The organism is Caballeronia zhejiangensis (genome assembly GCF_022879815.1).
In the GTDB taxonomy this organism is placed as follows: domain Bacteria; phylum Pseudomonadota; class Gammaproteobacteria; order Burkholderiales; family Burkholderiaceae; genus Caballeronia; species Caballeronia zhejiangensis.
Genome location: NZ_CP084283.1, coordinates 2260349 through 2317725, shown reverse-complemented (window position 1 = coordinate 2317725; position 57377 = coordinate 2260349). Strand labels below are relative to the sequence as shown.

Here is a 57377-nt window from a genome sequence, read left to right as displayed (position 1 = left end):
TGCCCGAGCATGACCTGGATCACCCGGATATCGACTTTCTGTTCCAGCAGATGCGTGGCAAAGCTGTGCCGCAAGGTATGCATGGACACGCGCTTGTCGATTCCCGCAGCCTCGACCGCAGCATGAACCGCCCGGTTGAGCTGGCGGGTGCTGAGCGGCTCGATCGGGTTAAGTCCGGGAAACAGCCAGCCTCCGTCGAGCATCTTGCCCTGGGCGCGTGCGACCCGCCACCAGGCCCGCAAACGCTCGAGCAGGATCGGCGACAGCATGGCATATCTGTCCTTCTGGCCTTTGCCTTGCTCAACGCGCAGCGTCATACGCTCGCTATCGATGTCACCGACCTTCAGCGCAGTTACCTCGCTGGCGCGTAATCCTGTTCCGTAGGCGAGCGCCAGCGCCGTTTGATGCTTCAGGTTGGTCGCCGCCGCGATCAGCCGCCCAACTTCTTCGCGGCTGAGTATGACGGGCAAGGTACGCGGGAGATAAATCGGACGCATCTTCGCCATCAACGCTTCTTGAGCGAGCGTCGTACCGAAGAAGAACTTTAGGCCGGTGATCGCCGCGTTCAAAGAAACTGGCGACACACCGTGGTCAACCAGATGCAGTTGATAGCGACGCAAGTCTTCGACGGTGGCAGTGTCGGGCGAGCGTCCAAGGAAGACGGTGAACGCTCGGACCACACGAAGATAATTGGCTTGCGTGGTCGGCGCGAGGCGGCGCATGCGCATGTCGTCCATCATGCGCTGACGCAACGGACTGGTAACTTGGGTGGGGGATGTCATGGCCCGGTTCCTCCTGGGTAACGAGGCGGATCGCCTCATCACTCAACATAGGAAACAGGAGGGTTTTACCCCTTTCATAACCAAAAACTTTGAACGGAGCACTTACCGCGCGAGCGGTTTAGGCCATTGGCCGGTTGGGTGAAGTCGCCAACGTCCGCTTCATGGCGCTCCGTCCGCAACACGCTCATTCGGCGGACTGGCCGCTTTGGAGAGGGTCGTCTGACCGGAGTGGGTCGGGTCCAGCCAGCCAACGTCGGGCGACAGCCGGCCAGAAAGATTTTTGCACATCGCTTTGCGCGGACATGTAAGTGGCTGCTTTGATTCAGTTCATCACCCCGCATCGTTCAGTTGGGGCAGCCCCGGCGCACGGCAGTTCTTTTGCTGGTCGTCGCGCCGACTTGCGAATCACCTCTGTAGCAGTATTGACCGAACCGCGCTAATCAGCCGGAAGGGCACGAGCCTCAGACGTCGCAGCACTCACGCATAATGAGCAAGGGGAAGCTCGTTGGACCTTATACCGTCCTTGTATGGAACGCGCGGACCGAGTGCGCCTTAGCTGCCAGGCAATTATAGTGACGTTTCGGACACTATCGTATTTGCGCCGGCCAAAGATTCGACTGAAGGTTTCCTTCTTTCACACGACTTCCGTTGCTTGGCTTCTTCCAAAAAGTGTCCTTGCAAGACGCCGAACATAGACGATAATCAACAATGCGCCAATTGGAGGAGAGGGTCGGTAATCGTTAGGAGTCTAAACGTTGACGGAGAATCTATGGCCGGAACCTCAAATGATGACCTCAGTGGCAGCATGAATCCGAACAACCCCGCGTACGATGCGATCGAGCGCAACCGGAAAAATCAGATCAGTGCAAACGATGACGACGGTGATTGGTCGCCGCGCTTAGGTAGCCAAGCGCTCTCCTCCTCTTCAGAACCGGTATCCTCACCGCGGGCCTGCAGGGCAGAGCAAGAGGAAGTGGTGCTAGAGGCGATCGTCCGGCCGCACAAGGTTCGCGTATTGGGCCTGTACTTACTGATCATATCGGGCGACGAGAAGCGCAGGTGCATCAAAGTGGATGCAGCCTCGATTGAGGAAGCCGTTGGCGATGCAGAGAGAATTTGGACGAGCAGGCCTCTCGCGTACCTCGCTCTCTACGACAAGGCAAGCATCTATCTCGAGCAAACGCGAGCGAGACAGTTTAGCCCGGATGTGTTGCAGTCTGTCGTCGAGCTCGATGAGCTTGAGAACTTAATCTCGTTTGCGTCTGCCCACGCCAGTTTCGCAAGAGCCAGCCTAACCACCGTTGCCTGTTCCCCTCACGGACAAAACGCGCTTGGGCGATTTTTGGAGAGCTATGGCGCTTCCTATTCCGCGTTGCAGGGATTGCGCGCGGAAAGGTCAGGACGGATCAAAGCGCTCCGCGCAGGCGGGTACGACGTAACTGAGGAAACGGCAGGCGAGTTTGGCAAGGCCGGAAGGCTCGCACAAGTCGTGAATGCCAACGCGCAATGGGTACGGGATTTCCAATCCGGACAAGCACAGAACGACCGAATTGCCGCAGCACTCTCTCGGCCAGAGCGCGTCTTGGACGTAAAGGCTTAGCGCTACCTGGTTTCCAATCACCGTCAGTTTCATCAGGATATTAGAATGTCCCGAGAAGCGAGGAAGACTGACCGTGTCTGGGAAAGTACAAGCGGGCTCAGGATTGATCGCCATTTCGGCAGCGATCGCCGCTCAGAGTCGCCCTTAAACTCGAGGGTGGATGCGACGCTAAGATGGCGCCCTTCCTACTTTTGCGAGCCCTTTCATCCACGGACGGGTTTTGATAGCCAAGTCGAATCCAGTCCACCTGCCGATCCTGCCGCAGGAGAATGGTAAGCGATCCACGAACGACGCCGCTCAGAGTAAGGTGGTAGAGCGCGTGATGTGTGATAGCGAAGTGGGTCAGCGGAGATCTGCGGGCATCTTCCAGGGCAGCAGCGCGTCGTAGTCGTCGACGGTCTTCGCCAGAGGAAGGCGCTGGAATAACCAGTGGAGGTAACGATAGGGATCGATGCCCCCGGCTTTGCAGGTTTCGATCAGGCTGTAGAGGTTTGCACTTGCGTTCGCCCCCGCTACGGTGTCGCTAAAAAGCCATGAGCGGCGCCCGACGACGAATGGGCGAATCGCATTCTCGCAAGGGTTATTCGAGATGGCCCAAGTGCCGTTCTCGACGTAGCGGATCAGCTTCGGCCACTGTTCGCGCAGATAGGTCAGTGCCTTTCCGAGCAAACTTTTCGGTACGACGCCGGGCGACTCCGCGAGGGCTAAAGCGTAGATGGCGTCGAGTATGCGCGTGCTGTATCGCCGTCGCAATCGCTGTCGTCGCTCAGGCTTCCATTTCTTAGAGCGGGCCTCCGCAGCGAACAGCTTGCCGATCAGCGTGATGAAGCGTGCCGCGAGCAGATCGGGCGAACGCGCGGCTTTCGGCACGTTCTCCTCCGCTTTGATGAAGTACCGTCTTAGGTGTGCCCAACATCCGAGGTGCACGAGGTCGTAGCGTTGAGCTATGTCGTTGTAGGGCTCGTAGCCATCAGTCATCAGAACGGCGCCCTTGCGGATGCCCGTGAACAGCTTGTCGGCCAGCTTGGCGCCGCGTCCGGGCGTATAGCTGAAGCAGCGGATAGGGACGCCCGAGCCGGTCATCTGCGCCCAGAGGTAGCTCTTCGTTTGTGGTTTTCTCCCTTTCTCTTTCAGTACCTGGAACGTTGTTTCGTCGCAGTAGATCAGCTCTGCCTCGAGCAACGCATCGCGCATCAAGTTGATCACGGGCTGGGTCGCGAGGCCAACGCGAACCATGCTGGCGGCGATCGTGTTCGACGAGATGTCTCCGCCGAAGCGACACAGCAAACCGGCCTGGCGATACAGCGGCATGCCGAACTGATACTTGCCGGTGGCGATCCATGCAAGCGCCGATTCGCTGAACAGTCCGCGCGCGATGATGCGCGGCGGCGCCGGCGTGACCTTGATGCCGAGGTCACAGCAAGGGCACGCATATTTGACGCGCTGGTGTTGGATCACCCGAAGCTGCTCGGGGATCACATCGAGCTGCTCACTGATCTCCGCGCCTATCTCGACGAGCGCGTGCCCATCGTTCGTGCAGAAGCGTTCGGCTTCGGGCAGTTCGTGTCTCACGACCTCGCGCGGCAGATTTGGATCAAGCGGCTTGCGATGACCGCGCTTCTTGCGCTTGTGCGCGCCAACCGTCGTCTCCGGCGTGTCTTCCTGCGCGGGCGCGCTGTTCGCTCCGAGCGTCTCCGCTTCGTTGAACAAGCTAGGTTGATCAGAATCTCGTGCTTCACTCTTGGCGCCGAACAGTTCGCGACGATAGGCTCGGAGGCGCTCCTCGGCGAGATCTCGCTCGGCCGTCACGAGCCGCAAAGCGCCGCGTAATGCCTCCTGTTCTTCTCGCAATGCACGCGCAGCATCGCGCTCGGCAAGCAACGCCTTCAGTTCCTCGGCGGTGATCGTGACGTTGATCGGCATGGCGGTTAGACCTGCACGCCGCCTCACTGTTCAGCTCACGCGATGATATTCCTGCTTCGGATGCCGTCGAATCGCGGTGATGTCATCGCCGTCGAGTAGCGCGTGCAGCACGTTGGTGGTCATCGTCACGATCTCAGCCTTGTTGTCGGGCCAGATGAAGTGGCTTCTCTCCAATCGCTTTATGAGAAGCCAGAAACCACTGCCATCCCAGCCAAGGATTTTTATCCGATCGCGACGCCGGTTTCCGAAGATGTATAGCGAAGTGTCCATCGGATTCAGGCGCATCGACTGCTCGACGAGAATCGACAGGCTATTCATGCCGTAGCGGAAATCAACGGGATCGCGGTGCAGATAGACCTTCAGATCGTCGTCGAACCGGAACACGGCATCCTCCCCAGAATCTGAACCATGGTCGTCAATTCGTCGATGGTCGCGATTGCCCCGCCAAGTTCAAGCTCGACGCCGTTCGACAGACGCACATGCAAGGCAAGTGTCATCGATGGCGGTGTGGACGGTTGTGTCGGCGACGCTGAAACGACCGACACGAACGCAGACGGCTTTACCGCGACGGGGACGGGTTGGTGCGACCCTGGCAGATCGACGGCCACGTCATTAATCGACTCGTCGGGTTGAGGCGGGTTGTATTCTTCGTTGCCATTAGGCTGCGACGCTGACGAAATGCCTTTCTCGCGCTCCACCAGGTACTTCGCGATCCACTTGCGCAGCAGATTGGCGTTGATGCCGTGCTGCTGAGCCAGACCGGCGACTGATACTCCGGGACGAAGTGCTGCCTCAATCAAGGCGCGTTTACTTTTTTCGTCATAGCGCCGACGGCCATCGCTGCTGCGACGCACTACTGCCAACTCTGAGTCCATGCCAGTCATAGGTGTCCACCTCAAGATAGGTGGACACCTATGGTCCTCGCTACCGTCGCTCACTGCCAGACGTCGAAGATGGACCGCTTACGGAGAATGGCTCTCGGCTTGAGGCGAAGCGGCCGGGAGGCCCGACCACGGATCGCTTCTATCGCCGGCGATGCCGTCTGCGTCGGCGGGTTATGCACGGCATGCATCGACACGAGCCGGCATGAGTTCGGTTTTCCGGCGCAGGCCGAGTGGAACTGAGCGGCGACTCGACTGGAGACGGACCGAGGCTTGGCTTGAACGCATTCGGAGGATGCCGACGCGTGAGGCAATCGCGCGCGCTGCTGACGCAACGCCCCGCGATGTCACCACCATGGACGCGAACTATCGCCATCTCTTGGATCGGTGCGGTCACCGTGCTCCCCGCGATCCCGACGGTGACGCCCCTCGTTATGTTCTTCGCAGCGGTGCCCGGTTCTGGGCAGGCCGCTTACCTTGCGGATATACCCGGTGCTCCCCGCGGCTTCCGCAAAAAACAAATCGCCCTCGGGCCCAAAAGCGAGTCCCCTCGGACCGCCCATGATGCCCGCTTGAGTCGGAGGGCCGCCGTCGCCACTATGACCATCCATCCCGCTGCCGGCAAGGGTCGTGATGATGCCGGTGTGCCTATTGACCTGGCGGACGCGGAAGTTGAAGGTATCGCTGATGGTCAGGTTGCCAGCGCAATCAAATGTGATGTGCGTAGGAAATTTCAAGAATGCGTCGGTCGCCAAAATGCCGTCTCCGTTGTAGCAAGCCGAGCCGCCAACCTGCTGGCAGGTGACTCCTGTCCCGGCTACTTTAGTGATCGTCCCGGTCGATGCCTCGAACCGGATGACGTTCGGCGGAATGGGATCCACCACGTAAAGCACGCCGGGCGGGTCGAATGCCATGGTGACGATGTATGCCGCGCCCAACTCGACAACGGTAGAAATAATGCCTGTTCGATGGTCCACGCGCCGGATCCTGCCCGCCGCCGAATCGGCAATGTAGAGATCGCCTTTCCGGTTCACCGCGACATCGTTGGCAAATACGGTTGCTTGCGTGGCCGGACCGCCATCACCGCGGTTGGGCACGTTCGGCGTACCGGGGCCAGCCACCGTGGTGATCACGCCGGTGTCACGATCGACCCTTCGAACGACTTGCGTATTACCCGTGTCGCCAATGAAGACATTCCCGGCGCGGTCAAGCGCCACCCCTGTCGGATAGTCGAGCAGGGCCTGCGTGGCCGGACCGCCGTCGCCGCTATAGCCTGCCTGCCCGGTGCCAGCAATGGTCGTCACCGTGCCGTTCGTGTGGTCAATGCGCCGAACGACGTGATGTGTCGGTTCCGCTGTATAGATGTTTCCCGATCGGTCCGCCGCGATGGCTTCGGCCTGGATTGCCTGAGCGTTGTCGCCGCCTGCGAAGGTAGTGATCGTCTGCGCTTGGGCGGTGTGCACAATCGCGACTAGCAGCAATCGGTAAAAGGCTCGCAACATGACAGCGAGGCTTCGGCCTATCCGGATTCTGTGCCACATACGTCCTCCCTTCGTGCGTCATCGAAGTGCACGACCATTCAAAGAGTCGATGTCGCGGAATGCAGGATGTTGTGGCCAAGGGGAAGCAAGCCCGAAGCGTCCAAACCGCCAGTCACTTCATTCTAGTGCGCGGCGCGCACATATGCATTCACGTAACGGGTGCCCACGCTCGCGTGTCGTCGCGTATCTTAGCCGGGGGGAGCGTTGCGGCGCATTCAGTATGGGCAGACGCGCAGTTACTCCGAGATCGCCAAATTTCTCGGCGCGCCGCGCGGGGGTGCAAGCGGATTTCCGTCTCACGCACGAGAAATTTGGCGCGCTCTGCAATCTATCGCGGCAATTCGACGATATATGTTTGCACGCGTCGGTATGTCTAGCATTCACTTCGGTCTTAATGCACCAACGTGGCGTTTCGGAGACGTCCACTTGAGGAACGGGCCTCCTCGCTTTTGCGGACAAACTGCTCCCCGGGAGGACTCTGTCCATTCCATCTCATTGCAGCCGTTTGTTCAAGGTACGTTGATCGACGCGCGAACTGCAAGCCGATAACCGACGGCTGCCTCCGGAGTTGGTGTGCTAACCCACAGTCTTGCCTAAATAAAGGTGCAACTAATAGTGGACGCCTTTAGGCGCCACGAAATTTTGCGCGCACGCATAACGCAGGTTACGCTTTCTCCGCGCCACCCGATGACGAAGCTGAGCGTCTGTTAGTCGGCCGAGATTTGCGGTTCGGGAACCAGCAATTTCATGAGCGGCGCGATGGTCAATGCATAGAAACGGAAGGCGCTGAGAACGACGCGGAGAGCGCGACGTCGCTCAGCTTCACCAGTCTACCCGGTGCTTTTCTTCGGTTTCCTGATGACGCCGATCGTCGTCGACATGCAAGTAGATGCTGGTCGTGATCAGCGATGCGTGTCAGAGGTTGTCGCGAACCATGCGCAGGTCGACCTTGCTGTCGGCCATGTGGGAACCGGCGCTGTGCCGTAGCCAGTGGGCCGAAGCCTTCTCGAGCAAATCGGCTCGCGCGCTCGGCGCATCGTCTCGCTCACGAAGGCGCGCCGCGGCGCGCGCGAACACATCCTTCACGATGGCATGGAGCGCTGCGCGTGTGAGTGGCGCACAGGCCTCGGCGCGTTCGTTTGAGCTCGCGGCGCCGATCGGCAGAACGAGCGGCGTATCTTCGTTGGGCGAGGGTAGCGCGCTCAATCCGAAGTGCTGCCGATAGCGTGATAGCTCCATCATCATCTCGCGCGTGGCGGGCACCAGCCGTTGCTTGTCGCCCTCGCCCTGAACGGCAAGCCACCAGCGCAGGTTGCCGTCCACATCGCATCGCACGAAGAACTGGCCCATGGTGTTCGCGCTGACTTCCGCGATGCGCAGCCCACCGAGATAGAGCAGCGTGAACAGCCATCGGACGCGGTACGCGTGGGCTTCTTCGCGGTCCGTGTCTCTAGGCATCGTTGCGATGAAGTCCTTGACCTCCTGCCAGACGCTCGGCTCGAGATACCGGGTGATGCGCGGCGCGGCGTGTCGGGTCCGCTGCCGCGAGAGGGACAGTGAGTTGCCAGCGAGGTAACCGGCCTGCAGCGCGCAGCTGGTGGCTCGCCGGTAGCGCCCAAGGCTAAGCGATGGCGCGAGTAATGCTGGCGCCCGAAATTCGTGAGGACTTCGATCGCATATTTGGTTTTTTCTTCGAACACACGGCGGAGCGTGCAGTCGAGCGCATCGACGATATCGTGTCCGCACTCGACATTCTCCAGCCAAGCCCAATGATTGGCCGGCCGGTCGACAATCATCCAGGCATGCGCGAATTGGTCATTTCGAACGGTGCACATGGCTATTTGGCGCTGTATCGGTTTTTGCCTGAGTTCGACGCGGTGTTCGTAGTGGCAATTCGAAGTCAGCGCGAACAGCGGTACCGACGAGAATCTTCGTGAGCGCTTCAATTAGCGTTACAACGTGCTGATCGCAAATGATAGATGACGGCTCTTGATGACTCGTCCTTTGGCGGAGTCGCAGACGACGCGATTCAACCAGCGCCATGTCGGGTGTCGAATGAGGCACGTACGCAGGGCGGAGAACTCCAGATTCCGAACCGCCGGTGCCGGCCAATGGACTTCTTTAAGTACCATCAGCCTGCCCCTCGAACGACCGCTGCTCGTCGCTGAGCGGCCCGTCATAGCTGCGGTCTCGCTGCGCACACTAAGTGCGACGAACTCGTCGACATGGTCGGCAGAGCGCAGCGCGCGACGCAGTCGTGCCGTACTGCCTGCGTCCGTCCTCGTGTGCATTCTCCTTCAAGCGTTATCCCTCCGCGCTTTACGAAGCGCTGCCTCCAACTGGTCAACGGCGTAGGGCTTGCGAAGGCTTTGCCAATGAAAGTCGCCCGGGTCGATGTCTTGAACCGTATCACCGGATGCGAAAATGACCGAGATGCCCCTGTGCACCGTCGCGATGCGATGAGCGAGCTCGATACCGGAAAGGTCGGGCAGGTGCACATCGGTGAGAAGTACGTCAAACGCGGCCTTATCGAATGCGTCGAGTGCGGACTGCGCGCTGGACGCGGTTGTCGGGCAATGCCCTAACATTCGGAGCAGTTCACTTACCGCATCGCACGTCGGCGCGTCATCTTCTACGACCAGCACGCGAAGAGCGATGCGCTCCGCGACCTCGGGCGTGCTTGCAGAAACTTGGTTTGCGCCGTCTTTCAACGGCAGCCCCTCGGAGCCCAAGACCTGTCGGACTTTTGACGCGAGCTCCTTGCGGCTGTATGGCTTGCTGATGAGCTCAACGTTGGGGTCTAGCCGGCCGCCGTGAACAATCGCGTTTTGCGTATAGCCCGAGGTGAAGAGGACGCGCAAATGTGGCTGCAGCTGAACGGCACGTCGTGCCATTTCAGGACTTTTCAACGTTCCCGGCATCACGACGTCTGTGAAGAGAAGGTCGACGTGAACGCCACTGCTGAGCACTGCAATAGCTTGGTCGGCGTTGTCTGCCTTCAACACCGTGTAGCCAAGGTCGGTGAACATCGCGATCACCGTCGCTTGCACCTTAGTGTCATCCTCGACTACGAGCACCGTCTCACTGCCTCCCATGGCGGGGGCAGTGAGTCTAGTTGTCGCTTCGCGCGCCTCCGCAGATGTTCGCGGCAGGTAGATGCGTACGGTTGTGCCGTGCTCAGGCTCACTGTAGATGCGGATGTGTCCGCCGCTCTGCTTCACAAAGCCGTAAGCCATGCTGAGACCCAGTCCTGTTCCTTGACCTTCAGGCTTCGTGGTAAAGAACGGGTCAAACGCTCTCTCGAGCACATCCGCCGACATCCCGCATCCGGTGTCGGTCACGCCGAGCATCACATATTGACCAGCCGGCACGTCCGAGAGCGAGCGCACGTAGTCGTCGTCAAGCATCGCGTTCGACAATTCGAGCGTCAGCTTGCCGCCATCGGGCATCGCGTCGCGCGCGTTGATTGCCAGATTCAAAAGAACGTTCTCGAGTTGGTGAACATCGACGAACGCATTCCAAAGGCCGCCCGACACCACCGTTTCCACTTCGATGGTTTCTCCTAGTGCTCGACGCAGCAGGTCATCCGTGCCCCGGACCATAGCTGCGAGGTTCACTGGCTCCGGCCGCAGCGCCTGGCGCCGTCCAAACGCCAGCAGCTGCGACGCGAGCGTTGCGCCGCGTTCGACGGCCTGAATGGCGTTTCCGAAGCGCTCCATTGACCACTGATCCCGGGCGCAACGGGTTTGGAGCAGTTCGAGGTTGCCACGCAGGACCTGGAGCACGTTGTTGAAGTCGTGGGCCACGCCTCCTGTCAGCCTGCCGATCGCCTCCATCTTTTGTGCCCGAAAAAGCGCGGCTTTTGTCTCCTCGAGGAGCTTGTCGGCTTCTCGCTTCTCAGTGATGTCTCGAGTGATTTTTGCAAATCCAAGCAGGGCGCCGGAGTCGTCGCGAATGGCATCAACGATTACGTGCGCGACGAACCGGCTTCCGTCGCGGCGCACACGCCATCCTTCTGATTCGAAACGTCCCTCACGGGCTGCAATCTCGAGTGCACGCTGCGGCAGGCCGGCGGCTGCGTCTTCCGGCGTGTAGAACCGGGAAAAGTGCGAGCCCATTATCTGCTGCGCGCTGTAGCCTTTGATGCGCCGTGCGCCGTTGTTCCAGTTGGTGACAAAACCGTCTGGCGACAGCATGTAGATCGCGTAGTCAGAAACGCCGTCGACGAGTAATCGGAATCGTTGCTCGCTTTCGATTACCGCCTCGTGAGCCTTCCGTTTCTCGCTTTCGTCGCGTACAAGCTTTGCGAAGCCAACTGGGGTGCCGTTTGTATCCACGAGCGCAGTTGTCACGACGCTCGCCCACAGCACCGATCCGTCCTTTCGCTTACGCCAGCCCTCGATCGCGGAGCTACCTTTTTCTCGCGCCTGGCGAAGTTCGGCTTCAAATGCCTCTCGATCCTTTGGATCATCGGGAAGCAAGACGATCGAATGCATTCCAATGATTTCGTCGGGGCGGTAGCCATAGATGACCTCTGCTCCGGCGTTCCAGGTCGAGATGAAGCCATCGGGCGTTATGGCGAATACTGCGAGTTCGGTGACGGACCTGGCCCACTCCGTTGCCCGGTACTCAGCGGCGGGACCATCCGGGTTTTCGGTGCGAGACATGTTGTTCAAGTTTTGTACATGACGCCGTCCATTCTACAAGCGCGAGCGACGAGCCAATCGCGCTGCCCGGAAAATGCGCTGCCCCTGAGCGAAGTTCATCTTGGCGCGCCCATGACCCGCCCGGTGGGATGTTTTTCAACTAGCTACCGTCGCGGCGTCTTTCGGTTAAAATTACTTCGTGAACTACGTCAGGCAGGTAATATCGACATTCGATCCGGGGTAAGCTCGTTTAGATGCCAAAGCGAGCGTGGGCGGTCGGATCAGGATGTACACGGTGCTTGACGCTGGAGGAAGTCCCGAACTAGACCAGCTACTCTGTCTGTTTGCGTGACAAGAAACAAATGGCCATCATCAATGACATGAAGGGTAGAGCACCGAACGCACGCTGCGATTATTTTCGCATTGATCAGGGGGACGATTGGATCGTCGTCCCCATGTATGACGAGGGTGGGCTGTGGCAGGCGTCTTAGCCACAGCAAGCTGCTCCATCCCCACAGTGCAAGAAGCTGATAGATGTAGCCACGCCCATTGGGCGTTCGTATGTGGTGGCCATGCTCTTTGAGCAACTGGGGGTCGCGTCTGTACGCGCCACCATATATCTCAGCGCCAACCTTTTCTAGGAAGACGGGGTCCCGGTACCGACGTGGACCTAGCATCTTCAAAAGAACTGATAGGCGAGCGGGAAACATGATTACGCCGGGAGTTGTGGCCGCTAGCACGAGTCGTCGACATCGCTTCGGATACCGACGCGCGAACTGTTGCGCAAGTGCGCCTCCCCACGACACGCCCAGCACATCAACCGGCCCGTCGTAGCAAATTTCCGTTAGCAGCTTATCCGTCAGAACGCACAACGTCGAGAAGCGGTATGGTTTGCGCGGAGTCGGCGAACCACCTACCCCTGGGACATCGAAGATAATGACTTCAACATCGCCCAGCGCCTCGACAAAGGGTTCGAGCAGTTCCAGATTGGCGCCGATTCCGTTGAAGATAAGAAGGGGCGGCAAAGCAGAGTTGGCGCGGCGAATGCCGACGCGAATAAGTTGACCGTCGAGATCGACCGACTGAATTTTCATGACGACCAAGATGAGAAGTGGTAGTGGCGACCCGCGCAAGGCGGAGTTGATCGTTGCGCAGGCAAGAGTCCGAAGGCAACGACTCCGCGATTTCCACGCAGGGCGGATATCAGAACGCGAAGCCGAAATCAGGCCCCGACGCATAACAGCCAACGGCGACAATTGATCGCGGCTGCCCAAAGCAGTCGTTGCCTTGGTTAATTGTCCATTCTAGAGACGAGCGATCAGCTGCTCCCCTCTCTCGAAGGGAGGGCTGAAGCAGTGGCTCGTTCCTCCTTCTCCTGCCGTTCGGCGACCGCAACGCATCCACTCGCCCGCTGTGGCCCGTCGGTCGCCTCGGTATATTGGTGCAGCGCAGACGTTTGAGCGTCGGCTCGAATGCGACACTGGACCCTCGCACACTGATCGCCGCGGGCATGTCTACTTCTGAGTTAAACCGTTCACATCATACGGGTATTCAACCTGAGGGCTCGACGTCTCACCAGCTCGCCGGCGCGAAAGTTATTCACACGCTTAAGGAGTCCCATCGCCATGTGCCTGTGCAGGCTTTCCCGAGGCGGCCGCCGGAGCACGTGACAAGGCGCACTGCCGCGCGGATGATGAAGGTGGACGGACTGCAGAGCTTCAGCAATGACCGACGATCTGGCGACATGGTTGGCGCAAATTGGCCTTGGCGCTCATGCGGCGAAGTTCATCTCGCAAGGGATCGACTGGGATGTGCTCGCGGATCTTTCCGAGTGCGACCTGAAGGAACTTGGCCTCACGCTCGGTGATCGCAGGCGGCTCGCAAAAGGGCTTGCGAGTCTTGGGCAGGGGAGGGCGTGCGACGGCTCATCCTGCTTGGCAGAACCTAAGACCATCGAGGCCGAGCGACGGCAGGTCACCGTGATGTTTGTTGATCTCATCGACTCGACGGCGCTCGCCGAGCGCTTCGATCCCGAGGAGCTGCGACGCCTTCTGGGTCGCTACCACCAGGCCTGTGCGCAAGCAATCGAAGCCCATGAAGGCCATATCGCGCTGTATATCGGCGATGGCCTGCTCGTCTATTTCGGCTACCCAAATGCGCACGAAGACGATGCCGTGCGCGCGGTGCTCGCCGCGCTCGGCGCTATCGCGGCGCTGCGCGAGGTGAACGATCGCATCGAGACCGAGTGCAGCGTTCGCCTGCGGGTGCGGATCGGAATCGAAGCGGGGCTCGTCGTCGCAGGTGCGGTGGGCGCGGGATCGTCGCTGGATCAGCAGGCGATCGTCGGAGAAGCGCCGATCATCGCCGCAAGGCTGCAGGCCATCGCTCCGCCCGATGCGATCGTCGTGGGACCGACCGTGCAACGCCTGATAGAAGGATCGTTCAAGCTCGACGACCTGGGGTGCCGGGAATTGAAGGGAATCACCGGGGCGGTCCGGGTCCAGCGCATTCTTGCGCAGGCCGACGCAATGGATCGCTTCGCAATCAGGGCGGTCCACGGCATCACGCCGCTCATCGGCCGGGCTGCCGAACTCGACATGATCCGGCAGCGCTGGAAGCAGAGCGTCGAAGGCGAAATGCGCTGCGTGCTGCTAACTGGCGAGCCGGGAATCGGGAAATCCCGGGTGCTTCGGGCGCTGTGCGACAGCATCGGCGACGAGTCGCATGCGATCGTCTCGCTTCACTGCTCCGCATACTATCGCAACAGTCCGTTCTGGCCGGTGCTGCGCTGGCTGCAGCGCACCTTCGGCGTCGGCCCGGATGTGGCGGATGGGTCGGGCGGCACCGATAGTGAACGGCTCACGGCCGGGATCGCAAGCCTCGGAGTCGATGCGGGCGAGGCACTGCTCGTTCTCGCAAATTTGCTAGGCATACCCGCGGCCACGTGCGATCCGACCGTCGACACCTCTTCGCCGTCCTTCAAGCGCCGGACGCTGGACGTGCTCGTTTCCCTGCTCGAAGCGTCGACGCGCGTTCAGCCGGTGCTATTCGTGATCGAAGATGCGCACTGGATCGACCCGTCGTCATTCGAATTCGTTCGACGGGTGGTGGAACGGCTGACTTCCGCGAGACTTCTCGTCCTACTCACGGCACGGCCGGAGTTCGAATCGGGATGGACGTTCCCGCATCTCGTACAGCTCAATCTCGACCGGTTGTCGCGCCGCGACTGCGTTGCGATGATCGAGCGGCTGACGGACGGCAAGCGCTTTCCCGCGCTCGTGCTCGATCAGATCGTCTCCAAGACGGACGGCGTGCCGCTCTTCGTGGAAGAGCTGACCAAGGCCGTTCTCCAGAGCGATCTGTTGCGGGATGCCGGAATGAGCTACAAGTTAAAAGGCGCGGCGCAGGCGATCGCGATTCCGGACACGCTGCAGGGCTCGCTGTTGTCGCGGCTGGACCGGCTCGATCCCGCCGTCAAGGAGACCGCGCAGATCGCGGCCACAGTGGGCCGGGAGTTCGACGCCAAGCTGCTGGGCCTGATCGCGTCTACGTCGGAGAACGAACTGCGGGAAGAACTTGATCGCCTGATCGGCGCCGAAATCATCGTTCCGGCCGCGGGCAAACGCGCTGACGGCGACGCCTATATGTTTCGACACGCGTTGATCCAGGAGATCGCATACCAGTCGCTGCTGCTCGCGCGCCGGCGACACTATCACGCGCGCATCGCCGCCGCGCTCGAGGAACACTATCCGGACATCGCCGAGCGGCAGCCCGAGCTGATCGCGCAGAACTTCGCCGCGGGTGATCTGCCGGAGCGCGCGATCGGCTACTGGCAGCGTGCCGGCGAGCGCGCGCTGGCGGGCGCGGCCTACGACGAGGCCATCGCCCATGCGCAGCGCGGACTCGAACTCGTCGAGCGATGCTCTTGCGACGGACCTGACCGAGCGACCCGCATCCTGCCGTTGCTGTTGACAAGAGGCAGGGCAGAACTCCGGCTGGCACAACGCGAGGCGATTGCGACCTTCCGCGAAGCGGCTCGAATTGCCCGGGAACATAAGCTGACCTCGTATCTTGTGCAGGCGGCACTGGAGTTCGACACCGCTGAGACGTTCCTCGAAGGCTCCGGGAATGCATCGCTTGCGTTGCTGGAGGAGGCGCTCGCAGAGGCCGGCACCGAGGAATCGGTCGAGCGCTGCCGCCTGTTGAGTCGGCTCGTGCGCACCATTCATATGACAGGCGCACGCGAACAAAGCAGCGAATTTGCACTGCAGGCTGTCGCGCTCGCCCGACGACTGAACGATCTGCCGAGCCTTTTCGACGCGTTGGCGTGCGAGTTAATGCATGTCGGTGCTCTGCCGTTGTCCGCCGACAGCTTCATGCAGCGCGCGAACGTGTTGCTGGAGCTGAGACACATTGCGGAAACGCTGGGCGATGCACACACCATCGGCCATGCATGCGCTCGATGTCTTGCCGGGTATCTGGAGATCGGCGAGGTGGACCAATTCGAATGCGCGCTGGAGCGATATCGAGAAATCGCCGCTAGCGGGCAGCACTTCGTCGACAAATGGTGCGTGACCGGGGCGCAGGCGATGCGAGCTATTCTTGTCGGCGATTTCGCCGAGGCGGAACGAAAGACGCGCGATTCGCTGCAGATGGCGCAAAGCGCCGATGCGAATCTCGCAACCGGCGTCTACGGCATGCAGATGTTCGCGATTCGCCGCGAACAGGGTCGGCTCGCGGAGGTAGCCCCGATCTTCAAGCGTTTTATCGACGATGCGCATTCCGAGGATACGACGTGGCGGCCAGGTTTTATGTTGATATGCAGCGATCTCGGCTTCGCGGCGCAGGCACGCGACAGTCTCGACCGGCTTTCGGAACTGGCATATGGTGTCCCCATGGACAGCAAGCGGCTGGTCACGCTCGCGTATCTGGCGGAAGTGGCCGCACGGCTGCGGGATGTCGGGCATGCCGAGCGGATCTACGCCCTGCTCCTGCCATTTCGCGACCAGGCCGTCACGGTTCCGGTCTTTACGCTTTGCTGCGGTTCGGCGGCGCGGTTTCTCGGCATGCTGGCCCACGCGCTCGGCGACTGGTCGAGCGCCGAACAGCATTTCGAATATGCGCTGCACATGGACGAACGCTTGCGTGCATGGCCCTGGCTCGCGCATAGCAGGCACGAATACGCCCTCATGCTGACGGCGCGCAATCGCATCGAAGACAGGGCGCGAGCCCAAGACCTGCTTGCGCTCGCGGCAGCCGAAGCCAGGAAACTCAGAATGTTCGCCCTTATCGAGCGTATTGGCGGGGCGCAGACCGGCGCAGGGATCAGAAACTAGCGCGAGATATCGCGCGGTTCGATGTGCGATGTGCTGTCTATATTGAGGAGGATGCCATGCCACGGTTCATGATCGAACGCAGTTTTGCGGAACAACTCGAGGTCACGAGCGACAGCGCAGCCAGTGTGAAGCGAATCAACGACGAGGAAGGCGTCGAGTGGCTCTTTTCGTTTCTCAGCGCCGACAAGAAAAAGACTTATTGCCTGTACGAGGCGCCCAATGCGGAGGCCATCCGCGCCGCAGCACGCCGGGCAAATCTGCCGGCTGATGTGATCATCGAGGTAAGCGACTTGCGGCCGGAAATGTTCAGCTAGATATCGCGGGGCAGGGTTTGTGATCTCAGGGCTGAGTCGATGCAATGATGGAATTGCTGACCACGCCTTCGGACAGCGTTGTGATCAGCGATCGACGCGTTGACGACTGCGCGGCAGTAGGTCAATCCGTTATGACTGTGAGAACTCTACGCCATGTCGCCAGTTCCCCCGCGGGTATGTGCACGACCGTTGCTCCTCGAAAGCGGTTCTTATCCGACGTCGGGTTGATAGACCGGAACGGGTCGAGACACGACAACAACGTGGCGCTGACGTCGTCGAGACGCGACAAGAACCCGGTGCTGACGGTGTTCGTGCGCAGGCAGGGCGGCCAGTGGATGCCTTGCTACTGCATCGCAGGTGACTTGCGACGAGACGCGAGGGAAGTGTACGGGGGCGACATGCGCGATGATATCGAGCAGGGGCTGGATGGACATGCCTCTGCGACAGAAGGCGTCGATATGCGCCTGCTTGCCACGCTCCTCCACATCCGCTTCCACCAGCGATGTATAGGCAATGATCGGCGTGTTCCCGAAACGGCTGGACCCGCGCATCGCTGAAGCCACAGAAAAACCATCGCACGTTTGAATAAAGCAACCGCCATGCCCCTAGGTTTTTCAACCGTCCGTCGTTGGACCGCTGTAGAGGTTGTTAAATATCCAGTCTGCGTCGAGACGCGCCATTTCTTCTGTAGCGAACGCTCCGGAACATTTTCCGACCAGGTTGGTCGTCCAGTCTTCTGCCCTGGATAGGAAGGCTGCCCTGACTCAGCCGCCGGACTGACGTTCCAGTTTGATCTCGAACGTTTGAGGTATTTCTCGCCTCCTGCTCCCACTCAGACGGCCCTTATTTTTCGCGGCATCTTTTTTGCGCTGAGATATTTGCTTGCGATCCGCAGGCGCATCAGGAGCATTGCCATGAATGAAGATCAGGTGAAGGGCGTCGGGGAAAAGCTGAAGGGAAAGATTAACGAGGGAGTCGGGAAAATAACGGACGATCCCGGCCAAGAGGCGAAGGGCGACGCGCAGCAAATAGCTGGCGAGGCAAGAAAGCAAGTCGGCAACGCCGAAGAGGACGCGAAAGACGCAGCGGATGAGGCGGTGGACCGTGATCCCGGTTCCGTCGCACCGTAGTCTATCTGATTCATGAATTGAGGGAAGCCCTGAAGGCTCGGGAGACAGCCATGAAATGCATCTCAGCTCTTGTATGCGTCCTCCTCGTAGCGGCAAGCACGAGCGCGTTCGCGCAAACAACGCAGAACGCTCCGTCACCAACGACTCAGAGCGGCGGAACGAAGAATCAAACGGCCGGCAGCCCGTCTACCGGGGCGAGCACCTCAGGCAGCCCGACACTCATGCAGCAACGAGAAAAGGGAATGTCTCCAGATACCGCTTCAGGTGGGGACGCAAATGGCAAGACGACCGGCAAGATAAAACAGTGAGCTGCATGCCCGTCCGTCGGACGGGCTAATAACCTTGATAGCTGCCTCGGTGCGCGTCCGCGACAAGCGCGCCCGGCTCTGCGAGCCGCGTGGTGATTCTCTCAGCGTGAAAGTCCACATCTGACCAGCTTATGGAGCAGTTGCTTACCTCGCGGCGTTCGGGGACAGACCGCCGTGTTTTGAACTATGTCCAGCGGCAACGACAGCTAATGCTTTACAACGCTAGAAAGTTACAACGCTAGAAAGCCGCGCAGTTCGTCAGCGCTTCTGCCCCGAAAGGCGACATCTATTGGCTTAGGGACGCGATATTCTTTGCTTAACTCCACACGAGGTGTCGAGTTAATCAAAATGTATCCTAACGACAGCTATCACGGTGAGCGGCACGGTGCAGTGGCACGGCGGCGCATCGCTCGCACTGAATTCCCCACACGACGTGACGATCGCCCCTGGCGCAGCCATCCGAAACAACGGCGGCGGCAATCTCACCGTTCGCGCCGATGCAGTTGGCCTCAACAACGGCGGTGGAATCGACAATCGCGGCACGATCGACTGGTCCGGAAGCACCGGCATCGTGAGCCTGCTCTATGACATGAGCGGGACCTATTCGGCAGGAACTTTACTCATCAATCGATGCTGGACCGCGGCTCCTTTTAGCGCACTGGTCACTCAGGTCACGGCATACAAGCTGGTGAACAGGGCGGCGGACCTCGTGAAGATTTCACAGGATTTGGAAGGCAACTATGCGCTTGGGAAGGACATCGACCTTTAGGCGGCACAGAGCATGCCAGTCAGCCCGATCTCCCCGAGTGACACGACATGGTTCGCGGGTCAGTTCGACGGCTTCGGTCATGTCGTTAGCAATCTAAACATCTTTGTGCCGGACTACCCGGGACCCCCGGTAAGCCCGGTGTATGCTGGGCTGTTCGGCGTTATCGGAGTCACGGGCGTCGTGCGCAATCTCGGGGTGGCGAACGCTCGCGTGGCCCAACGGCAATTTCGCCATATACGGTGCGCTCGCCGGTCGTAACGATGGCCGGGTCGCATATACCTGGTCCACCGGTGAGATAGGCTCGGGCGTGGCCTTCGCAGGGGTTTCGGGAGGCGGCCTGGTCGGATGGAACAAAGGCACGATCGAGCGCTTGTGGAGCGGCGCATCGGTGAGCGGAACTGCGGGCGGATATGGCGGTCTCGTTAGCTCAAACGCTGGCTTCATCGTGCAGTCCTTCGCGACCGGCCCGGTCGACGCCGTGGGCTCACATGTCTCAGGCGGTGGACTTGTCGCTGGCAACGGTGGCGTGATCCGTCAGTCTTATGCCACGGGCCCTGTAAATGCCCTGGTTGGCGACGGCGCACTCGTGCTTTCCAACACTGCCGCGGGCGTCATCGACGAGTCTTTTACTGTGGGAAAAGCGGGGCAGCAAGCGTCGCTCGATACCTACGGCGCGATCGCGACGATCAATTCAGGCACGATCGAAAGCAACGTCTACTGGAATAGGGAAACGACAAATCATCTGAACGCGGTCAGATACGATTACGGCGGCACGGCGCCGCCTGCGACGAATGGACTAGCCACTGCGCAGATGAGCAATCAGGCGAGCTTCGTGTCGTGGAGCTTCGAGCCTGCGGGCGTCTGGGCGATGCCGGCGGGCGCGACGTATCCCGTTTTGCGATGGCAACTGACCGCGCACTGATAGCCCTTTTGCAGCCTGTATGGCGGGCCTACGGCCGACCCCGAAATCTCCGCCGATTCGGTGACCGTTTCACGTCGGGAGGGGACCCGGGCGTGACGATGCCGAGCTGAGGAGGAGGCTCGGGATGGGCCGACCTCGTCGGCGGCAGGCGGCCATGAAGGGTCGCGCATATTGTCGTTCAGACGTTCAGGCGTCGATTCCAAGCCGAAACCGACGCTCAGTTATCGGCATCGTTGGCGCGGACTGATGTCCGGGACGTTCCCATCAACGGCAAAAGTTACCGCTTGAAAGACCAGGACTGCACCGATCCCGCGACCGCGTGACGGCCTTCGCCACGGTGAGTTTCGGACTGTCCGTTTTAGACGAATTCACGCCGCTGCCAACACTAGTCACTGGGGTCGAATTAACCCGGCCCATCTTAGTCAACTGCCGAGGCGGATATCGCGCTATCCTGTAATCATCGCGTGGCCAGTTGGGACCCTAAATTGGAACACGAAAAACACGAGCCTATTACGCTCCGCATCTACCGCGCACCTTCTGGACGGTGGGCGGGCTGTCTGCTTGTCGGCGAGGCGGACATTGGCTCTTTCGACGGATACGACAGCCCCGATCAAGTGGAGGAGGCTGCGCGGGAAACGGGCGTGTACCCGGACCGCGTGGAGGTGTATTAGTCGTGTCTGTCGAACTGCATCGTCACAAACAAAGAGGCCCACCGAGGGTGGGCTGAAAACTTCAATAAAGGACCGTACGTCAGCCTGACTCATGAGCCGGCGCACGCATTCCACGGTACGCGCTGTGGCGAGGAAAGCAAGCGATGTAGTTGCTAATAGGTAGAGCCCGTAAGGGCGAAATTTTCGGAACTATTGCGGGTAACAAGTTTTGGCAAACACCATGCTCCACTAGGTATCTGTGCTCTGTGTGTTACGGGCCAGGTCTACAAAAAACTTTCCCCGCGTCGGGTTGCCTTTTCATTTGCGTAGTTCAGCGTGCGCGCAAATCGCTACCGCTCATTGGACTAATGGAAGGTAGGGATTAGCTCACCATGAATACGTACTATCTGGTCCAATACTCGTATGGCCTCATATAGCTCGTGTTCGATATACTCTGGCTTTCTACCTGCATCTAGTGAATCGGCTATAGCGTCGATTACCGGTTTCGTTATATTGGGTGAAACTTTCGCTAGCTTGTGATGCAGATTCGTACAACGTTGAAACAGCATCCAGTACTCGTATCGGTCTGATACGAACAGAGACAGCCCCTCGTGTTGCTCTTTCGGGATTGCGAGCGAGTCGGCGATATCTTTAACGTCCTTACCCTTAGACGCCATATCGTCTATCACGGCTGCTAGGTCCTCACTTATAGCATTCAGGAAAGTCTCAATAGTTTGCTTCATTTCAAATCCCGGTTAAGTTAGACGCGCGTCCTTAACTTAATAAGACACTCGGCCGTAGAAGGACGGTGGAAAGGGCCACACTAGTCCTTGTCCGCTAATCGTTGCGAATTACCAACAGATGCGCTAGTTATAGCTGTATTCGGCCTGAAAAGATAGATAGTCCGGGGCAGCCGTAAAAACAATTCGTTTCGGCCATGACACCGACGCGCTGCCCTCAGCATAACTGCCAATATCAAATAAGACTGTTGCAACAGGCCAAGGGTGGCAAAAGCGACAAATATCTAGGATCTAAACCAATTCAGCCACTCTACCGTAGATAGACGATTTTGGATCGTGTGCGAAACGCGTACTTTGTTGCGCCTTAATGCCACCGTTCGGCCGTCAGCGTCTATCCTCGTTTGGATTACGCTTCCTGCCGCCGAACGCGAGCGACGCGCCATCCGTGGTCAGCCATACATTTGGCCGGCGTGCAGGCGAGCTAAACCGTTGACTCATTCCACGAATATCGTCCGCGCTTCCAGTGGCTCAATTTTTGGCGGCGTAAGCATTTATACCATCGCCAGCTGACGGCACCGCACATTCGTGCGGACACACGAACCTTCGCAGCCCCTGACGCGACGCTCGTCGCGCACACATTCCGCGGCCCTTTTTTGCGATCGACAGAGACTCACCAAAGCATAGGCTACCGTCACTGCCATCACCAAGCTCAAACGCGGTCCCCAACGAGGGTGCTGGGCGCCGCCTTGGTGCAAGCCATTCAGGATAAACGGGAAAGCTGTTCTCATCTGCTTGCGCCCCAACGCGGGCCGCAGGACAACCTCCACCACGGCCGGATCACAACTGATACGCCCAACGGTTGTGGGAACCGATTGGACTCGCGGCCAAACAACGAAATAAAAGGAGTTCGCTCAGCGGAAAGGGTCTACAGTGAGCAGACCGTCCTCACACTGAGGACGGTCTTTCAGAGGTAGTTATGCGATTAGATATCAAGAATGCAATTGCCCTCGCGGAAAATGAGACTGCTTACAGCCGGGATCGTCGGGCGAAGCTTCTCATTCTCAAAACTGAGGACGCTAGGAGAGCAGAGCGGAGGAGTATCAGTTTTTCACATATCGATTCAACCGTAAGCAAGTGGCGATTTCCTGCTAAACCGTAAAAAAGCTGATCTTGGCGCTTCGTTTTCCCATTCCGCACCGAAGTTGCGATGGCGCCAGGCATCTTTCTGAGGCTATGCCCATCCACGAAAGTCATGTTCGAGGTCAATCTTTCATGCACCGAGTGATCGCGTATCGCGGTTTCGAAATTTGCGTCGAATTGATTCCGGCTGCTGAAGATGTGTTTGACGTGACTTTTCAGATCAAAGGCGGCACTAACCTCGAAGTCCTCGGCGCGCGGGGAAGCCGCATACCGCTGCGCAACGGCCCGTTCACCGAGCGATGGGCCTACCTGGTTGCCGAGATCGCCGGACAAGCCGCGATCGACGTGTTGCTTGGCCCAACCGAGTGATCCAAGGACGTCGGTATTCGCGAATGCGGATAGCGTCCGGCTGTGTTCGGGCCAGGAAGCGCCGTTCACGCCGCGCCGCGTATGGACACTCAATCGTCCGTAGGACGCTGGAAATGGCCGTAGCGACAAGCCGGGGGCACGTCAGCCCGCCGTCTTTGCCGACGGCCGTTGCTCCAGCCCCTCGCCTCCGAGCATCGTCGCAGCCAACGTCATCCAACTCAGCAGACTCGGCAGGCTCGGCAGGCTCGGGCCGCGGCACGTTGTCGGTCTGGACGCTCACCGTAATCGGCAAGCGTCGCAAGCAGCGCACGCTGCCCCGCGCTGTGCGCGCATTGGCAAAACCGGCGCGCGTTTAATGCGTCCGACGCGCAGGAGCCGCTGATCGCGCCGCAGTGGATGCCGGGCACACGCGCCAAGCCCGAGCGGCGCGGTGCCCCTCGTTAAACCTGGACGGTTGATCGCGTGCCTCGGTCTACACCGTGCCGACCGTTACCACTGGAGCGAGCTCGATATCCGCTTTGCGCGTGACATGGCCGAGCGTACATGGTCGGCCGTCGAAGCCGCGCGAGCTCAGGCCGAGCGTGCCGAACGCGACCGCAGCCGCTATATCTTTGACACCATCGCCGAAGGCTTCATGCTGATGGACCGCCACTGGAAAGTCATGTACATCAACGCGGAAGGGCTGCGCATTGCGCTGGTTCACGCCGGCAGTCAGCGAGCTGCTTCCGTTGAGGGCATCGGACACTGGGCGGCGCATCACGGACCTCGTGCCGGCATTCGCCGACAATGCGTTTTACGCCGATATTGCCGCTGTCATCAAGACCGGCGATCCGCGCGAAGCAGAAGTTCGCCATATGGACGGAAGGTGGCTCTTGCGAAAAGTATGGCCGCACGCTTCGAAAGATGCGGGGGCTTGTGGTGCAGCAATCAACTTCACCGATATTTCGGCGCACAAACTTGCCGAGCACCTGCGCCGTGAGATCGAAAAGCAGAGAGGCTTTCTGCTGGAGATGAGCGACCTATTGCGCACGCTCACTGGTAAGAAGGAACTTCAACAGGAAAGCGTCAAGCGGCTCCGACTGTTCTTCGATTGCGCATTGGTCTTCTATCAGGAGGCTGGCTCGAACGAGATTGCGCAGTGCGTGGTCGAAAATCGCCGGGAAATCGGTTCCGCTTTGGCAGTGCCTTTCGGAGGAGCCTTGTTGGCCAGTGTGCTTGTGAATCGGCTCGGAGTGGCCGATCTTAACATCGCAGACACTCGAACGTCGGCAGATGACCAACTTGAATGGGCTGAGCTTCGAACCGGGGGCGCAATCCGGTCGGTTCTCGGCGTGTCGCTCAGGCGAGACGGCGACGCCCTCGCTACGTTATGCCTCTGCGACACGTCCGCAAGACTAAGGTCCGAGGAAAGTGCGATTCTCTTGCAGGATCCGGCTGAGCGGATATGGGACGCCACGACGCGTGCACGAGCGGAATCTGCCCGCGGCGGGAGCGGCAACTCGCTTCGTCGTAGCGAGGCGTGATCATCGGCGCACAGGCAGCCGTTCCTTAGCGCCCTGAGGGCCTTGAGCGGCGTCGCCAATCGTCAGCACCTTGAAGATGTACGTCCGCCCCACGGATAACAGGAATAGACTGGATGTAATCCATTCCAATGTGCGCTGGCAGGGGGCGTAAGTGAGCAACAATGACGTTTTAATTGCCATCCAGCGCTTCGACACTGCCGCAGGGAACATGCTGGTCTTCGACCGCGCGTCGATTAGCTCGCTTGTCGGTTTGCTCCGTGCGGCACAAGAGCTAGAGATGGACGATCGATTGGAGCACGACCTCATCGTCGTTAGCTCCTTATTGACCATGGGGCAGCATCGCCGGGCGTTTGAACGCCTCAAACGTTCGGTGGTCGACACTTATTTCCGAACGCTGAGCGTCTATACACGCCTCATCCCCGAGTGGCGGCGGGATCCGTTACTACGCGGCGTCGGCATTGGACCGGTCGAATGTTGACCGGTCCGCACGCGCACAGTCATCTCCATTCGTCGACGAGGAGATTGTCGGGGAAACGCTCGATCTTCCCGGCGCTCATCGGGTGCCGTGGAACAAGGGGAGGCCAAGCGCGGCCAGAAGCCTCGGCTGCAGCTCGGCGAGTGGCCGGTGTTCTCCAGTGATCCGCCCCTGCCGTCGCAGGGCGGCGGCTGTCGCTAAGGGTCGGCTAAGGCCGATCGCATCGGGCGGCACGCGGCCAGTTCCAGGTCCTCCGCACTTGCTGTGCGCGGACGCTCGAATGTCCGGTTCGTTCAGATAGCGACCTCTTGCCTCTGACTAGCGATTGAACGCCGCGTGCACCGGCCCCAACGGGGCAGTCATGAGTTGAGCGTGCGAAGCTGGCATGTTCAATCTCATGCGACGTCCACCACGATTTTTCCGCGTGCGGTGGCGTTCGTGATGGCATCGTAGGCGAGTTCCGCGGATTGCAGATCGAACCGGCGGGGATCGAGATTCGGCGTGAGCTTGCCGGCTTCGATCATCTGTGTGGCCTCGCGCAGCATCGCTCCATGATGCGCGCGATGCGTGCCGGTCAGGAGCGGATAGAGGGTAAAGACTCCCGAGTACGTCGCTTCTCGAAACGATAGGGGAGCCAGCGCATGCGTGCCCCAGCCCAAGGCGCTGACGACATGGCCAAAATGCTTGACCGCGGCGAACGACGCGTCGAGCGAAGGGCCGCCGACGGTGTCGACAACAACGTCGAAGCCTGCGTTCTGCGTCAACGAAGCGACATACTGCTGAACCGATTGCGACCGGTAGTCGATGGGCGTAGCGCCAAGACTCGCAACGAGATCGTGGTCACGGGAACTCGCTGTTGCGAAGACCTGGGCGCCAAGCGCGCGCGCCAGTTGCACGGAGACGTGCCCGACACCGCCCGCTCCGCCTTGCACAAGCACAGTTTGGCCCGCTTTCAGATGAGCTCGGTCGACAATGCCGGAATAGGACGTGATGAATGCAAGGGGCAGCGCTGCGGATTCACGCATCGACAGGTTGGCCGGCTTGATCGCTAGCAAGTCCGCGTCGACCGCCGCATACTGCGCCAGCGAGCCCTGAAGACCGCCGACGCCACCCGTCATGCCATACACCTCGTCGCCGACATGGAAAGCGGTTACCCCCGGCCCAACGGCATCGACCACGCCAGCCATATCGATGCCGAGCACCAGCGGGAGGGGATGCTTCGCATGTGCTGCGCTACCGGCGCGGATCTTGGTGTCGAGCGGATTGAGGCCGCTTGCGGCAATGCGCACACGTACCTGGCCCTCTGACGGTTCGGGCATCGCGATGTCGGTTAACTCGAGCGGGCCGTTGTAGCGGTTAAGAACAAGCGCTTGCATGGTCATGGTGGGTTCCTATCGGGTTTCTTGCTCGTCGAGCCGACGAGCCAATGGCTTTATATTGGTCTATGCTTAAACGCATGTAAAACCACGTTTCCGTATATGCGCCATGCAAATTTGAATGGACCCCGCCTGGATTGGAGCGATGTGCGGATCTTTCTAGCCATTGCCCGCTGCGGCACGCTGGGGGCAGCAGCGAAGCGCGTCGGCCAGACCCAGCCGACGATGGGGCGCCGGTTGCGTGCACTTGAAGATGCGCTCGGACATGCGCTGTTCCAGCGCACGAGCGATGGCTTCGTGCTGACGGATGAGGGCGCCACGGTGCTCGCCTATGCCGAGCGAATGGAGGAGGAAGCGCTTGGTCTCACGCGTGCGCTCACCGGGAAGGAGGCTCAGTTGACAGGTCTGCTCCGCGTTTCCTCTTCGGACTGGTTTGGCGTGCACATACTCACGCCAGTGTTCGCGCGCTTTCTCGCGAAGCACCCGGCCGTCTCGCTGGAACTCGTCACAGATTCGCGCCTGTACAACCTCGCGCGCCGTGATGCGGATTTGCTGTTTCGCATTACGCCGTTTGACGAACCCGATGTGATCCAGCGCAAACTGATGCGCATCGACTACGCGTTGTATGGGCACGTCGATCTCGTTCCGCCGGCGCGCGGTGAAGGTGACGGCTATAAGCTGATCAGTATGGACAGCGAGTTCGGCTCCCTGCCCGACGTTGAGTGGGTCACGCGCATGTTGCCCCGGGCCCGGATCGTCTTCGGCAGCAATAATCGTGGAGTACAGGCGCGCATGTGCGCCGAAGGTTCTGGCTTCGCAGTGCTGCCTTGTCCGCTCGGTGATGCGACGCCGGGCATCCGACGAGTCGATTTGGGCGAAGCGGCGCCAGGCCGCGATGTCTGGCTTGGCTTTCATCGCGATTTACGTCGCGTCGCACGACTGCGCGCACTTTTGGATGCAACGATCGATTCGCTAGGAAACGTCTGAGTGCGATGCTCTTCTGCGGACATGGAACCGGCTGCAGTCAAGGGCCATTGCGCCGAACGGCCGCTGCGGGCGCGACGCGCGCTTCTGTCAGTCCGTCTGCAAACGTTGGCTTTAGCGCCTTCTTCGTGCAGGGTCCCGCGATGAGAGTATGACCGATCTTCCGTCCGCGGGAGCCCACTTCAACGACCGGACAACCCTGATACCGGCCCTTGAACTTTGAAGAGTATGACCGTCAGCAGAGGGTCGTGTAGCGACGTTCGATCAATCGAATCAGCACATCCTACTGCCGCTGCTGCCGTGACCTCCCAATTCTCCAATGATGCCGACCGCGTTGGGATCACTTCATATCTTTTACGGCGAACCTCGATCGATGAGACGGCTCGAGAGAGGGTAAACACTAGCTCGGAGGAAGAGGTCCTCGCGTGGGCGAGTCGTCTGATTCTTGGTCTTCAGCAAGTCCGCACACGGCGACTGCCCGGGCTGGGCGTCGTGTTCGACCATCCTAAGCCGCTGATTTAACGGAAGATCTTTCGCCGTAAGATACGCGTGCTCGCGGTCTACCGGTTTAACGTTCGATGAACGTAGTTCAATGTTCCGTGAACTTCGACAGCTGCTTAAGCGTTTTCCCGGCCTTCGCGTCCTTGAAATTGTCAAAGTCGCTCCATATAATTGGCACTCACTGCACGAGAGTGCTAACAAGATTGCCGTCCGGCGAGATCCTTCTCAAAGGACGGGTTTTTCCCGCGTTTTCAGTCTCAATCAAGAGAGGAGTGTGTATGAACCTTCGTCCTTTGCACGATCGCGTCATCGTCAAACGTCTGGACCAGGAAACCAAGACCGCATCGGGCATCGTGATCCCTGAAGCAGCCGCTGAGAAGCCGGATCAAGGCGAAGTCCTGGCCATCGGCCCGGGCAAGCGCGATGACAAGGGCGCGCAAATCGCCCTCGACGTGAAGGTCGGCGACCGTGTTCTGTTCGGCAAGTACGCTGGCCAGACCGTCAAGGTCGACGGGCAAGAACTGCTCGTCATGCGCGAAGAAGACATCATGGCCGTTCTGGTCAAGTAAGCATCCTTCCTGCACGTTTGGCTTCGTCTGCCTGAGCCGCTCCTCCGAGCGCCGCAGCGAAGCCAGCAAACCGAATCGAATTAAGGAGTTTGGATATGGCAGCTAAAGAAGTCACTTTTGGCGATTCCGCACGCGCCAAGATGGTCGAAGGCGTGAACATCCTGGCCAACGCGGTCAAAGTCACGCTGGGTCCGAAGGGCCGCAACGTCGTGCTCGAGCGCTCTTTCGGCGGCCCGACGGTCACGAAGGACGGTGTGTCGGTTGCGAAGGAAATCGAACTGAAGGACAAGCTCCAGAACATGGGCGCGCAAATGGTCAAGGAAGTTGCTTCCAAGACCAGCGACAACGCAGGTGACGGCACCACGACCGCTACCGTGCTCGCGCAATCCATCGTTCGCGAAGGCATGAAGTACGTCGCATCGGGCATGAACCCGATGGACCTGAAGCGCGGCATCGACAAGGCCGTGGCTGCAGCAATCGAAGAACTGCGCAAGATCAGCAAGCCCTGCACGACGAACAAGGAAATCGCGCAAGTCGGCTCGATCTCGGCGAACAGCGACACGTCGATCGGCGAGCGCATCGCTGAAGCGATGGACAAGGTCGGCAAGGAAGGCGTCATCACCGTCGAAGACGGCAAGTCGCTGCAAGACGAGCTGGACGTCGTCGAAGGTATGCAATTCGACCGCGGCTACCTGTCGCCGTACTTCATCAACAACCCGGACAAGCAAGTCGCCGTCCTCGAAAACCCGTTCGTGCTGCTGCACGACAAGAAGGTTTCGAACATCCGCGATCTGCTGCCGGTTCTGGAGCAAGTCGCGAAGGCTGGCCGTCCGCTGCTGATCATCGCTGAAGACGTCGAAGGCGAAGCGCTGGCTACGCTGGTCGTCAACAACATCCGCGGCATCCTGAAGACGGTTGCTGTCAAGGCGCCGGGCTTCGGCGACCGCCGCAAGGCCATGCTGGAAGACATCGCGATCCTGACCGGCGGTCAAGTCGTCGCGGAAGAAACCGGCCTGACGCTCGAGAAGGCAACGCTGGCTGAGCTGGGCCAGGCGAAGCGCATCGAAGTCGGCAAGGAAAACACGACGATCATCGACGGCGCTGGCGAAGCCGTGAACATCGAAGCTCGCGTGAAGCAAGTGCGCAAGCAGATCGAAGAAGCGACGTCGGACTACGACCGTGAAAAGCTGCAAGAGCGCGTGGCCAAGCTGGCCGGCGGCGTTGCGGTGATCAAGGTCGGCGCTGCGACCGAAGTCGAAATGAAGGAAAAGAAGGCACGTGTCGAAGACGCACTGCACGCAACGCGCGCAGCTGTGGAAGAAGGCATCGTGGCAGGCGGCGGCGTTGCGCTGATCCGCGCTCGCAAGGCGATCGACGGCCTGAAGGGCGCGAACGCAGACCAGGACGCTGGTATCAAGATCGTCCTGCGCGCAATGGAAGAGCCGCTGCGCCAGATCGTCACGAACGGCGGCGAAGAAGCTTCGGTCGTGGTGGCAGCAGTTGCTCAAGGTACGGGCAACTACGGCTATAACGCGGCAACCGGCGAGTACGGTGACCTGGTGGAAGCCGGTGTCGTCGACCCGACGAAGGTGACGCGCACGGCGCTGCAAAACGCGGCATCGGTGGCGGGCCTCCTGCTGACGACCGACGCAGCTGTCGCCGAACTGCCGAAGGAAGATGCTCCGATGCCTGGCGGCATGCCCGGCGGCATGGGCGGCATGGGCATGGACATGTAATCTGGCGAAAGCCGATTACATCGGCGCGGGCTTCGAAAGAGGCTCGCGTCATGCCGAAAGAAGAAACCCGCAGCGATGCGGGTTTTTTTTCGTCCGGACTATTTGTTCATTTCCTCGCGCAACTTCTGCGCGGCGGCCTTGTAGTCGTACGTCGGATAGAACTCCGTCCGATATCCGCCCCATGCGGTGCTTTCGATCGCGCGGTTGACTTCGCGCAACCGGTCGGCGGGTACGCGCAACGTGACGACCTGACCGATTCCCATCATCACATACCACGACACCACTTCGACGCCCGGCGGCGGAAACTGCTTGAAGTAGCCTTGCTCCTGCAACTGCTGATTGATCTGGGGCAGCGTCTTCGATTCGTCGTGCTTGAGGAAGATGGTCAGCAGGAACGTGCCATCGCCGGCGGGCGTGGCGTTCTGAGCGTGTGCCGGCGTGGCCGTGAAAATGCAAGACGCGGCGAGCGTGGCCGCAAGCAGCTTGAGCATCTGAGGAAGCCTCCAGAAAGAACTTCAGACCTTGTGATGAATCCGCAGCCGCTCCATCAGATGCAGCGCGTTGGGCTGCGCGTGGCCCTCGGCGGTGTTGTCGAAGATGCACCAGACTTCGGCCGTCTTCTTCGCGCGGTTGTGCAGCGTGCGCGCGAGTTCGTCGAGATAGGTGTAGTCGTACGAAGACCTGTATAACTCGGGCGAGCCGTGCAGCCGCACGTACACGAGCGATGCATCCGCGCGATGCTTGATCTCGCACTCGTCGGGAATCGGGTCGGCGTCGACGTACGCAATGTGATGCGACTTCAGCAACGCCGCCGCGTGCGTCGTGAACCAGCTATGTTCGCGCGCCTCGCACGCGACCGGCAACGTCGTGCGCTCGCGCAGCGCCTTGAAAAACGCGTCGGCGATGTCGTGATCGAACGGCAGGCTCGGCGGCAATTGCACGAGCCAGCATCCGAGCTTGTCGCCGAGTTGGCCGGCCGCACGGAGAAAGTCGTCGAGCAGCGATTCGATATCGACGAGACGCGCGTCGTGCGTGATCGCCTTCGGCAGCTTGACCGAGAACCGGAATGACTCGGGCACGCTGTGCGCCCAGTTCGCGTAGGTCTGCTCGCGATGCGGCTTGTAGAAACTGGAGTTGATCTCGACGCACGTCAGAACGTGCGAGTAGCGTTCGAGATGAGTGCCTTCATGCGGAAAGCTCGCGGAGACACCGCTCGACAGGCCCCAGCCCGCGCAGCCGATGCGGATCGCGCCTTGCGGGCCGGGCTTGTGCAGATGGGGTAGTCGGTATGGCATGCGTTCGCGTCGCCTCCCTTCTTGTTGTGTGTCAGTGTCGGGCTTCTCCGGGCAATCCCGTTGGATCGTCGGGCAACGCGGATGCGTCGCCTTCTTCGTCTGCATCGTTCGAGCGCGCCCAGAAAAAGCGATCCGGCAAATACGCACCCATGCCGGGCCGGAACGCGGCGCGCGCGGCCTGAAATACGTACTCTTGCGCCTCACGCGCGGCCTCGGCAGGTTCCTGACCGTTGGCGAGCAGGGCGGCGACCGCCGAGCCGAGCGTATCGGTCAGGCCCATGACGCGTTGCACGCTGCGCTCCCACGTATCCTGTCGCACGAGCCCTTCTTCGCTGTAGAGCGTGTTGACGTGACGATGCGTGCCGGTTTCCATCGCGAGCACGTACTCGCAGCCCTGCGCCAGAATGTGGGAAATCGCGGAATCGAGCGTCGGCGATTCCGCGTCGCTGTCGGGCTGCGCGAGTTGCAGTAGCGTGGCGTGATCGGCAATCAGCATGGTGGTCTGCGGCACGAGCAGATCGGCGAGCGATTCGCGCAGTTCATCGGCGGACAGGACGTGTTCGTCGTCGAGCGTGAAATCGGGCGCGAGGATCAGCGGCACGTCGTCGTAATCGGAGACGACTTCGGCGATGGCGGACACGAGCTCCGCGCGCGTCGCCGCGCCGATCTTGAAGGCGGCGATCGGCATGTCCTCTAGCAACATGCGCGCCTGGGTCGCGACGGTGTCCGGATCGAGGCCCGTCACTTCATCGCAGGTCGCGGAATCGCGCACCGCGTAGCCCGTCAGCACGGTCGCGCCGTGACAGCCCATGCTGGCGAGCGTCAGCAAGTCGGCCTGCAGGCCGGAGCCGCCCGTGGGATCGGAAAGGCCGAAGGTGAGTACGATCGGTGGGGAATCGCCGGTCATGGCAAAAACGGACATTATGGTATTGGATTGCTTGGATGGACGATCGGCTCTAAGCGAACTCGTGCGCGCCTCGGCGCGTGAGCGAATGCCCGCTCGGTCATGTCTGATTATGCGGCCTAACGCCGCCAGGAATGTTCCTTTGCGCACTTTTTTCCGGTGCGCTAGCCTTCTTCACCGGACCCGGCGTGACGGCCGTTTCGACCGATGTCACGATGCGCGCACCGCAGGCGGGCGGCTTGCTAGGCATCGGCACGGCAACACGGTACCATCATGTCCTATTTTTAAACGACCAATCGACTCGGCATAAGTATGGAATACAGAAGCTGGATGTGCCTGATCTGCGGCTGGATCTACGACGAGGAGGCGGGATTGCCTGACGAGGGCATCGCGCCGGGCACGCGCTGGGAGGACGTTCCGATCAACTGGACCTGTCCCGAATGCGGAGCCCGCAAGGAAGATTTCGAGATGGTCCAGATCTGATCTTGTCGTTCTGCCGCGCCGCATGACTCGCGTCATGCGGCGCGCGTTTTTTGCGGACCGCGTACGTCGCTGACGGCGCGTGCCACGCATGGGCCGCCGTCGGGCGGCCCGTCCGATTTTTCGGATTTTGCAGCGTCAGATGAGTTCGTTGCGGCGATTCCGGCGTCGACCGACGTTGGCGAACAAAGATGCGAAAAGCCTTTGCAGGTTCGGTTCCCGCACTGGCCCGTTAAGGCATACGCTTGAAGCAGGCGCGGCGACGCCGTCTCCCGCCTGTCGATGACGCATTTAAACGGCGGGTGACGGCGGCCTTCCATCGCCGCGCCCGCGAACCGGCTTGTGAGCGCTTGTTATGACATCTCGTCCCGATCTGCCCGTTCCGTACGAAGCCTTGCCCAATCCGCGCGGCGGATCGGTGCGACTCGCAGAAAAGGCGCTGACCGACGCGCTGCACGCGTTCCAGCGTCAGGGCGAAACCGGGGCGGCGCTCAAGCGCGCGATCGCCGCGCTGCATTCGGCGGGGTGGCTTCCCGCGCAGCGCTTCGCCGAGGCGCTGACGCTCGTCGCGCCGCTCGGCGAGGAATCGGAAGGTAGCCACGCACGCATCGCCGATGCGATCGCGGTTTTTCGCGGCGCGGTCGAGCGGCGCAATCTGCGCGAACTCTCGTGCTCGACGGCGCTCTTCGATCACTATCGCGGCCTGCATGCGTTGCTTGCATCGCATACGCGCATCGCGCCGGTTTCCTACGATGACCTCGCCCTCGCGGGCCGCGCGATCGCGCCGGCGACGCTGCGCGGCATCGCGCCCGAGCGGCTCGCGCATACGCGGGCGCGCTATGAGGAAACGTTGCTGAAACTCTTGCGCGGACCGGCCGAAGGCTCCGCCGACACCTTCGCGCGCCTCGACGCCTGCCTCGACGAACTGCGCGGCCCGGATCCCTACGATTTCTGGCGGCTCGCGTCGTCGGCGGTCGTGGCGCTGCGCGAGCGCGCGCAGCGCACCGGCGGCGAGCTGGACTACATCGCCGACGTCAAGCGTCTCTACGCGCGCTTCAACCTCGTGCTGGCGGATCAGGCGCACGCGCTGTCGTACGCGCCGCGCTCGCTCGTGCGCGCGACGCTCGCGCTGCTGTGGCGCGATTTCGCGCTGTACGGCGCGCGGCCGGAAGATGCCGACCACGTCGATGTTTTGCGCGATTACGGGCTGACGGTCGCGTGGCACGTCGCCGCGACGCCCGAATCGGAAGCGGCGTGGGAAGAGAGCGCTGCGCAGGCGGGCGAGGAAGCCTCGCGCGACGCCGCGACGCGCGATCTCGGCGTGCTGCGCGTGAACGCGAGTGCTTACGAGGATTTCCTGCAGAGCGCGGAAACGTCGATCGACGCGCTCGTCGAGCGCGGCACGCAGGCGAACGAAACCGGCATGGTCGACGAAGCGGCGGCGCTGTCGGCGGCCGACGCGTCGCATCGGCTGGGCGCGGCGGCTTGCGCGCTGGGCCTCGGGCATGTCGCGCTCTTGGCGGATACGCTCGGCCTCGCGTGGCGGCGCGTCGCGCATCACGGCGAAACGCACGCCGATGGCGCCGAAGGCGCGACACGCGGCATCGACGCGACCGTGCCCGAGCGCGCCGCGCAAATGCTGCGTTCGATGCTGCATCAGGCGGCGGCCGGCATTGCGCCTTCAGAAGGGCGCGGATCGATCGTTGCGCTGACGTCGATGATCGAAAAACCTGCGCCGTTTGCGCGCTAGTCTTCGCCGTCGTCGTCGGGCGGAAGCTGCTTCGGGCCCGGCGCGCGCACGACGTCATAACGCATGAGCGTGCGTTTTCTGGCGGCTTCGTGATCGACGATCGGCTGCGGAAAATCCGCGCCGAGGGAGATTTTCGCCGCTTTCAGCGCATCCGGTTTCGCAAGCCACGGCGCGTGAATATCGCGATCGGAAAGAGCCGCGATCTCTGGCACGTAATGACGGATGAACTTGCCCGCCGAATCGAATTTCCGTGACTGCGTGACCGGATTGAAGATGCGAAAGTACGGTTGCGCATCGCAGCCGCTCGACGCGGCCCACTGCCATCCGCCGTTGTTGTTCGAGAGCTCGAAGTCGTTCAGATGGGCTTCGAAGTACGCCTCGCCGCGTCGCCAGTCGATGCCCAGGTCCTTCGTCAAAAAACTCGCCACAACCATGCGCAGACGGTTGTGCATGTATCCCGACGCGTTGATCTGCCGCATCGCCGCATCGACGAGCGGATAGCCCGTCTGACCCGAGCACCACGCGGCGAAATTCGCGTCGGCGGCATCGCCCGTTTCCCAGCCGATGCGGTCGTACTCCGGCTTGAACGCGCGATGATCGCCAGCGACGCCGACGTGCGGAAAATGGTGCAGCACGGAGAAATAGAACTCGCGCCAGATCAGCTCGCCTAGCCACGTTTCCGCGCCCTTGTCGCCGTGACGCTGCGCATCGTGGGCGCTGCGGGCGAGCGCGCGGATCGACATCGTGCCGTGCCGCAAATGAACGCCGAGATAACTCGGGCCCTTCAGCGCGGGGAAATCGCGCGTGCGACCGTAGTCGGTCATGCGGTCGCGGAAATCGTCGAAGAGCTCGTAGGCGCCGCGCGCGCCTGCGGGAAACGCGGGGGCGGGTGCATCGCCGAAGCCGAGCGCATCGAGCGATGGAATCGCATGCTTTACGTTCGACGGCGGCTTCGCGAGCGTGTCCAGGTGATCTTCGGATGCGTAGGGCGCAAGCGCATCGGGCGTGAGTGTCGCGAGCCACTTGCGCTTGTACGGCGTGAAGACGGTGTAGGGCTTTGCAGCGCCTGTCATCACATCGTCGTGATCGAAGACGGCCTGATCCTTGAACGAAAAGAACGCGATGTCATGACTCGCGAGCTTCTGCGCGACGGCTTCGTCGCGCGCCTTCGCCGCCGGCTCGTAATCACGATTGACGAACACGGCGTTCGCGCCGCATTCGCGTGCGAGCGAAGAAATATCGTTCATGGGGTGCCCGTGCCGCACGATCAACGCGCCGCCGGCCTCGCGCAACGTGCGATCCAGCTCGACGACGCTCGCGTGAATGAACGGCACGCGCCGGTCTTTTTTGTCGAGCGGCGCGAGAATATCGCGATCGAAAACGAAGGCGCACAGTACCCGACGGCACCTTGTAAGCGCGTGATAGAGTGCAGCATTGTCTGCCGCGCGCAGATCCCGCCGAAACCAGACCAGACCCACATCAAACTCGGCCATCTCGCAGCGCCTTTGTTAAAATTCTGAATTATGTCCAAGACTTCCGATCGCATCAATTTGACGAATCAGTTCCTGATCGCCATGCCCAACATGGCCGATCCGACGTTTTCAGGAACGGTGGTCTACCTTTGCGATCACACGGAGAAGGGCGCGCTCGGTCTCGTCATCAACCGGCCGACCGACATCGACCTTCAATCGCTCTTCAATCGCATCGATCTCAAGCTCGAAATCGAGCCGCTCGTCCATTTGCCCGTTTATTTCGGCGGTCCCGTGCAGACGGAGCGTGGCTTCGTGCTGCACGAAGCGGGCGAGGGCGAACCCTATAGCTCGTCGATGAGCGTGCCCGGCGGACTCGCCATGACCACGTCGAAGGACGTGCTCGAAGCAGTCGCGAGCGGCAAGGGCCCCGATCGCTTCCTGCTTACGCTCGGTCACGCCGGCTGGGGCGCGGGCCAGCTCGAAGAGGAAATCTCGAAGAACGGCTGGCTGACCGTCGAAGCCGATCCGCGCATCATCTTCGACGTACCAGCCGAAGACCGCCTCGAAGCGGCGCTCTCGCTGCTCGGCGTGTCGCGCTCGATGTTGTCCGGCGAAGCAGGGCACGCATGAGCCGCGAAGCCACGCTGCTGGCATTCGATTACGGCGAGAAACGCATTGGTGTCGCCGTCGGCAATACGCTCACCCGCCACGCGCGCGCGCTCGTCACGCTGGAAAACCGCAATCGCGAATATCGCTTCGTCGAAGTGGGCAAGCTGCTCGACGAGTGGAAGCCCGACGCCATCGTCGTCGGCATGCCGATGCATCCCGACGGCACGCCGCACGAAATGAGCGCGCTTGCGAAGCGCTTCGGCAATCAGGTGAACGGACGTTTCAACGTGCCGGTGCAATGGGTGGACGAGCGCTACTCGTCCGTCGACGCCAAAGCCGATTTGCGTGAGCGCGGCGTGCGCGCCAATGCGCGCGGCCGCTTCGACGAAATCGACGCCGAAGCCGCGCGCGTCATCCTTCAACAATATCTCGACGGACTTGCCGACGATCATGAGTTCCATTGACGCCGAGGCGCTGTATCGCGCGCTCGTCGACCAGATTCGCGCTGCCTACGGACAATCGCTCGCCGCGCCCGACGGCGCCGTTCTCGCGGGCATTTTCAGCGGCGGCGTGTGGCTTGCCGAGCGGCTCGCGAAGGATCTGAACGCGCCGCGCTTCGGCGTGGTGAACGTGGCGCTGCATCGCGACGACTACGCGAAGAAAGGCCTGCACAGCCAGGCGAGCCCGACCTCGCTCCCCTTCGAGGTGAACGGCCGCCGCATCATCCTGGTCGACGACGTGCTGTCCACGGGGCGCACCGTGCGCGCGGCGATCAACGAGCTGTACGACTATGGCCGTCCGGCATCGATCGATCTCGCGGTGCTCGCCGATCGCGGCGGGCGCGAAATGCCGATCGGCGCGCGTTTCACCGGCGCGACGCTCGATGTGCCCGCGAATCAGAATCTCGTGCTCGCGCGTCGCGAAGACGGCGCATTCGACTTCAGGACGGAAGCGCGCGCCAGCTGAAGCGAGCGCTTCGACGTCTTTTCAAAGTACATCCGGGATCGACATGAATACCGCCACCGAAGGCGCCGCCGCGCCCGACACCTTTCGCTACGGCTTTCTCAAGGGCAATCCGCAGCTGACGAAGAACGGCGAGCTGAAGCACCTGTTGAGCATCGAAGGATTGCCGCGCTCGATCGTCACGCACATCCTCGATACCGCCGAGCAGTTCGTCAGCGTGACCGATCGCGAAGTGAAGAAGGTGCCGCTTTTGCGCGGCAAGTCGGTGTTCAATCTCTTCTTCGAGAACTCGACACGCACGCGCACCACGTTCGAGATCGCGGCGAAGCGTCTTTCGGCCGACGTGCTGAATCTGAACATCAACGCATCGTCGACGAGCAAAGGTGAATCGCTGCTCGACACGATCAACAATCTCTCCGCGATGCACGCCGACATGTTCGTCGTGCGTCACGCATCGAGCGGCGCGCCGTATCTGATCGCCGAGCATTGCGCGCCGCACGTGCACGTCATCAATGCGGGCGATGGCCGTCACGCGCATCCGACGCAGGGCCTGCTCGACATGTACACGATCCGCCATTACAAGCGCGACTTCACGAAGCTGCGCGTGGCGATCGTCGGCGACATCCTGCATTCGCGCGTCGCGCGCTCCGACATTCACGCGCTGACGACGCTCGGCGTGCCCGAAGTGCGCGCGATCGGACCGCGCACGCTGTTGCCGGGCAATCTCGATCAGATGGGCGTGCACGTCTATCACAATCTCGACGAAGGGCTGAAGGGCGTCGACGTCATCATCATGCTGCGCCTGCAGAACGAGCGCATGAGCGGCGCGCTCTTGCCGTCCGCGCAGGAGTACTTCAAGAGCTGGGGATTGACGCCCGAGCGTCTCGCGCTCGCCGCGCCCGATGCGATCGTCATGCATCCCGGCCCGATGAATCGCGGCGTGGAAATCGACTCGCAAGTGGCCGACGGCCCGCAGTCGGTCATCCTGAATCAGGTGACTTTCGGCATCGCCGTGCGCATGGCGGTGATGGGCATCGTGGCCGGCAACACTGACTGACAAAGACGACATGAAGATCCAGATTCAGAACGGCACGATCATCGATCCGGCGGCCGGCACGGAAGAGCGCAAGGACGTGTTCATCGCGGCGGGCAGGATCGTCGGCATCGGCGAGGCGCCCGCGGATTTCAACGCGGCCAAGGTCATCGACGCTTCGGGGCTTTACGTCGCGCCGGGTTTCGTCGATTTGTCGGCGCGTCTGCGCGAACCGGGCTTCGAACACAAGGCGACGCTCGAATCCGAGATGGCCGCCGCGATGGCGGGCGGCGTGACGAGTCTCGTGTGCCCGCCCGACACCGATCCGACGCTCGACGAACCCGGTCTCGTCGAAATGCTCAAGTTTCGCGCGCAGAAACTGCATCTCGCGCACGTGTATCCGCTCGGCGCGCTGACGGTCGGGCTCAAGGGCGAGACCATCACCGAGATGGTCGAGCTGACCGAAGCGGGCTGCGTCGGCTTTTCGCAGGCGGATAACCCGATCGTCGATACGCGCACGCTGCAACGCGCGCTGCAGTATGCGACCACGTACGGCTATACCGCGTGGCTGCGTCCGCAGGATGCGTACATGTCGAAGGGCGGCGTGGCGGCGAGCGGCGCGGTGGCGTCGCGGCTGGGGCTGTCGGGCGTGCCGGTGTCGGCGGAAACGATCGCGCTGCATACCATCTTCGAACTGATGCGCGTGACGGGCGCGCGCGTGCATTTGTCGCATCTGTCGTCGGCGGCGGGCGTCGCGCTCGTGCGCGCGGCGAAGGCCGAAGGAATCGCCGTGTCGTGCGACGTGACTATCAATCACGTGCATCTGACGGACATCGACATCGGCTATTTCGATTCGCAATTCCGGCTCGATCCGCCGCTGCGTCAGCAACGCGACCGCGATGCGATTCGCGCGGGTCTCGCCGACGGCACCATCGACGCGATCTGCTCCGATCACACGCCGCTCGACGACGACGAAAAGCTGCTGCCCTTCGCCGAAGCGACGCCCGGCGCGACCGGCCTCGAACTGCTGCTGTCGCTGACGGTGAAGTGGGCGCGCGAAGCGAACGTGCCGCTCGCGAAGGCGCTCTCGCGCATCACGTCCGAGCCCGCCGACGTGCTGAAGCTTCCCGCCGGCCGCATTGCGACGGGCGCGCTCGCCGATCTGTGCGTGTTCGATGCGGCGAGCGAATGGCGCGTCGATCCGCTGAAGCTGAAGAGCCAGGGCCGCAACACGCCGTTTCGTGGCTACGAATTGCCGGCGCGCGTGCGTGCGACGGTGGTCGGCGGTCACGTCGCTTACGAGAGCCGCTGAACATGCGCTTCGCATGGCGCAAGCTTCGGCTCGTCGCGCATCTGTTGTACGGCATGTGGATCGTCGCGACGCGCTTTGCCCGCGCGTCGGCGGCCGAACGCGCCGAGATGAACCGACTGTGGTCGCTCGAAATGCTGCGGCTTTCGGGGATGAAGCTCGTCGTGCATAACGACGAGGCGCGGCTCGATAGCGGCGTGCTCGTCGTCGGCAATCACATCTCGTGGATCGATATCTACGTCATCAACGCGTGGCGTCCGACGCCGTTCGTGTCGAAGGCGGAGATCCGCAAATGGCCGGTGGTCGGCTGGCTTGCGCATCAACTGGATACGGTGTTCGTGCAGCGCGAGAAGCGCAGCGACGCGAAGCGCATCATGCACGAGCTCGCGGATCGTCTGCTCGCTGGCGAAAAGATGTGCGTCTTTCCGGAAGGCACGACCTCGGACGGGCAAGCGCTGCTGCCCTTTCACGCGAACATGTTTCAGGCGGCGGTGTCGGCGTCGTGCCCGGTGCAGCCGATCTGCCTGATGTACGAGGATGCGCAAGGAAGGCAATCGACCGCGCCGGCGTATATCGGCGATATGTCGCTCAACGATTCGCTCGATGCGCTCTTGCGCGCGCGGCCGCTCACCGCGCATCTTTACGTGTGCGATCCGCTCGCACCGGGCGCGGACCGGCGGTTGCTCGCGAGCGAGGCGCAGGCTTCCGTCGATGCGGTGCTTCAGCGGATGCGTGGCCTGCCCGCCGTCGGCGATGCGATGCCGGAGGTGCCGCTCACTTCTTCATCGCGCAGCTCACCTGCGTGACGACGCGTTGTGCGGGATCGGCCGTCAGGCGCACCGCCGACAGCTTGTTGCCCCACACGCAGCCCGAATCGAGGCAGAGAACGTCGTCGCGGATCATCAGACCGAGCGCGGCCCAGTGGCCGAAGACGATCGTCACGTCCCGCGTGCGGCGGTCCGGCACGTCGAACCACGGCATGTAGCCGGGCGGCGCGGCATCGGGGCCGCCGTTGTTCGCGAACTCCATCGCGCCTTCGGGCGTGCAGAAACGAATGCGCGTCAACGCGTTGTAGATGACGCGCAGACGATCCGCGCCCTTCAGGTTGTCCTCCCAGCGATGCGGCTCGTTGCCGTAGAGCGTCGCGAGCGCCTCCTTCCAGTTCGGCGCGCGCAAGGCCTGCTCCAGTTCGTGCGCGAGTTCCATGGTCATCGTCGCGTCCCACTGCGGCAGCACGCCCGCGTGGACCATCAGCACGTTATTTTCGAAATGCGCGACGGGTTTGTGGCGCACCCATTCGATGAGATCGTCGGCATCGGGCGCGGCGAGGATGTCATCGAGCGTGTCGCCCTTCTTCGGCTTGCGCAGGCCAGCAGCGACAGACAGCAGATTCAGATCGTGATTGCCGAGCACGACGGTCGCGCGCGAGCCGAGCGCGATCACTTCGCGCAGCGTTTGCAGCGACTTCGGGCCGCGGTTGATCAGATCGCCCGCGAACCAGAGCGGTGTGTCCGGCGCGGGCGCGGCTTTTTTCAGAAGACGCTCGAACGGGTCGCAACAGCCTTGGAGGTCGCCGAAGACTAGGGGGGCGAGGGTGTCGTCGATGCGGGTGGTTGATGCGTCGATCATTGAGAAGAAGCGCCGTGAGAGTATGCTGAATTATGAAGCAGACGGTGAATACTGTCTGCGCGGCGATTCGGGCAGCACGTTAACATTCGTCATGGTCCGCCGTATCATTGAACGTTTGATCGGCGGCCAATTTTGATCCGCCAGGCGGTCTTCGCGCGGCTTGCACGTGCGCCGTCAAAGAAAAAGGGCATTTATGATTCTCGTCACGGGCGGAGCCGGATTCATCGGCGCAAATTTCGTGCTGGACTGGCTGAACGAGTCGGATGAGTCCGTGGTGAACGTCGACAAGCTGACGTACGCGGGCAATCTGGGCACGCTGCAGTCGCTCAAGAATGACGCGCGTCACGTCTTCGCGCGCGCGGACATCTGCGACCGGGCGGCCATCGACGCCTTGCTGGCGCAGCACAAGCCGCGCGCGATCGTGCACTTTGCGGCGGAAAGCCATGTCGATCGCTCGATTCACGGTCCCGCCGATTTCGTGCAGACGAACGTGGTCGGCACCTTCACGCTGCTCGAAGCCGCGCGCATGTACTGGGGCAAACTGCCCGAAGCCGAGAAGCAGGCGTTTCGTTTCCTGCACGTTTCGACCGACGAAGTGTTCGGCTCGCTGTCAGCCACCGATCCTCAATTCTCCGAGACTACGCCTTACGCGCCGAACAGCCCGTACTCCGCGACTAAGGCCGGTTCCGATCACCTCGTGCGCGCTTATCACCATACGTACGGCCTGCCGGTTCTGACGACGAACTGCTCGAACAACTACGGTCCGTATCAATTCCCCGAGAAGCTGATTCCACTGATGATCGCCAATGCGCTCGGCGGCAAGCCGCTGCCCGTATATGGCGACGGCCAGAACGTGCGCGACTGGCTGTATGTCGGCGATCACTGCGCGGCGATCCGCGAGGTGCTTGCACGCGGCGAGCGTGGCGAGACGTACAACATTGGTGGATGGAACGAGAAGAAGAACCTCGATGTCGTGCATACGCTGTGCGATTTGCTCGACGCGGCGCGTCCGAAGGCGAGCGGCTCATATCGCGATCAGATCACGTACGTGAAGGATCGTCCGGGTCATGATCGCCGCTATGCCATCGATGCGCGCAAGCTCGAACGGAAACTGGGCTGGAAGCCCGCCGAGACGTTCGAAACGGGACTGGCGAAGACGGTCCGGTGGTATTTGGACAATCAGCCGTGGGTGGACGAGGTTGCTTCCGGCGAGTACCGGAAGTGGGTGGAAACGAACTACGCGCAGCGCGCGTGAAGGACTGAAGATGGCGCGCAAGGGCATCATTCTGGCGGGCGGTTCGGGCACGCGGCTCTATCCGATCACGCATGTGGTCTCCAAGCAACTGCTGCCGGTGTACGACAAGCCGATGATCTATTACCCGCTCTCGACGCTGATGATCGCGGGAATACGGGACGTGCTGGTGATTTCGACGCCGCAGGACACCGCGCGCTTCGAGGCGATGCTCGGGGACGGCAGCCAGTGGGGCATGAATATCTGCTACGCGGTGCAGCCGTCGCCGGACGGACTTGCGCAGGCGTTCATCATCGGGCGGGAGTTCGTCGGCAATGATCCGTCGACGCTCATACTCGGCGACAACATCTTCTACGGCCACGACCTGGCGAAGCTGCTCGAAGGCGCAAGCGCACGCGCCGAAGGTGCAACGGTGTTCGCGTATCATGTGCACGATCCGGAGCGCTATGGCGTGGTCGAATTCGATCAGCAGTTCCGCGCGTTGTCGATAGAGGAGAAGCCCGCGAAGCCGCGCTCGAACTACGCGGTGACGGGGCTGTATTTCTACGACAACACGGTGTGCGATATTGCGGCGGACATCGAGCCGTCGCCGCGTGGTGAGTTGGAAATCACGGATGTCAACTCGTGCTATCTGAAGCAAAGCAGGCTGCAGGTGCAGATCATGGGGCGCGGGCACGCATGGCTCGATACCGGCACGCACGAATCGCTGATCGAGGCCGCGACCTTCATTGCGACGCTGCAGAAACGGCAAGGATTGATCGTCGCGTGTCCCGAAGAAATCGCCTACTGGAGCAACTGGATCGACGAGGAGCAACTCCTCCGGCTCGCAGCGCCGCTTTCAAAGAACGCCTACGGACAATATCTGCTTAACCTTCCGAAAGAACACCTTGCATGGCCATCCAAGAAGTAATCGCTACGGCACTGCCCGAAGTCAAGATCATCGAGCCGAAGGTCTTCGGCGATGCGCGCGGGTATTTCTACGAAAGTTTCAACGCGCGTGAGTTCGCCGAACTGGTCGCGCCGGGCGTCGAGTTCGTGCAGGACAATCATTCGCGCTCCGCGCGCGCTGTATTGCGGGGGCTGCATTATCAGATCGAGCATGCACAGGGGAAGCTCGTGCGCGTTGTGGAAGGCGAAGTGTTCGACGTCGCGGTCGACATTCGCAAGAGCTCGCCGAATTTTGGCAAGTGGACGGGCGTGAAACTGTCGGCAGACATCCATCGGCAGTTGTGGGTGCCGCCAGGATTCGCGCATGGTTTCGTCGTGCTTTCGGACTCTGCGCAGTTTCTCTACAAGACGACCGACTATTGGTTTCCTGAGCACGAGCGCAGCATCGTGTGGAACGACGAGTCGATCGGTATCGAATGGCCCATCGACTTCGAACCCATACTCGCCGCGAAAGATCGTGATGGCAAGCGTCTCGTCGATGCGGAATGCTACGCATGACTATCCTGCTGACCGGCGTGAACGGACAAGTCGGGTTCGAGCTTGCTCGCACGTTGCAAGGCCTTGGGCGTGTGATCGCGGTCGATCGCAATGCGCTCGATCTGCGCGATCTCGATCGCGTGCGGAACTTCGTGCGTGCGACGAAGCCGGATGTCATCGTGAATCCGGCGGCGTACACGGCTGTCGATGAAGCGGAGGATCAACGCGAGGAGTCCCATAGGCTGAATGCCGAATTGCCCGAAGTGTTCGCGGAAGAGTGCGCGCGGACCAACGCGTGGCTCGTCCATTATTCGACCGACTATGTATTCGACGGCGCGAAGTCATCGCCCTATGTCGAGAGCGACGCGGTCGCCCCATTGAACGTATACGGCGAGACCAAGCTCGCAGGCGAGCGCGCGATCGCGCGAAGCGGATGCCGGCACCTGATCTTGCGGACGAGCTGGGTGTACGGCGCGCGCGGCGCGAATTTCATGCGCACGATTCTGCGTTTGGCGGAGCAGCGGCCCGAATTGACGGTCGTAGCCGATCAATTTGGCGCGCCCACGTGGAGCCGAACGATCGCCGAGGTCACCGCGAACATGCTGGCGCAGATCGCCGCCGCGGAACGAAGCAAGCCCGGTGCATTCGACGAACGGAGCGGCGTCTATCACCTCACCAACGGCGGAAGGACTTCCTGGTACGAGTTCGCGCGTGAAATCCTGCGCGTTTGGGGTTGCGAAGACAGAACGCGCATCGAACCGATTCCGGCGAGCGCTTATCCGGTCAGAGCCCGCCGTCCGTTCAACTCCTGCCTGTCCAACGAAAAACTCGCGGCGACGTTCGGCCTCGCCGCGCCGGACTGGGTGCGCGCGCTGGAGCTATGCGCGCAGCAGGACTGATCTATCTATTCGAGCACGCCCGCAGCATTGAAGCGCGCAGTCCAGCTGTTCGCTTCGCGGAACGCCGCGATGCCGTCGTCGCTTGCTGGGCAGCGCAACGCGGCATCGACTCCGCTGCCGAGCCGGTCGTGGGCGTCGATCAGGAACGTGGCCGGTTCATTGCCGCGGAGCGTCATCTCGCCGAAGCTTGTCGAAATGACGGGCAGGCCCATCGCCCGGTACTCGTAGTACTTTATCGGATCGACGCCGTCAGTCAGTTGATTGCGGATGAACGGAATCAGGCCGATGTCGAACTCGCGCATCGCCTTCAGTGCTTCGGCATGCGGCACTGGCGGCAGCATCTGCACGTTGCCCGGCAGCGCGGCCGGCGGCTGTGAAAACACCGGGCCGATGAGGCGGATCCTGTCGTTCGGCCGTTGCTTCGCGAGCGCGATGAGCCACGCCCAATCGAACCACGGTCCCATGGTGCCGAGATAGCCGATGATTTTCGTCTGGCCATCGCCGAGCCGTGTGAGCTTCGCGACATCGGGTGCGGGAAGGACCGCCGGATCGAGCCCGTTATAGACGACGCGCGCATCCGGCCTCAGCGTTTGCCAGCGCGCGCGTAATGCCGTGGACGACACGAGCAGCCGCACCACGCCCGCAGCGATGCGCTCCTCGACGCGCGCCAGCGCCGCGCGCGATACGCCGGTGTAGAACGCGGGGAAGTCGTCCATGCTGTCGTAGACCGAGCGCGCGGCGCCGGCGTGTTCCAGCAGATCGAACGCGAGCGCACTCGGCTTGCCGACTACGAGCAGCGTCTCTTCGGCGGCGCAAAAGGCCGCGACGCGCTCCGCGACAGCCCGCCAGGCAAGCCGGTTGACGATCGTGCCGCCGGGCATCGGCTCGATCGGCAGCGCGCGCACGCCCGCGACGGTGACCCACTCCGGCGAACGCACTTGCGCGCCCGAAGCGTTCACTGGCGGACGACGCAGATCGCGCAGCGCGGGCAGTCGTGTCGCGTATGGATCGATCCACAGCACGCGGCCGCCCGTAGCCGCATGAAACCATTCGACGAACTTGTGCGGACGCTGCGCGAAGCTCGCCCAGGGCAAAGGCGACAGATAGACGAGTTGCTGCATCAGCAAAAGCGTTCCTTCAGCACATCGACGATACGACTTGCTGCGTTGCCGTCGCCGTAAGGTGAAACGCCGCGCGCCATCGTACGGTACTCGGCGGGATCGCTCAGAAGACGGGATACCGCATCGACGATGACATCGGTCTGCGTGCCCACAAGCCGCACGACACCGGCTTCGACCGCCTCCGGCCGCTCTGTCTCGTGGCGTAGCACCAGCACCGGCTTGCCGAGGGCGGGCGCTTCCTCCTGCACGCCGCCCGAGTCGCTCAGGATTAGCGTCGCGCGCTGCATCGCCGCGACGAACGGAATGTAGTCGAGCGGCTCGGTGAGGATGATGCGCGGATGACCGTTCAGCATTGGATGCACCACGTCGCGCACGTTCGGGTTCGGGTGTACCGGAAACAGGATTTCAATGTCGTCGTGACGTGCCAGCAGTTCGAGCAAGGCGCTGCAGGTGTTCCTGAGCGGCTCTCCGAAGTTTTCGCGGCGATGCGCGGTGACGAGCACGAGCCGCTTGCGCTCGTCGAGATCGAGATCGAGGGCGGGCTTTTCATGTGCAACCGACAAGAGCGCATCGATTACCGTGTTGCCCGTCATCCAGATCGTGTCGTCGGGTACGCGTTCGCTCAGCAGGTTCTGGCGCGCGCCTTCGGTCGGCGCGAAATGCAGCGACGCGAGGCGCCCCGCCACGACACGGTTCATTTCCTCGGGAAACGGATTGTCGATATCGCCGGTGCGCAAGCCGGCTTCCACATGCCCGAATTCGATGCGCCGATAGAAACACGCCATTGCGACGGTCATCACGGTCGTCGTGTCGCCTTGTGCGAGCACGAGCGCGGGCTTTTCCTGTGCCAGCACACGATCGATCTCCTTGAGCAGACGCGCGGTCAGCCCGGCGAGCGACTGGTTTGGCCTCATGATGTCGAGATCGATATCCGGAACCAGCCCGAAGCACGCCAGAATCTTGTCCAGCATGCCACGATGCTGCGCCGTGTTGAGCACGCGCACTTCGAACTCCGAGCAGGCCTTCAGCGCGAGGATGACAGGTGCCATCTTAATTGCCTCAGGCCGCGTACCCACCGCGCACAGAATGGTATGCCGCATGTGCGGTTCCTTTACCACGTATAGTCGAGATAGAAGTGCGGATAATCGCGCCACTTCTCCTTGAAATACTGCGCATTACGCAAGAATAGGGCGGTGTACTTGTCACTGCCGGAGTTGGCCTGCGTGGTCTGGTGAGGCTGATGGCGCACGCCCGAGAGGTCGCGGAAGGTCACCTTCATGTCGAGCGCCTTGATCTGGAAACACAGGTCTGTGTCTTCGAAGCAGGTTGGGTCGTAGAAGGTATCGAAGCCGTGCGTGGCGTCAAAGGTGCGGCGGCGCATGAAGAAGCCGCTCGTGCCCAGGAAGCCGATGTCCGCGCGATAACCGTCGCGGATCGCGATCGCGTTCATCGCGCGATTTGGACAGTAGTCGGCGATCATGCCGCCCAGGTCTGTGCGCGTCTTGTCGAACCATCCGGCGTTCCAGCCGATAACCCCGACGCTGGCATCGTTTTCGAGCACATGCAGTGCCTCGGCGAAGCCCGAGGAGCCGGTGAACCACTGATCGCTGTCGAAGAAAGCGATGTACTTGCCCGTGCTATGCGCAACGCCGAGATTTCGGCCCGAGGAGCAGCCGTTCTGCGGGTTGCGCACGAGCTTTACCTGCGGGAACCGCTGCTCGACGATTTCGGCGCCGCCATCGACGCTCGCGTTGTCTACGACGATGACATCGGCCAGATAGGGTCCGCAGTGCGCGAGCAGCGTTTCCAGCGCACGCGCAATGATCTTCGCGTTGTTGTGAATCAGGATCACGACGCTGACGTCGCGACGCGGCGCAGCCGGGCAAAGCTGTTCGAGACGACCGAGCCAGCTGTTCTTCGAGACGAAGCTGTCGTCGGCGAGTGCGGCAGCCTCCGCGCTACCGAGTTCCTCGCAGCGCGCCGCGAAGGAGCTTTCGTCCGCGCAAACGTGCAGGCCCGCCGTCGGCGTGATGCGGAAGTCGAGCGAGGCTACGACCGGCTTGCGCAGATGCAAGCCGGCATAGATGCCGACCGTTGCGTCGCCGTCGACAAGTGCGTCGCGCAGCAGCGGGAAAAAGAGGAAATGCGCGTTCGCCACATATGCCGGAAGCTTGTCGAGGGCTTCGGTCGCGCGCACGACCACGTTTGGTGGCAAATTCGGCGGCGGCGTGCCGTCGGCCATGAAGCAAAACGTCACGTCCGGCGACTGTTCGGCGGCACGCCGCGCAAATGCCCAGTCGACCAGCTCCAGTCCTTCCATCGAATAGAAGAGCGCGACGCGGCCCTTCTTCGCGGCGAAGCCGTCAGGCGCATCGAAGGTCTTGTACGGATCGAATACCGTGTGCAGCGCCGCGCCGGGCAGCAGTTCTACTTCCTCGCGAACGTTTCCGCGCACGAGTTCGGCGAGTGCGGGAGTTGCGGCCGTGCACCGGTCAGCCTGCGCAAGAAGCGTCGAGTACATTGAGCGGTGCGGCTCGGCGGCGTGCGACCAGTCGGAGTCGACGTCGAATACTGTCTCGATGCCCCGATGCTTCGCGTACTCGAAGAAGGCCGATATTCGCGAGTCGGGCACGCCGATCACAAGTCGCGCCGCTTCCGATACCCGCTCGAACACGTATTCGAGCGTCGTCGTTTCGATCGGCTGATGGATCAGGCCAGGAATCCGCAGCGCGGGCGCTGGCGCCTTGTCCGCTGCGCCATCCGTTGCCGATACATAGAGATAGATCACACGGTGCCCGGCATGCAGCGCCGCGAGCGAGAGTTGCGCGTGCCGGTGCGCGGCGCCCGCCCAATCATAGCGATGCTGCGCGATGATCACCAATTCCGAACGCTGCAGCTTCGCCGCCGCACGAAACCACAATTCCGGATCGCCTGGCGCGAGTTCCTGAGGCGCAGCCTCGATGATCTTTGCGTGCGCGTTCTCGATGGCCTGCCGCGCGTGGAGGTGGCGCTTCGCCGCGGAGGCGAGCGCGCGTAAGCCGCCATTGCGCAGGATATAGACGGCGCGTTCCGCGTAGGCACGCGGCGCGGAAATCAACTTACGTACGAGCATGTTCGATTCAAGAAAGGGTGAGCGAGCGGCGGCGGTGGAGGAATCGGCGCCGATGTGCAGAATTCGCAGCAAACGAACCCATAATAGTCGGTTGCGATTCCGAATTTGCTCCAGCTCGAGCTCGTGTTTCGCTCGCAGTTCGTTCGCCACGCGGAGCTGTTCCTGCGCGACGGACAGCGCTTCGCGCACAGCTTCGGTTTCTGCGCGGCTTTCCTCGAGCCGCGCGTTCAAGTCGGCGAGCGTTGCCTGTGACGCGTTGTACAGGTCGCTCAGTTCAAAGACGCGCTTTTCGTGCTCCTCGGACAGTTGACGCGCGGCCCCTTCGGCAGCGCGCGCGTGCGCCGCCTGCGCCTCGCTCGCGCTCAGTTGCATGTCGCGAAAGCCCACGATCTCGAGCGCCTTCTCGCGCATTCTGACGGCCGCCTTCTTCTGCCAGATAGTCTGTTCGAGCCAGGCGCTCATCCAATCGAAATCGCGGCTTTGCCATGCTTCGCGCGATTGCGATGCGTCCCGCGCGCGTTCCATGGAAGCGTCCAGCATGACTTCGTGTGCATGCGACGACGCCGCGAGCCCGGCCAGCGTCTCCGGTGCGACGACCCACGCGGGAGCGTCGGCGGCGGTCAGACTGTGCAACGCGTGGCTGAACTTGGTTTCGTCGTCAGTCAGTTGCAGGCGCAGGTTGGTGGGCATACCCGCCATATCGTGCGCGAGCGCCATCTTGCGGTCGTATTCGAGCGCGGCCGTCGGAATGTTCGACGCTATCGCCATGATGCTGGCATGCAGGCGCATGGAGAACGCGGCGTCGCATTTCCGCAGCACCGCGAGCGCCTCGTCCGGTGTGAGACGATCCACGATCACGCTTGGAACACCTTCCCCGAGCTGGCTTTGCATCGATTCGAGGAAGTCCCGGTCAGAGGTCTGTTCGCGTGTGCTTTCCGACCACTGGAAGCCGATCCAGATGACAGACCATTCCGGCGGCAGCGTCTTGCGCAATGCCGCGATGAGCTTCTCTTCCCAGTCGTGCGAGAACTCCCACAGCCGCGCGATGATCGCGAGCTTCTTGCGCCCGGAGAGCGCCTCGATGCCCGGCTGCTCGAAGGCGACCGGCTGCGCCTGCTCGGCGACGTAGCCCCAACCCGGATCCGCGCCGACTTCGATTGGCCGGTCGACGCCGAGCGAGCGCAGCAGCTCAAGGGAGTCGTTGTCGCGAAGCGTGACATCATCGACGAGCGTGAAGACGTCTTTTACGACTTCGCGCGCCTTGGGATGATGGAGCGGGCCGATGCCGTGCGCCCAGATCGCCGTGCGCAAGCCGAACTGCCGCGCCATGTAGAAGATGCGCGCATAAGCGGCGATATCGTTCTGTGTCGGGTCGTAGAGCGCCTCGACGTTGAACGGATGGTGATCCTGGAAGATCCCGCCGCCGCCGAACACGAGCAGGTCGGCCGTTGCGAGCGCACGGCCGACATCGCCTAGATTGAAGTAATCGACCGCGTCGATGCCGAGCCGCTTCTTCGTGTACTCGGGATTGTTGCTGAGCGCGACAAGCTCGCCGCCTCTTGCGTGAACCTGGCGCGCGAGCGCGGCGAGCAACAGCTCGTCGCCGACGTTCGGCGCGCCGTAGTAACCCACGGCGACCACTTTGACGCGATAGGACATGACGTTGCCCTCCTTGCTCATTTCGTGAAATCGAAAACAGGGCAGGGCGCAAGCCAGCCGGAGCCGCCGTTGCTTTGCGGCAGCACGTCGATATGCCCCGCATACGGCAGACGCGCATGACGCTTGTATTCGCCGGAATCGACATCGCCCACGCCGATCGCTACGACATAGCGATTGCCCGAGAAATTGGCGCGCAACGACCACGTGAAGTGATAGATGCCCGCGTCGAGCGGCTCGAGCTCGATATTCATGTGCTGCGTGGTCGTGCTCCACAACACGATGTCGTCGACGCTCTTCAACTGCACGCCGAAGCACGGCCGTTTGTTCGGCTGCGCGACGCGAATCGACACGGTGACCTTGAACGGATCGTCGAAGGAGAAAGTCGTGCGGTCTCGGCCGTTTTCGTCGGTGATCTTCACATCGAGGATCGACGTCCTGTCCGACACGACCTTTTTCGTCTCCGAGCCGCGGTGGGCCTGTCCGGGCGCCTGGCCCGCATCGTCCTCGGGGATGGCGATATCGATGGCGCTTCCGCCTTCTTCATCGACGAGATCGTTCGCGTAAAGCTTGACCACGTCGCGGCAGGCGCCATCCTTGATCAGCCGGCCGCGCTTCAGATAGATCGCACGGTCGCAATACTCGACGAGCGTGTTGGTAGAGTGCGTGACCAGAAGAATCGTGACGCCTGACTTCTGCATCTCGCGGATACGCGTCAGACATTTCGTCTGGAACGCCGTGTCGCCGACGGCAAGCGCCTCGTCGACGACGAGGATGTCCGGGGAAACGTGAATCGCCACCGCAAACGCGAGCCGCACATACATGCCGGACGAATAGGTCTTGACCGGCTGATCAATGAACTCGCCGATATCCGCAAAGGCTTCAATCTCGTGAAAGCGCCCGGCGATTTCCTCGGGCGAGACGCCCATGATGCGCGCCGAGAGCAACACGTTTTCGCGCCCGCTGAACTCCGGATTGAAGCCAGCGCCCAGTTCCAGCAAAGCGGAAATGCGGCCGTTGACTGCGATTTCGCCGCTGCTCGGCGACAAGGTGCCGGCGATGATCTGCAGGAGCGTCGATTTGCCTGAGCCATTGCGCCCGATGATGCCGATCGTCTCGCCGCGCTTCACCGAGAACGAGACATCGTGCAATGCCCAGAAATTTCGGCCGTATTCACGCGCAGCGCGGCCCGGCAGCTTGACCCGCGAGGCGAAGGATTGCCGCAGGCGATCGGCTGGCTTGTCGTAGATCCGGAAAACCTTCGACAGATGGTCGACATCGACGAGCAGTTCATTCGCCGATTCCGGCTGATTGTACGCGGCAGTTTGCATGAGCTTGTAGTTGGACGGCTGTATCGGCTTCGAGCGTGGCGATGGGTTGCCATCGCGCGGCCGCTTGCATGCGGCCGCCTTGTTCGTCAGTGCGAGGCCGCCACGGAGCGCGCGGCCTCGCCGGGCGCGATGCGCAACAGTTTGTTGTACAGACGGCGCTTGGTGTCCACGCACGCATCCAGGTTGTAGCGCGTTCTGAGCAGCGCCTGCGCGTTGCGCGCCATCTCGGCGCGCTTTTCCGGATCGTTTGCGAGACGGATCATCTGTTCCGCGAAGTCCTCGGCGGCATCGGCGATCACGAGATCGCGGCCATCGACCGCGCCGAGTCCCTCGCAGCCCTTTGCCGTGGAGAGAATCGGGATGCCGTTGCTCATCGATTCGAGAATCTTCACGCGCACGCCGCTGCCCGAAAGGAGCGGCACGAAGAGCAGGTGAGCTTCGTCGAGAATTGGTTCGATAGAAGGCACGAAGCCATGCACGAAGATGTTCTTGCCGTCATGCAGCGCCTTGAGATCGTCGGGCGGATTCGCGCCGAGGAATTGCAGCCTGATGTTGTTTTCCGCGAGCCGGTCTCTCACGAGCGGCAGGATCTCGCGTGCGAACCAGGCGACGCCTTCCGCGTTCGGATACCACCAGAAGCCGCCCATCCACAGCATGTTGACGACATCTTTTGGCTTCGCGCTGTAATCCGATTCCTTCACCGGAAAACATAGCGGAATGTAGTGCTTCTCGACCGGAGCGGTGACGCGGTCCATGTCCTCGCGCGATATGAAGGTCATCGCATCGAAGTTCCAGGCGTTGTCGATCTCCACCTTCCTGGCGTTGCGGCGGCTGATCTCCGCGACCTTGCTTACCGCGAGCTTCTGCCAGCCGCCGAGGCCGCCCGGAATCCAAAACGGGAACAGGTCGGACTCGATGTTATGGCTCACGAGCACTGCCGGCAGATCGGGCGCGAATTTTCGGAAGAACGCGAGGTGCGTCGTGTGCACCTCCAGCATGTCGATGTTCTGCTCGCGGATGATGCGGCGCGCGTTGCGCACGGCGTCGCGGCTAAAGTAGCTCGCGTCCATGAAGGGCAGGCCGTGCAGTGAATGCATCAGCGAATGCAGCGCGCGGCCGGCGGTCGTCTTGTCGGCGGGCATCGGCGCGCGCGGTTCGACGTGCACCGACTTGAAGTGGCGCGCGTACAGGTCGCCATGCTGCTCGACCTTCCTCCGTTCCTCCCCGCCGCCGATCGTGAACAAATGGAAGTCGTACTCGTCGACGAGCGGCGCGAGCGTGTTCATCGTGTAAATCGCTCCACCCGCATTGGCCGGCAAGGGCGGCGCCAGGGTGAATACGAGAACGTTCTTTTTACGCATGCTAGCCATGAGATTCGTCAAACACGTCTGTGTCAAAAAAGGGCGAAAAATCGGTCAGATATGCAATCTCGCGATTGCGCTCGGCGATTAGCTTCGCGGGCACGCCGCCTACGACCGTATAGGGCGCGACGTCTTTCGTCACCACCGCGCCAGCCGCCACGACTGCGCCTTCGCCGATGGTCACGCCTGGCAGAATGGTCGCCCGCGCGCCGAGCCATGCGTGGTCCTTGATCTCGACCACGCCGCCGATCGACGCGAAACCGGGGTGATTATGATCGTGATGCAGCGAGAGAATGCAACATTGGAATGAGATGTTCACGTTGTTGCCGATCATCACGCCCGTGCGCCCGTCGATATAAATTTCGCGATTGAGCACGCAGTTGTCGCCGATGCTTACGTTGCAGCGCGAGTGATAGCCCGTAAGGAACTGACGCATGCTGCCGTGCGTGCGCTGACCGATCCTGACGCCGAGAATGCGGCGGTAGTACGCGGTGCGCAGCCGTTCCCACGGAACGTGCGCAATCACGTTATTGCCGACGTAGTACTTCAGCGCGGCGAGAAAGTAATACGTCGAGGAGCGCAGCAGCCTCGCCTTGATGCGATGCTTCAGGCTCGAACGCGTACTTGCCTGGCTCATAGGTCAGCTTCGTCCGTAGTTGTCGTCGAAACGGACGATGTCGTCCTCTCCCAGATACTCGCCGCTCTGCACTTCGATCATCACGAGATCGGTGACGCCCGGGTTCGTGAGCCGGTGCTTGTGACCCGCCGGGATGTAGGTCGATTCGTTGGTGCGTACGTAGAACTCGTTCTCGCCATTGACGACCAGCGCCATGCCGCTCACCACGATCCAGTGCTCGCTGCGGTGGTGATGCAGTTGCAACGAAAGACTCGCGCCCGGCTTCACCTCGATGCGCTTGATCTTGAAGCGCGAACCTTCTTCCAGAACCGTGTAGATGCCCCACGGCCGATGCACGCTGCGATGCACCTTGTACGCCTCGTGGCCGCTCGCCTTCAGCGCCGCGTAGACATGCCGCACGTCCTGCGCGCGATGCCGGTTGGCGACGAGCAGCGCGTCGGCGGTATCGACAATCAACAGGTCCTCCACGCCGACTGCACCGACCAGGCGGCTGTCGCTGCGCACGTAGCAGTTGGACACGTCATGAAGAAGCGCTTCGCCTTCCACCCGATTGCCGCGCTCGTCGGGGTGGGCGAGTTCGCCCATCGCGTTCCACGAGCCGATGTCGCTCCAGCCGATATCGCATTGCACGACCACCACGTTCGACGAGCGCTCCATCAACGCGTAGTCTATCGAGATGTCCGGCGCGAGGCCGAGCGTGCCGCCGTCGAGTTCGATCTGCGCGCCGCTCGCGCCGGATGCGCGGTGGGCTGCGTCAAGACACTTGCGCGTGGCGTCGAGCACGTCGGGGCAGTGCTTCGACATTTCGGCGATGACCGTGCCCGCGCTGAAGCAGAACATGCCGGCGTTCCACAGGAAGTTGCCGGAGTCGAGATAGGCCTGCGCGGTTTCGGCATTCGGCTTCTCGACGAAACGGCGAACCTTGGTGCCGTCCGCCTCGATGTAACCGTAAGCCGTTTCTGGAAACGTCGGCGTGATGCCGAAGGTGACGAGCGCGCCCGCCTGCGCGAGCGCCACGGCACTTTTCACCGCTTCCGCGAAGGCTGGCTGGTTGCTCACGAGATGATCGGCAGGCAACACCAGCAAAACCGCGTCGTCGCCGAGTGTGGCCGACACGTGCAGCGCAGCGGCCGCGACCGCCACGGCCGTGTTGCGTCCGAACGGCTCGAGAATGAACGAGGCGGGGAGGCCTTCCTTGTTCACGTCGCGGTACTCGTCGCTGGTCTTGAAGAAGAGTTCGCGGTTCGTGACCGTCAATATCTGGGCGACGTCCGGAAGATGTGCGCCGCGCTTGAACGCCTTCTGCAGCAGGCTTTCACCGTCTTCCAGCCGAATGAACGGCTTCGGGTGCGACTCGCGCGACACGGGCCACAGGCGAGAGCCGGCGCCGCCGCAAAGAATGGTGGGGACGAGTTGAGCCGACATGGTATTGCTAGCCTCCGAAAAACTTCCAAAATTCCGGCGCGTCGAACAAAGTCGCGCGCTCATTCTCATGTGCCGATGTCGTTGCGGATGCTGCCTTCGAGCTTACAGCACATCGGCGAAACCTTTACGCGTGCGCTGGAACCACCAGAAGCCCAGCCAGCAGACGATTATCGATCCGGCCATGCAGACGACCCAACTCGTCCAGTCGGGCTGCTTGCCGAAGATGAGCGTATTGCGGCCTTCCTCGATGATGAAGGTGAGCGGATTGAGCCGGATCAGGCTTTGATACTGCTGCGGCAGGTTGGATACCGGATAGAACACGGGCGAGAGGAACATCAGCACGGATGTGATGATGCCCGTGATCTGCGCGATATCGCGCACGTACACGCCGAAGGCCGATAGGAACCATGCAAAGCCCATCGCGCCGATAATCAGCGGCGCGAGGATCAGCGGGAACAAGATGGCCGTCCAGGGCAATGCGTGCAGAAGGAGCACTTCCGCGACGATCAGCACGAACAGGCTGATCGCGCTGTGAAAGAGCGCCGAGCCGAGCGCGACGATCGGCAGGATCTCAAGTGGAAAGATCACCTTTTTCACGTAGTTGACGTTCGCAAGAATCAGAGTCGGCGCGCGGTTGATGCACTCGGCGAGCAAACTATGCAGGATCAGACCGACGAACAGCACGACGGCGAACGCTCCCTTGTTGTCATCGAGCGTGCCCCAGCGGGCCTTGAACACGACCGAGAAGAAGAACGTGTAGACAACGAGCATCAGCACAGGATTGAAGAAGGACCATGCAAGGCCCATCACCGAGCCGCGATAACGGCCGATGACTTCACGTTGTGTCATTTGCAGAATCAGTCCGCGGTTGCTCCAGACACTCCTCAAAATGGCGGCGAGCGACGCGGGATGCTTCGAATGTGGATTCATCGAGTTATGCCAATGCTGTTGAAAACTGCCTCGGCCCAGTCCTCACTGAACTCAAAGCTGCCTTCGTCCGCCGTGAAACGGCCTGCATGATCTTAGGACCTGCGCGGCCCCGGGGCGGCGTTGCGTGTAAAAGCAACCCGTTTCGTTGCTCAAAGCGGTCGTTGATCGGCAATAAGGGTTTTGCCTTGTTGTGCCTCTCTTCATACGGCTCATGCGTGAACGTGCCCCAGACCACGCGCCTGCATGAAGGCGGGCGGCGAATTATACTGCATACGTCTTTACGCTCTGAGCCTTTGGCCTCGCCCTGCGGACGGCAGGCGAGCCGTGCCCGCAGCCCGAAGAGGCTGGGCAAAGCCCATCATGGTCCGTGGATGCGCGTGCCAGAGCAAGCCTCTTTGAACTTTGAAACGTCCGTTACATTTGTATCGCTGTTGCATAGCTGTCTTCACTGGTAGGGTCGGCAGAGCGCGGTTCGTCCATCGAACGCCACGCGTGCACGTAGCCGTTCACCCGAATCCTTCATCCGGATCTTCATGCCAGACACTCTCAAGCGGCTGTTTGCGTCGAAA

Annotated in this window: 48 protein-coding genes and 2 pseudogenes (2 of these 50 running past the window's edge); 27 read left to right on the top strand and 23 right to left on the bottom strand. The window is 61.4% G+C overall.

Going from position 1 to position 57377, the window contains the following annotated elements:
* A pseudogene (locus LDZ23_RS11050) lies at positions 1–782 on the bottom strand (tyrosine-type recombinase/integrase) (it extends 93 nt beyond the left edge of the window).
* A 769-nt stretch (positions 783–1551) separates the two neighbouring features.
* On the opposite strand from LDZ23_RS11050, the gene LDZ23_RS11045 reads away from it, so the two are divergent.
* Positions 1552–2382 carry a hypothetical protein gene (locus LDZ23_RS11045; protein ID WP_244807576.1) on the top strand — a complete coding sequence of 277 codons (831 nt, stop codon included), beginning with the start codon at positions 1552–1554 and terminating at the stop codon, positions 2380–2382.
* A gap of 342 nt (positions 2383–2724) precedes the next feature.
* Here the strand turns inward: LDZ23_RS11045 and tnpC are convergent, their stop codons facing one another.
* The 5 genes and pseudogenes from tnpC to LDZ23_RS11020 all read right to left on the bottom strand — a co-directional run.
* Positions 2725–4305: an IS66 family transposase gene (gene tnpC, locus LDZ23_RS11040; RefSeq protein ID WP_239294552.1), complete on the bottom strand. Its 1581-nt coding sequence runs from the start codon at positions 4303–4305 to the stop codon at positions 2725–2727.
* A 30-nt stretch (positions 4306–4335) separates the two neighbouring features.
* On the bottom strand, positions 4336–4689 hold the full coding sequence (gene tnpB / locus LDZ23_RS11035) for an IS66 family insertion sequence element accessory protein TnpB (protein WP_045463971.1): 354 nt from the start codon (positions 4687–4689) through the stop codon (positions 4336–4338).
* Positions 4665–5189, bottom strand: a complete 525-nt coding sequence (locus tag LDZ23_RS11030) for a transposase (RefSeq protein WP_244807575.1) — start codon at positions 5187–5189, stop codon at positions 4665–4667. The genes tnpB and LDZ23_RS11030 overlap by 25 nt, the downstream gene beginning before the upstream one ends.
* A gap of 344 nt (positions 5190–5533) precedes the next feature.
* Positions 5534–6688: an NHL domain-containing protein gene (locus tag LDZ23_RS11025; RefSeq protein WP_244807574.1), complete on the bottom strand. Its 1155-nt coding sequence runs from the start codon at positions 6686–6688 to the stop codon at positions 5534–5536.
* A gap of 861 nt (positions 6689–7549) precedes the next feature.
* Positions 7550–8323, bottom strand: a pseudogene (locus tag LDZ23_RS11020) (tyrosine-type recombinase/integrase); the annotation flags it as partial.
* Positions 8324–8367: 44 nt separating this feature from the next.
* Here LDZ23_RS11020 and LDZ23_RS11015 point away from each other — a divergent pair.
* On the top strand, positions 8368–8664 hold the full coding sequence (locus LDZ23_RS11015) for a type II toxin-antitoxin system RelE/ParE family toxin (RefSeq protein ID WP_244807573.1): 297 nt from the start codon (positions 8368–8370) through the stop codon (positions 8662–8664).
* Positions 8665–9024: 360 nt separating this feature from the next.
* Here LDZ23_RS11015 and LDZ23_RS11010 read toward each other — a convergent pair whose 3' ends face one another.
* The gene (locus LDZ23_RS11010; RefSeq protein ID WP_244807572.1) at positions 9025–11394 is read right to left on the bottom strand and encodes a hybrid sensor histidine kinase/response regulator; all 2370 of its coding nucleotides are present in this window, start codon (positions 11392–11394) and stop codon (positions 9025–9027) included.
* Between the two features lie 260 nt (positions 11395–11654).
* The gene (gene phaZ, locus LDZ23_RS11005; protein WP_244807571.1) at positions 11655–12467 is read right to left on the bottom strand and encodes a poly(3-hydroxyalkanoate) depolymerase; all 813 of its coding nucleotides are present in this window, start codon (positions 12465–12467) and stop codon (positions 11655–11657) included.
* A 630-nt stretch (positions 12468–13097) separates the two neighbouring features.
* Here phaZ and LDZ23_RS11000 point away from each other — a divergent pair.
* The 7 genes from LDZ23_RS11000 (at position 13098) to LDZ23_RS10970 (ending at position 23051) form a co-directional block, all read left to right on the top strand.
* The gene (locus LDZ23_RS11000; protein ID WP_244807570.1) at positions 13098–16709 is read left to right on the top strand and encodes an AAA family ATPase; all 3612 of its coding nucleotides are present in this window, start codon (positions 13098–13100) and stop codon (positions 16707–16709) included.
* A gap of 56 nt (positions 16710–16765) precedes the next feature.
* Positions 16766–17023, top strand: coding sequence for a DUF4242 domain-containing protein (locus LDZ23_RS10995; protein WP_244807569.1), 258 nt, complete (start codon positions 16766–16768; stop codon positions 17021–17023).
* A 260-nt stretch (positions 17024–17283) separates the two neighbouring features.
* The gene (locus tag LDZ23_RS10990) at positions 17284–17580 is read left to right on the top strand and encodes a hypothetical protein (protein ID WP_244807568.1); all 297 of its coding nucleotides are present in this window, start codon (positions 17284–17286) and stop codon (positions 17578–17580) included.
* A 357-nt stretch (positions 17581–17937) separates the two neighbouring features.
* The gene (locus LDZ23_RS10985) at positions 17938–18153 is read left to right on the top strand and encodes a CsbD family protein (protein WP_244807567.1); all 216 of its coding nucleotides are present in this window, start codon (positions 17938–17940) and stop codon (positions 18151–18153) included.
* Between the two features lie 681 nt (positions 18154–18834).
* Positions 18835–19230 (top strand): hypothetical protein, encoded by a 396-nt coding sequence (locus LDZ23_RS10980; RefSeq protein ID WP_244807566.1) that lies wholly within the window; start codon positions 18835–18837, stop codon positions 19228–19230.
* A 586-nt stretch (positions 19231–19816) separates the two neighbouring features.
* A complete protein-coding gene (locus tag LDZ23_RS10975) occupies positions 19817–20152 on the top strand; it encodes a hypothetical protein (RefSeq protein ID WP_244807565.1) in 336 nt (111 codons plus the stop codon).
* A 2662-nt stretch (positions 20153–22814) separates the two neighbouring features.
* A complete protein-coding gene (locus LDZ23_RS10970; protein ID WP_244807564.1) occupies positions 22815–23051 on the top strand; it encodes a hypothetical protein in 237 nt (78 codons plus the stop codon).
* Positions 23052–23523: 472 nt separating this feature from the next.
* Here the strand turns inward: LDZ23_RS10970 and LDZ23_RS10965 are convergent, their stop codons facing one another.
* A complete protein-coding gene (locus tag LDZ23_RS10965) occupies positions 23524–23808 on the bottom strand; it encodes a hypothetical protein (protein WP_244808143.1) in 285 nt (94 codons plus the stop codon).
* Here LDZ23_RS10965 and LDZ23_RS10960 point away from each other — a divergent pair.
* Positions 23741–24574 (top strand): PAS domain-containing protein, encoded by an 834-nt coding sequence (locus tag LDZ23_RS10960; protein WP_342346271.1) that lies wholly within the window; start codon positions 23741–23743, stop codon positions 24572–24574. The genes LDZ23_RS10965 and LDZ23_RS10960 overlap by 68 nt on opposite strands.
* 151 nt (positions 24575–24725) lie before the next feature.
* Positions 24726–25052 (top strand): hypothetical protein, encoded by a 327-nt coding sequence (locus LDZ23_RS10955; RefSeq protein ID WP_244807563.1) that lies wholly within the window; start codon positions 24726–24728, stop codon positions 25050–25052.
* Between the two features lie 392 nt (positions 25053–25444).
* Here LDZ23_RS10955 and LDZ23_RS10950 read toward each other — a convergent pair whose 3' ends face one another.
* Positions 25445–26431, bottom strand: coding sequence for a zinc-dependent alcohol dehydrogenase family protein (locus LDZ23_RS10950; protein WP_244807562.1), 987 nt, complete (start codon positions 26429–26431; stop codon positions 25445–25447).
* 111 nt (positions 26432–26542) lie between these two features.
* On the opposite strand from LDZ23_RS10950, the gene LDZ23_RS10945 reads away from it, so the two are divergent.
* From LDZ23_RS10945 to groL, 3 genes are all read left to right on the top strand, one after another.
* Positions 26543–27412: a LysR family transcriptional regulator gene (locus tag LDZ23_RS10945; protein WP_244808135.1), complete on the top strand. Its 870-nt coding sequence runs from the start codon at positions 26543–26545 to the stop codon at positions 27410–27412.
* 776 nt (positions 27413–28188) lie between these two features.
* On the top strand, positions 28189–28479 hold the full coding sequence (locus LDZ23_RS10940; protein ID WP_006999126.1) for a co-chaperone GroES: 291 nt from the start codon (positions 28189–28191) through the stop codon (positions 28477–28479).
* A gap of 95 nt (positions 28480–28574) precedes the next feature.
* Entirely contained in the window at positions 28575–30215 is a 1641-nt protein-coding gene (gene groL, locus LDZ23_RS10935; protein WP_008342681.1) for a chaperonin GroEL, read from the top strand.
* Between the two features lie 98 nt (positions 30216–30313).
* Here groL and LDZ23_RS10930 read toward each other — a convergent pair whose 3' ends face one another.
* From LDZ23_RS10930 to thiD, 3 genes are read right to left on the bottom strand one after another with little or no spacing between them, the layout of a single operon-like run.
* Entirely contained in the window at positions 30314–30706 is a 393-nt protein-coding gene (locus tag LDZ23_RS10930) for a hypothetical protein (protein ID WP_244807561.1), read from the bottom strand.
* A 24-nt stretch (positions 30707–30730) separates the two neighbouring features.
* Positions 30731–31510, bottom strand: coding sequence for a DUF72 domain-containing protein (locus LDZ23_RS10925; RefSeq protein ID WP_244807560.1), 780 nt, complete (start codon positions 31508–31510; stop codon positions 30731–30733).
* A 31-nt stretch (positions 31511–31541) separates the two neighbouring features.
* Positions 31542–32417 (bottom strand): bifunctional hydroxymethylpyrimidine kinase/phosphomethylpyrimidine kinase, encoded by an 876-nt coding sequence (thiD, locus tag LDZ23_RS10920; protein WP_244807559.1) that lies wholly within the window; start codon positions 32415–32417, stop codon positions 31542–31544.
* A gap of 309 nt (positions 32418–32726) precedes the next feature.
* On the opposite strand from thiD, the gene LDZ23_RS10915 reads away from it, so the two are divergent.
* Both LDZ23_RS10915 and LDZ23_RS10910 read left to right on the top strand, forming a co-directional pair.
* Positions 32727–32897, top strand: coding sequence for a rubredoxin (locus LDZ23_RS10915; protein ID WP_008342674.1), 171 nt, complete (start codon positions 32727–32729; stop codon positions 32895–32897).
* 352 nt (positions 32898–33249) lie between these two features.
* Positions 33250–34644 (top strand): hypothetical protein, encoded by a 1395-nt coding sequence (locus LDZ23_RS10910; protein WP_244807558.1) that lies wholly within the window; start codon positions 33250–33252, stop codon positions 34642–34644.
* Here the strand turns inward: LDZ23_RS10910 and LDZ23_RS10905 are convergent.
* Positions 34641–36137, bottom strand: a complete 1497-nt coding sequence (locus tag LDZ23_RS10905) for a cryptochrome/photolyase family protein (protein WP_244807557.1) — start codon at positions 36135–36137, stop codon at positions 34641–34643. The two genes, LDZ23_RS10910 and LDZ23_RS10905, sit on opposite strands and share 4 nt — an antisense overlap.
* Positions 36138–36167: 30 nt before the next feature.
* On the opposite strand from LDZ23_RS10905, the gene LDZ23_RS10900 reads away from it, so the two are divergent.
* The 6 genes from LDZ23_RS10900 to LDZ23_RS10875 are packed head-to-tail and all read left to right on the top strand — an operon-like array spanning position 36168 to position 40836.
* On the top strand, positions 36168–36746 hold the full coding sequence (locus tag LDZ23_RS10900; protein WP_244807556.1) for a YqgE/AlgH family protein: 579 nt from the start codon (positions 36168–36170) through the stop codon (positions 36744–36746).
* Entirely contained in the window at positions 36743–37189 is a 447-nt protein-coding gene (gene ruvX, locus LDZ23_RS10895) for a Holliday junction resolvase RuvX (protein ID WP_244807555.1), read from the top strand. The genes LDZ23_RS10900 and ruvX overlap by 4 nt, the downstream gene beginning before the upstream one ends.
* Complete coding sequence (pyrR, locus tag LDZ23_RS10890) at positions 37176–37691, top strand: bifunctional pyr operon transcriptional regulator/uracil phosphoribosyltransferase PyrR (protein WP_244807554.1); 516 nt, start codon at positions 37176–37178, stop codon at positions 37689–37691. Before ruvX ends, pyrR begins: the two co-directional genes overlap by 14 nt.
* A gap of 43 nt (positions 37692–37734) precedes the next feature.
* Complete coding sequence (locus tag LDZ23_RS10885) at positions 37735–38745, top strand: aspartate carbamoyltransferase catalytic subunit (RefSeq protein WP_008342662.1); 1011 nt, start codon at positions 37735–37737, stop codon at positions 38743–38745.
* A 10-nt stretch (positions 38746–38755) separates the two neighbouring features.
* Positions 38756–40033: a dihydroorotase gene (locus tag LDZ23_RS10880; RefSeq protein ID WP_244807553.1), complete on the top strand. Its 1278-nt coding sequence runs from the start codon at positions 38756–38758 to the stop codon at positions 40031–40033.
* 2 nt (positions 40034–40035) lie between these two features.
* Positions 40036–40836, top strand: a complete 801-nt coding sequence (locus LDZ23_RS10875; protein WP_244807552.1) for a lysophospholipid acyltransferase family protein — start codon at positions 40036–40038, stop codon at positions 40834–40836.
* Here LDZ23_RS10875 and LDZ23_RS10870 read toward each other — a convergent pair.
* Positions 40805–41659: a symmetrical bis(5'-nucleosyl)-tetraphosphatase gene (locus tag LDZ23_RS10870; RefSeq protein WP_244807551.1), complete on the bottom strand. Its 855-nt coding sequence runs from the start codon at positions 41657–41659 to the stop codon at positions 40805–40807. The two genes, LDZ23_RS10875 and LDZ23_RS10870, sit on opposite strands and share 32 nt — an antisense overlap.
* A gap of 193 nt (positions 41660–41852) precedes the next feature.
* Between LDZ23_RS10870 and rfbB the strand changes: the two genes are divergently transcribed.
* From rfbB to rfbD, 4 genes are read left to right on the top strand one after another with little or no spacing between them, the layout of a single operon-like run.
* Entirely contained in the window at positions 41853–42914 is a 1062-nt protein-coding gene (gene rfbB, locus LDZ23_RS10865) for a dTDP-glucose 4,6-dehydratase (RefSeq protein ID WP_244807550.1), read from the top strand.
* A gap of 10 nt (positions 42915–42924) precedes the next feature.
* Complete coding sequence (rfbA, locus tag LDZ23_RS10860) at positions 42925–43821, top strand: glucose-1-phosphate thymidylyltransferase RfbA (protein ID WP_244807549.1); 897 nt, start codon at positions 42925–42927, stop codon at positions 43819–43821.
* Complete coding sequence (gene rfbC, locus LDZ23_RS10855) at positions 43803–44357, top strand: dTDP-4-dehydrorhamnose 3,5-epimerase (protein WP_244807548.1); 555 nt, start codon at positions 43803–43805, stop codon at positions 44355–44357. The genes rfbA and rfbC overlap by 19 nt, the downstream gene beginning before the upstream one ends.
* Positions 44345–45235, top strand: a complete 891-nt coding sequence (rfbD, locus tag LDZ23_RS10850; RefSeq protein WP_244807547.1) for a dTDP-4-dehydrorhamnose reductase — start codon at positions 44345–44347, stop codon at positions 45233–45235. Before rfbC ends, rfbD begins: the two co-directional genes overlap by 13 nt.
* A gap of 5 nt (positions 45236–45240) precedes the next feature.
* On the opposite strand, the gene LDZ23_RS10845 is transcribed toward rfbD, so the two are convergent.
* The 8 genes from LDZ23_RS10845 to LDZ23_RS10810 all read right to left on the bottom strand — a co-directional run bounded on the left by LDZ23_RS10845 (position 45241) and on the right by LDZ23_RS10810 (position 56808).
* The gene (locus LDZ23_RS10845) at positions 45241–46356 is read right to left on the bottom strand and encodes a glycosyltransferase family protein (protein WP_244807546.1); all 1116 of its coding nucleotides are present in this window, start codon (positions 46354–46356) and stop codon (positions 45241–45243) included.
* The gene (wecB, locus tag LDZ23_RS10840; RefSeq protein WP_244807545.1) at positions 46356–47456 is read right to left on the bottom strand and encodes a non-hydrolyzing UDP-N-acetylglucosamine 2-epimerase; all 1101 of its coding nucleotides are present in this window, start codon (positions 47454–47456) and stop codon (positions 46356–46358) included. Before wecB ends, LDZ23_RS10845 begins: the two co-directional genes overlap by 1 nt.
* Positions 47457–47467: 11 nt before the next feature.
* The gene (locus LDZ23_RS10835) at positions 47468–51127 is read right to left on the bottom strand and encodes a polysaccharide pyruvyl transferase family protein (RefSeq protein WP_244807544.1); all 3660 of its coding nucleotides are present in this window, start codon (positions 51125–51127) and stop codon (positions 47468–47470) included.
* A gap of 17 nt (positions 51128–51144) precedes the next feature.
* A complete protein-coding gene (locus LDZ23_RS10830; RefSeq protein ID WP_244807543.1) occupies positions 51145–52455 on the bottom strand; it encodes an ABC transporter ATP-binding protein in 1311 nt (436 codons plus the stop codon).
* Positions 52456–52541: 86 nt separating this feature from the next.
* A complete protein-coding gene (locus tag LDZ23_RS10825) occupies positions 52542–53825 on the bottom strand; it encodes a glycosyltransferase family 4 protein (RefSeq protein ID WP_244807542.1) in 1284 nt (427 codons plus the stop codon).
* Complete coding sequence (locus LDZ23_RS10820; RefSeq protein ID WP_425306885.1) at positions 53818–54453, bottom strand: acyltransferase; 636 nt, start codon at positions 54451–54453, stop codon at positions 53818–53820. The genes LDZ23_RS10825 and LDZ23_RS10820 overlap by 8 nt, the downstream gene beginning before the upstream one ends.
* 3 nt (positions 54454–54456) lie before the next feature.
* Positions 54457–55878, bottom strand: coding sequence for a mannose-1-phosphate guanylyltransferase/mannose-6-phosphate isomerase (locus LDZ23_RS10815; RefSeq protein WP_244807541.1), 1422 nt, complete (start codon positions 55876–55878; stop codon positions 54457–54459).
* A gap of 102 nt (positions 55879–55980) precedes the next feature.
* A complete protein-coding gene (locus LDZ23_RS10810; protein ID WP_244807540.1) occupies positions 55981–56808 on the bottom strand; it encodes an ABC transporter permease in 828 nt (275 codons plus the stop codon).
* Positions 56809–57341: 533 nt separating this feature from the next.
* Here LDZ23_RS10810 and LDZ23_RS10805 point away from each other — a divergent pair.
* Positions 57342–57377, top strand: the 5' portion of a protein-coding gene (locus tag LDZ23_RS10805; RefSeq protein ID WP_244807539.1) for a hypothetical protein. Its footprint extends 1416 nt past the window's final position; only the first 36 of its 1452 coding nucleotides appear in the window; its start codon is at positions 57342–57344; its stop codon lies beyond the right edge, outside the window.

What these genes read in the sequence shown, in the direction of transcription:
- LDZ23_RS10930 (WP_244807561.1), bottom strand. Translation starts at nt 30,706, where the DNA reads ATGCTCAAGCTGCTTGCGGCCACGCTCGCCGCGTCTTGCATTTTCACG.
- LDZ23_RS10815 (WP_244807541.1), bottom strand. Translation starts at nt 55,878, where the DNA reads ATGTCGGCTCAACTCGTCCCCACCATTCTTTGCGGCGGCGCCGGCTCT.
- LDZ23_RS10820 (WP_425306885.1), bottom strand. Translation starts at nt 54,453, where the DNA reads ATGAGCCAGGCAAGTACGCGTTCGAGCCTGAAGCATCGCATCAAGGCG.
- LDZ23_RS10875 (WP_244807552.1), top strand. Translation starts at nt 40,036, where the DNA reads ATGCGCTTCGCATGGCGCAAGCTTCGGCTCGTCGCGCATCTGTTGTAC.
- LDZ23_RS11015 (WP_244807573.1), top strand. Translation starts at nt 8,368, where the DNA reads ATGCTGGCGCCCGAAATTCGTGAGGACTTCGATCGCATATTTGGTTTT.
- LDZ23_RS11045 (WP_244807576.1), top strand. Translation starts at nt 1,552, where the DNA reads ATGGCCGGAACCTCAAATGATGACCTCAGTGGCAGCATGAATCCGAAC.
- LDZ23_RS10970 (WP_244807564.1), top strand. Translation starts at nt 22,815, where the DNA reads ATGCACCGAGTGATCGCGTATCGCGGTTTCGAAATTTGCGTCGAATTG.
- LDZ23_RS10985 (WP_244807567.1), top strand. Translation starts at nt 17,938, where the DNA reads ATGAATGAAGATCAGGTGAAGGGCGTCGGGGAAAAGCTGAAGGGAAAG.
- LDZ23_RS10870 (WP_244807551.1), bottom strand. Translation starts at nt 41,659, where the DNA reads ATGATCGACGCATCAACCACCCGCATCGACGACACCCTCGCCCCCCTA.
- LDZ23_RS10950 (WP_244807562.1), bottom strand. Translation starts at nt 26,431, where the DNA reads ATGACCATGCAAGCGCTTGTTCTTAACCGCTACAACGGCCCGCTCGAG.
- LDZ23_RS10905 (WP_244807557.1), bottom strand. Translation starts at nt 36,137, where the DNA reads ATGGCCGAGTTTGATGTGGGTCTGGTCTGGTTTCGGCGGGATCTGCGC.
- LDZ23_RS10965 (WP_244808143.1), bottom strand. Translation starts at nt 23,808, where the DNA reads ATGCGCCGCCCAGTGTCCGATGCCCTCAACGGAAGCAGCTCGCTGACT.
- LDZ23_RS11000 (WP_244807570.1), top strand. Translation starts at nt 13,098, where the DNA reads ATGACCGACGATCTGGCGACATGGTTGGCGCAAATTGGCCTTGGCGCT.
- thiD (WP_244807559.1), bottom strand. Translation starts at nt 32,417, where the DNA reads ATGACCGGCGATTCCCCACCGATCGTACTCACCTTCGGCCTTTCCGAT.
- LDZ23_RS10835 (WP_244807544.1), bottom strand. Translation starts at nt 51,127, where the DNA reads ATGTCCTATCGCGTCAAAGTGGTCGCCGTGGGTTACTACGGCGCGCCG.
- LDZ23_RS10830 (WP_244807543.1), bottom strand. Translation starts at nt 52,455, where the DNA reads ATGCAAACTGCCGCGTACAATCAGCCGGAATCGGCGAATGAACTGCTC.
- LDZ23_RS10810 (WP_244807540.1), bottom strand. Translation starts at nt 56,808, where the DNA reads ATGAATCCACATTCGAAGCATCCCGCGTCGCTCGCCGCCATTTTGAGG.
- LDZ23_RS10900 (WP_244807556.1), top strand. Translation starts at nt 36,168, where the DNA reads ATGTCCAAGACTTCCGATCGCATCAATTTGACGAATCAGTTCCTGATC.
- groL (WP_008342681.1), top strand. Translation starts at nt 28,575, where the DNA reads ATGGCAGCTAAAGAAGTCACTTTTGGCGATTCCGCACGCGCCAAGATG.
- rfbD (WP_244807547.1), top strand. Translation starts at nt 44,345, where the DNA reads ATGCTACGCATGACTATCCTGCTGACCGGCGTGAACGGACAAGTCGGG.
- wecB (WP_244807545.1), bottom strand. Translation starts at nt 47,456, where the DNA reads ATGCGGCATACCATTCTGTGCGCGGTGGGTACGCGGCCTGAGGCAATT.
- ruvX (WP_244807555.1), top strand. Translation starts at nt 36,743, where the DNA reads ATGAGCCGCGAAGCCACGCTGCTGGCATTCGATTACGGCGAGAAACGC.
- LDZ23_RS10880 (WP_244807553.1), top strand. Translation starts at nt 38,756, where the DNA reads ATGAAGATCCAGATTCAGAACGGCACGATCATCGATCCGGCGGCCGGC.
- LDZ23_RS11030 (WP_244807575.1), bottom strand. Translation starts at nt 5,189, where the DNA reads ATGACTGGCATGGACTCAGAGTTGGCAGTAGTGCGTCGCAGCAGCGAT.
- LDZ23_RS10885 (WP_008342662.1), top strand. Translation starts at nt 37,735, where the DNA reads ATGAATACCGCCACCGAAGGCGCCGCCGCGCCCGACACCTTTCGCTAC.
- LDZ23_RS10910 (WP_244807558.1), top strand. Translation starts at nt 33,250, where the DNA reads ATGACATCTCGTCCCGATCTGCCCGTTCCGTACGAAGCCTTGCCCAAT.
- rfbC (WP_244807548.1), top strand. Translation starts at nt 43,803, where the DNA reads ATGGCCATCCAAGAAGTAATCGCTACGGCACTGCCCGAAGTCAAGATC.
- LDZ23_RS11010 (WP_244807572.1), bottom strand. Translation starts at nt 11,394, where the DNA reads ATGTCTCGCACCGAAAACCCGGATGGTCCCGCCGCTGAGTACCGGGCA.
- LDZ23_RS10940 (WP_006999126.1), top strand. Translation starts at nt 28,189, where the DNA reads ATGAACCTTCGTCCTTTGCACGATCGCGTCATCGTCAAACGTCTGGAC.
- rfbB (WP_244807550.1), top strand. Translation starts at nt 41,853, where the DNA reads ATGATTCTCGTCACGGGCGGAGCCGGATTCATCGGCGCAAATTTCGTG.
- pyrR (WP_244807554.1), top strand. Translation starts at nt 37,176, where the DNA reads ATGAGTTCCATTGACGCCGAGGCGCTGTATCGCGCGCTCGTCGACCAG.
- rfbA (WP_244807549.1), top strand. Translation starts at nt 42,925, where the DNA reads ATGGCGCGCAAGGGCATCATTCTGGCGGGCGGTTCGGGCACGCGGCTC.
- LDZ23_RS11025 (WP_244807574.1), bottom strand. Translation starts at nt 6,688, where the DNA reads ATGTTGCGAGCCTTTTACCGATTGCTGCTAGTCGCGATTGTGCACACC.
- LDZ23_RS10915 (WP_008342674.1), top strand. Translation starts at nt 32,727, where the DNA reads ATGGAATACAGAAGCTGGATGTGCCTGATCTGCGGCTGGATCTACGAC.
- tnpC (WP_239294552.1), bottom strand. Translation starts at nt 4,305, where the DNA reads ATGCCGATCAACGTCACGATCACCGCCGAGGAACTGAAGGCGTTGCTT.
- phaZ (WP_244807571.1), bottom strand. Translation starts at nt 12,467, where the DNA reads ATGAAAATTCAGTCGGTCGATCTCGACGGTCAACTTATTCGCGTCGGC.
- LDZ23_RS10845 (WP_244807546.1), bottom strand. Translation starts at nt 46,356, where the DNA reads ATGCAGCAACTCGTCTATCTGTCGCCTTTGCCCTGGGCGAGCTTCGCG.
- LDZ23_RS10925 (WP_244807560.1), bottom strand. Translation starts at nt 31,510, where the DNA reads ATGCCATACCGACTACCCCATCTGCACAAGCCCGGCCCGCAAGGCGCG.
- LDZ23_RS10825 (WP_244807542.1), bottom strand. Translation starts at nt 53,825, where the DNA reads ATGGCTAGCATGCGTAAAAAGAACGTTCTCGTATTCACCCTGGCGCCG.
- LDZ23_RS10995 (WP_244807569.1), top strand. Translation starts at nt 16,766, where the DNA reads ATGCCACGGTTCATGATCGAACGCAGTTTTGCGGAACAACTCGAGGTC.